This is a genomic window from Rhodanobacter sp. ANJX3 (assembly GCF_014200755.1).
GTDB lineage: Bacteria > Pseudomonadota > Gammaproteobacteria > Xanthomonadales > Rhodanobacteraceae > Rhodanobacter.
In genome coordinates this window covers 702,678-760,348 of sequence record NZ_JACHCM010000001.1, presented here as the reverse complement: position 1 = coordinate 760,348, position 57,671 = coordinate 702,678, and the positions used below count along the sequence as shown (strand labels likewise).

At 59.1% G+C, this 57,671-nt stretch carries 42 protein-coding genes, 3 tRNA genes and 1 pseudogene (2 of these 46 cut by a window edge); 29 read left to right on the top strand and 17 right to left on the bottom strand.

The features are described 5' to 3' along the window. Positions 1-359, top strand: partial view of a response regulator transcription factor gene (locus HDE76_RS03175; RefSeq protein ID WP_179476869.1) — the 3' portion only. Its footprint begins 274 nt before the window's first position; the window shows 359 of its 633 coding nt (coding positions 275-633); the start codon falls outside the window, past its left edge; it ends in the stop codon at positions 357-359. 64 nt (positions 360-423) lie between these two features. Here the strand turns inward: HDE76_RS03175 and HDE76_RS03170 are convergent, their stop codons facing one another. From HDE76_RS03170 to HDE76_RS03160, 3 genes are all read right to left on the bottom strand, one after another. After that, complete coding sequence (locus HDE76_RS03170) at positions 424-1,260, bottom strand: SGNH/GDSL hydrolase family protein (protein ID WP_179476868.1); 837 nt, start codon at positions 1,258-1,260, stop codon at positions 424-426. Positions 1,261-1,462: 202 nt separating this feature from the next. Continuing rightward, positions 1,463-3,619 (bottom strand): carboxy terminal-processing peptidase, encoded by a 2,157-nt coding sequence (locus HDE76_RS03165; RefSeq protein ID WP_184505357.1) that lies wholly within the window; start codon positions 3,617-3,619, stop codon positions 1,463-1,465. Positions 3,620-3,950: 331 nt separating this feature from the next. Beyond that, a complete protein-coding gene (locus tag HDE76_RS03160) occupies positions 3,951-4,856 on the bottom strand; it encodes a LysR family transcriptional regulator (RefSeq protein ID WP_179476866.1) in 906 nt (301 codons plus the stop codon). Between the two features lie 137 nt (positions 4,857-4,993). Here HDE76_RS03160 and HDE76_RS03155 point away from each other — a divergent pair, with 137 nt between their 5' ends. Then, entirely contained in the window at positions 4,994-5,779 is a 786-nt protein-coding gene (locus tag HDE76_RS03155; RefSeq protein WP_184505355.1) for an alpha/beta hydrolase, read from the top strand. Between the two features lie 578 nt (positions 5,780-6,357). Then, positions 6,358-7,131: an alpha/beta hydrolase gene (locus HDE76_RS03150; protein WP_179476864.1), complete on the top strand. Its 774-nt coding sequence runs from the start codon at positions 6,358-6,360 to the stop codon at positions 7,129-7,131. 513 nt (positions 7,132-7,644) lie between these two features. Here HDE76_RS03150 and HDE76_RS03145 read toward each other — a convergent pair. Next, positions 7,645-10,500 (bottom strand): sensor histidine kinase, encoded by a 2,856-nt coding sequence (locus HDE76_RS03145; protein WP_184505353.1) that lies wholly within the window; start codon positions 10,498-10,500, stop codon positions 7,645-7,647. A 1,102-nt stretch (positions 10,501-11,602) separates the two neighbouring features. After that, the gene (locus HDE76_RS03140) at positions 11,603-12,514 is read right to left on the bottom strand and encodes a hypothetical protein (RefSeq protein ID WP_179476862.1); all 912 of its coding nucleotides are present in this window, start codon (positions 12,512-12,514) and stop codon (positions 11,603-11,605) included. Positions 12,515-13,233: 719 nt separating this feature from the next. Here HDE76_RS03140 and HDE76_RS03135 point away from each other — a divergent pair. After that, on the top strand, positions 13,234-14,022 hold the full coding sequence (locus HDE76_RS03135; RefSeq protein ID WP_184505350.1) for a response regulator transcription factor: 789 nt from the start codon (positions 13,234-13,236) through the stop codon (positions 14,020-14,022). Positions 14,023-14,438: 416 nt separating this feature from the next. Beyond that, a complete protein-coding gene (locus HDE76_RS03130; RefSeq protein WP_179476860.1) occupies positions 14,439-15,095 on the top strand; it encodes a LuxR C-terminal-related transcriptional regulator in 657 nt (218 codons plus the stop codon). 166 nt (positions 15,096-15,261) lie between these two features. Here the strand turns inward: HDE76_RS03130 and HDE76_RS03125 are convergent, their stop codons facing one another. Next, complete coding sequence (locus HDE76_RS03125) at positions 15,262-15,552, bottom strand: hypothetical protein (RefSeq protein ID WP_179476859.1); 291 nt, start codon at positions 15,550-15,552, stop codon at positions 15,262-15,264. Between the two features lie 429 nt (positions 15,553-15,981). Between HDE76_RS03125 and HDE76_RS03120 the strand changes: the two genes are divergently transcribed. The 4 genes from HDE76_RS03120 (at position 15,982) to HDE76_RS03105 (ending at position 19,378) form a co-directional block, all read left to right on the top strand. Continuing rightward, on the top strand, positions 15,982-16,569 hold the full coding sequence (locus HDE76_RS03120; RefSeq protein ID WP_179476858.1) for a helix-turn-helix transcriptional regulator: 588 nt from the start codon (positions 15,982-15,984) through the stop codon (positions 16,567-16,569). A gap of 33 nt (positions 16,570-16,602) precedes the next feature. Continuing rightward, a complete protein-coding gene (locus tag HDE76_RS03115) occupies positions 16,603-17,178 on the top strand; it encodes an AraC family transcriptional regulator (RefSeq protein ID WP_179476857.1) in 576 nt (191 codons plus the stop codon). 23 nt (positions 17,179-17,201) lie between these two features. After that, positions 17,202-17,807: a response regulator transcription factor gene (locus HDE76_RS03110; protein WP_343205652.1), complete on the top strand. Its 606-nt coding sequence runs from the start codon at positions 17,202-17,204 to the stop codon at positions 17,805-17,807. 137 nt (positions 17,808-17,944) lie between these two features. Next, positions 17,945-19,378 carry a catalase gene (locus tag HDE76_RS03105; RefSeq protein WP_184505348.1) on the top strand — a complete coding sequence of 478 codons (1,434 nt, stop codon included), beginning with the start codon at positions 17,945-17,947 and terminating at the stop codon, positions 19,376-19,378. Between the two features lie 136 nt (positions 19,379-19,514). Here the strand turns inward: HDE76_RS03105 and HDE76_RS03100 are convergent, their stop codons facing one another. Beyond that, positions 19,515-20,267 (bottom strand): SDR family NAD(P)-dependent oxidoreductase, encoded by a 753-nt coding sequence (locus HDE76_RS03100; RefSeq protein WP_179476854.1) that lies wholly within the window; start codon positions 20,265-20,267, stop codon positions 19,515-19,517. 20 nt (positions 20,268-20,287) lie between these two features. Next, positions 20,288-20,929 carry an HD domain-containing protein gene (locus HDE76_RS03095; RefSeq protein WP_179476853.1) on the bottom strand — a complete coding sequence of 214 codons (642 nt, stop codon included), beginning with the start codon at positions 20,927-20,929 and terminating at the stop codon, positions 20,288-20,290. Positions 20,930-21,459: 530 nt separating this feature from the next. Here HDE76_RS03095 and HDE76_RS03090 point away from each other — a divergent pair. Then, on the top strand, positions 21,460-21,978 hold the full coding sequence (locus HDE76_RS03090; protein WP_179476852.1) for a DNA starvation/stationary phase protection protein: 519 nt from the start codon (positions 21,460-21,462) through the stop codon (positions 21,976-21,978). A gap of 178 nt (positions 21,979-22,156) precedes the next feature. Next, positions 22,157-23,626 (top strand): mechanosensitive ion channel family protein, encoded by a 1,470-nt coding sequence (locus HDE76_RS03085; RefSeq protein WP_184505346.1) that lies wholly within the window; start codon positions 22,157-22,159, stop codon positions 23,624-23,626. 297 nt (positions 23,627-23,923) lie between these two features. Here HDE76_RS03085 and HDE76_RS03080 read toward each other — a convergent pair whose 3' ends face one another. Beyond that, positions 23,924-26,317, bottom strand: coding sequence for a glucose/quinate/shikimate family membrane-bound PQQ-dependent dehydrogenase (locus HDE76_RS03080; protein ID WP_184505344.1), 2,394 nt, complete (start codon positions 26,315-26,317; stop codon positions 23,924-23,926). 309 nt (positions 26,318-26,626) lie between these two features. Here HDE76_RS03080 and HDE76_RS20695 point away from each other — a divergent pair. Beyond that, a pseudogene (locus HDE76_RS20695) lies at positions 26,627-26,916 on the top strand (glycoside hydrolase domain-containing protein); the annotation flags it as partial. A 609-nt stretch (positions 26,917-27,525) separates the two neighbouring features. Next, complete coding sequence (locus HDE76_RS03070; RefSeq protein WP_184505342.1) at positions 27,526-30,528, top strand: TonB-dependent receptor; 3,003 nt, start codon at positions 27,526-27,528, stop codon at positions 30,526-30,528. 432 nt (positions 30,529-30,960) lie between these two features. Here the strand turns inward: HDE76_RS03070 and HDE76_RS03065 are convergent, their stop codons facing one another. After that, the gene (locus HDE76_RS03065) at positions 30,961-32,412 is read right to left on the bottom strand and encodes a bifunctional 2-methylcitrate dehydratase/aconitate hydratase (RefSeq protein WP_179476848.1); all 1,452 of its coding nucleotides are present in this window, start codon (positions 32,410-32,412) and stop codon (positions 30,961-30,963) included. Positions 32,413-32,804: 392 nt separating this feature from the next. On the opposite strand from HDE76_RS03065, the gene HDE76_RS03060 reads away from it, so the two are divergent. Next, positions 32,805-33,185 carry an HU family DNA-binding protein gene (locus HDE76_RS03060; RefSeq protein WP_179476847.1) on the top strand — a complete coding sequence of 127 codons (381 nt, stop codon included), beginning with the start codon at positions 32,805-32,807 and terminating at the stop codon, positions 33,183-33,185. A 135-nt stretch (positions 33,186-33,320) separates the two neighbouring features. On the opposite strand, the gene HDE76_RS03055 is transcribed toward HDE76_RS03060, so the two are convergent. The 3 genes from HDE76_RS03055 to ppsA form a co-directional block, all read right to left on the bottom strand. Further along, the gene (locus HDE76_RS03055) at positions 33,321-34,712 is read right to left on the bottom strand and encodes an outer membrane protein transport protein (RefSeq protein WP_184505340.1); all 1,392 of its coding nucleotides are present in this window, start codon (positions 34,710-34,712) and stop codon (positions 33,321-33,323) included. Positions 34,713-34,849: 137 nt separating this feature from the next. Next, positions 34,850-35,650, bottom strand: a complete 801-nt coding sequence (locus tag HDE76_RS03050) for a TetR family transcriptional regulator (RefSeq protein WP_179476845.1) — start codon at positions 35,648-35,650, stop codon at positions 34,850-34,852. Between the two features lie 303 nt (positions 35,651-35,953). After that, positions 35,954-38,326 (bottom strand): phosphoenolpyruvate synthase, encoded by a 2,373-nt coding sequence (ppsA, locus tag HDE76_RS03045; protein ID WP_184505338.1) that lies wholly within the window; start codon positions 38,324-38,326, stop codon positions 35,954-35,956. A 223-nt stretch (positions 38,327-38,549) separates the two neighbouring features. On the opposite strand from ppsA, the gene HDE76_RS03040 reads away from it, so the two are divergent. Beyond that, entirely contained in the window at positions 38,550-39,371 is an 822-nt protein-coding gene (locus HDE76_RS03040) for a pyruvate, water dikinase regulatory protein (RefSeq protein ID WP_184505336.1), read from the top strand. A 44-nt stretch (positions 39,372-39,415) separates the two neighbouring features. Next, positions 39,416-39,883, top strand: a complete 468-nt coding sequence (locus tag HDE76_RS03035) for a DUF1249 domain-containing protein (RefSeq protein ID WP_179476842.1) — start codon at positions 39,416-39,418, stop codon at positions 39,881-39,883. 80 nt (positions 39,884-39,963) lie between these two features. On the opposite strand, the gene HDE76_RS03030 is transcribed toward HDE76_RS03035, so the two are convergent. The 3 genes from HDE76_RS03030 to HDE76_RS03020 all read right to left on the bottom strand — a co-directional run bounded on the left by HDE76_RS03030 (position 39,964) and on the right by HDE76_RS03020 (position 40,267). Then, positions 39,964-40,040 (bottom strand) — tRNA-Asp (locus HDE76_RS03030). 66 nt (positions 40,041-40,106) lie between these two features. Then, a tRNA-Glu gene (locus HDE76_RS03025) sits at positions 40,107-40,182 on the bottom strand. A gap of 9 nt (positions 40,183-40,191) precedes the next feature. Continuing rightward, a tRNA-Ala gene (locus HDE76_RS03020) sits at positions 40,192-40,267 on the bottom strand. A gap of 191 nt (positions 40,268-40,458) precedes the next feature. On the opposite strand from HDE76_RS03020, the gene HDE76_RS03015 reads away from it, so the two are divergent. The 5 genes from HDE76_RS03015 (at position 40,459) to HDE76_RS02995 (ending at position 45,548) form a co-directional block, all read left to right on the top strand. After that, positions 40,459-42,210, top strand: coding sequence for a cation:proton antiporter (locus HDE76_RS03015; protein WP_184505334.1), 1,752 nt, complete (start codon positions 40,459-40,461; stop codon positions 42,208-42,210). 185 nt (positions 42,211-42,395) lie between these two features. Continuing rightward, on the top strand, positions 42,396-43,178 hold the full coding sequence (locus HDE76_RS03010) for an FKBP-type peptidyl-prolyl cis-trans isomerase (RefSeq protein WP_179476840.1): 783 nt from the start codon (positions 42,396-42,398) through the stop codon (positions 43,176-43,178). Between the two features lie 148 nt (positions 43,179-43,326). Continuing rightward, positions 43,327-44,676 carry a UDP-glucose/GDP-mannose dehydrogenase family protein gene (locus HDE76_RS03005; RefSeq protein ID WP_184505707.1) on the top strand — a complete coding sequence of 450 codons (1,350 nt, stop codon included), beginning with the start codon at positions 43,327-43,329 and terminating at the stop codon, positions 44,674-44,676. Positions 44,677-44,680: 4 nt separating this feature from the next. Further along, on the top strand, positions 44,681-44,905 hold the full coding sequence (locus tag HDE76_RS03000) for a SlyX family protein (RefSeq protein WP_184505332.1): 225 nt from the start codon (positions 44,681-44,683) through the stop codon (positions 44,903-44,905). A gap of 46 nt (positions 44,906-44,951) precedes the next feature. After that, positions 44,952-45,548 (top strand): DUF2058 family protein, encoded by a 597-nt coding sequence (locus HDE76_RS02995; protein WP_179476838.1) that lies wholly within the window; start codon positions 44,952-44,954, stop codon positions 45,546-45,548. A 69-nt stretch (positions 45,549-45,617) separates the two neighbouring features. On the opposite strand, the gene HDE76_RS02990 is transcribed toward HDE76_RS02995, so the two are convergent. Next, on the bottom strand, positions 45,618-47,717 hold the full coding sequence (locus HDE76_RS02990) for a 3-hydroxyacyl-CoA dehydrogenase NAD-binding domain-containing protein (protein WP_179476837.1): 2,100 nt from the start codon (positions 47,715-47,717) through the stop codon (positions 45,618-45,620). Between the two features lie 315 nt (positions 47,718-48,032). Here HDE76_RS02990 and HDE76_RS02985 point away from each other — a divergent pair, with 315 nt between their 5' ends. The 8 genes from HDE76_RS02985 to HDE76_RS02950 form a co-directional block, all read left to right on the top strand. After that, the gene (locus HDE76_RS02985) at positions 48,033-48,527 is read left to right on the top strand and encodes a hypothetical protein (protein ID WP_179476836.1); all 495 of its coding nucleotides are present in this window, start codon (positions 48,033-48,035) and stop codon (positions 48,525-48,527) included. A gap of 16 nt (positions 48,528-48,543) precedes the next feature. Next, the gene (locus HDE76_RS02980; RefSeq protein ID WP_179477112.1) at positions 48,544-51,096 is read left to right on the top strand and encodes a bifunctional diguanylate cyclase/phosphodiesterase; all 2,553 of its coding nucleotides are present in this window, start codon (positions 48,544-48,546) and stop codon (positions 51,094-51,096) included. Positions 51,097-51,306: 210 nt separating this feature from the next. Next, on the top strand, positions 51,307-51,900 hold the full coding sequence (gene rpoE, locus HDE76_RS02975) for an RNA polymerase sigma factor RpoE (protein ID WP_179477111.1): 594 nt from the start codon (positions 51,307-51,309) through the stop codon (positions 51,898-51,900). After that, positions 51,897-52,580, top strand: coding sequence for a sigma-E factor negative regulatory protein (locus tag HDE76_RS02970; RefSeq protein ID WP_255457554.1), 684 nt, complete (start codon positions 51,897-51,899; stop codon positions 52,578-52,580). The genes rpoE and HDE76_RS02970 overlap by 4 nt, the downstream gene beginning before the upstream one ends. A 201-nt stretch (positions 52,581-52,781) precedes the next feature. Then, positions 52,782-54,260, top strand: a complete 1,479-nt coding sequence (locus tag HDE76_RS02965; RefSeq protein WP_179476835.1) for a DegQ family serine endoprotease — start codon at positions 52,782-52,784, stop codon at positions 54,258-54,260. A 215-nt stretch (positions 54,261-54,475) separates the two neighbouring features. Then, positions 54,476-56,266: a translation elongation factor 4 gene (lepA, locus tag HDE76_RS02960; RefSeq protein ID WP_179476834.1), complete on the top strand. Its 1,791-nt coding sequence runs from the start codon at positions 54,476-54,478 to the stop codon at positions 56,264-56,266. Positions 56,267-56,346: 80 nt separating this feature from the next. Then, complete coding sequence (lepB, locus tag HDE76_RS02955) at positions 56,347-57,279, top strand: signal peptidase I (RefSeq protein WP_179476833.1); 933 nt, start codon at positions 56,347-56,349, stop codon at positions 57,277-57,279. Between the two features lie 106 nt (positions 57,280-57,385). Beyond that, a protein-coding gene (locus tag HDE76_RS02950; protein ID WP_255481390.1) for a DUF4845 domain-containing protein crosses the window boundary here: on the top strand, positions 57,386-57,671 show its 5' portion. Its footprint extends 263 nt past the window's final position; the window shows 286 of its 549 coding nt (coding positions 1-286); the start codon lies at positions 57,386-57,388; the stop codon falls past the right edge of the window.

The window sequence follows — 57,671 nt, the reverse complement described above, 5'->3', positions numbered from 1 at the left end:
GAGACGTCCAGGCAGTCAATGCCCTGAAAGCGGGCGCGAGGGGGTTTCTACTCAAGAGTGTATTGCGTAAGGAGATGGTCGATACCATCCGCAAACTCCATGCAGGCAAGCGATGCATCGTTCCTGAAATAGCGGCCCAGATCGCCGATCACGCCATCGACGACGAACTAACCATGCGTGAGACGCAGGTGCTCAAGCAGGTCGCAGCGGGCAACTCCAACAAGAACGTGGCAAACATGTTGGGCATCAGCGAAGAAACGGTCAAGGCGCATATGAAGGGCATTCTGTCCAAGCTCGGTGCCAAAGACCGGACCCATGCGGTCATGATTGCGGTCAATCGCGGAATTATCCAGGGCTGAATCCGATCATAGTTGCTTACGTCGTTTATGAGGCCAACGCAGCAACAACCCAGGGCTCCCACGTTCAATAAGATACGCCAGAACCCAGCGAGGCATCTATCGCGAGTGCGACTGCCCGCATTCCCTCAACGTTAGGATGAAATGGCGCTGTCCAACGAGCGCTTGGAAAGCGGCCGTTAACCCAGGCTTGGGCTGAGCATGCGCTATGGTCGGTCGTCTGATCGTTGGGATCGACGTATGCTGCACTGCTCGCGATCGCTGCAGCACGTGTGGCTTCCTTGAGGCGCTTGGCGATTCCACGCATCTGCACGATGTCTTTGTCGCTTAGACCGAGTGACTCGCAGCTCCCTTCGGCGGGTAAGACATCTAGATAACCGACAAAAACGATGTGCGCTCTCTGAGAACGCGCTCGAATTTCCTTAGCGATGTCTCGAAGATGAGCCCCGAGTTCGCCAAAATGTTTGTCGACTAGGCGTGTCGGTGTAATGACACACGCCCTCAAAACAAAACTGACAATCGAATGGTCGCTTGAACAGCTTTTAGCAACGAGATTGGAGAGATACTGCACATCGTTGCCGCCGATCGTTATCGTCACCAGAGTCGTCGAAGGACCAATCGCATCCACTTGAGGGCTTTGAAAATACTGCCCGCCTTTCAAAATATCGTTAGTAGTAGCGCCGGCACAAGACACGTCGACCAGCGTAAGGCCTCGCTTGCGAGCAAGCATGTGCGCGTAATTGTGATCGGACCGCGCGCACAGCAAAGGGCTACCTGCGCTTTGATGAGGAATGCCGGGTCCGGAGGAAAATGAGCTGCCGAGCGCTACATACTGGGCGCCGTGCTGGACGCGAGCTTTGCCTTGCATATAGACAATGAGTACGGCTGCGATAGCAGCGGCCAAGCACGGAACAACAAGTGCCAATCCCACACGTCGGCCCAATGTTCTCAACGATCTTGCTCGATGGACTGACGCCACTTTTAGCTCTTTTTTGGAATGATTCCGCTAACCGACGATATCGTAGCGACGTCGTATCGAATATTGCCATCTACTCGCTTGCAACACGCGAGGTCTCGACCAACGAAGGCCTATGTCCAATGGTAAATCAGCCAGTAGCCGCAGCAAACATGATCAGCAGGCGCGACTCGTCGGCGACGATCTGAGCGGCTTCTTGCAGGCCTGGATCCTTGAGCATCTTGGAGGAGGAGGGCGTCTTCTCCGGTGACAACGCTCGCTCAGACGGGTCGAGTCCGTCATCGGCAATTGCCGCATCATCGGAGTCAGCTGGAACCCCAGCTGCTTTATCTATATTTCGACGACGGTCTTGGAAGGCCTTGGTAACCGCAATATCGGCATCACGGTCAGCCTTTCTCACAGCAAGGTTGAGCGAAACCGATGTGCGCGATGACGCTCTTTGGAAAGCGTTGATCTCATCCAGCATGAGCTGCCAGGCGGGCGAGTCTGCCACGCGTTTCTCGTGTGTCTCTTCTAGCACGCTGACGAAGCGCGCTTGTGCTGCGCCGGCCTTGCGCGGAAGTGCGGAAATGCTAGAGGCAGGCAGGGCGTTCTTATAAATCGATTCGCCGAACAATTTTTCCTGGCCGGTGGAAGGGAAGGAAATATCCGGCCGTACACCGACCAGTTGGGTGCTCACGCCATTGACGCGGTAAAACTGGGCGATGGTCATTTTAAGTTCGCCCAGCTTGTTGCTCCCATCGCGTCCAACTACTGAGTCAAGGTCTACAAGATTTTGAACCGTGCCCTTGCCGAACGTGGTCTCGCCGATGATGAGGCCGCGCTTTTTGTCCTGGATGGCGGCCGCAAAGATTTCAGAAGCGGAAGCCGATCCATGATTGACCAATACGCCGAGTGGTCCTGTCCAGACCGCCTGGTCGTTAGGCGCGCCGTCGACTTCAACGTTCCCCCGGGCGTCTCGAACCTGCACAACAGGACCTGATCCGGAAAAAAGGCCGGCTAGCGCCGTCGCTTCGGTCAGAGACCCGCCGCCGTTGTTACGAAGATCGATGAGAACACCATCGACATGTTTCTCGTTGAATTCGGTGAGCATGCGTTTGACGTCGCGACTGACGCTGCTGTAACCGGGGTCACCGTCACGCCTTCCTTCGAAGTCCTCATAGAACGACGGTACGCTGATGACGCCGATCCTCTGTCGATGCCCCTGATCGGCAGTTTCGATGACGGATGAACGTGCTGCCTCATCCGCGATCGACACCTTTCGCCGTTGAAGGACGACCGTACGCGTGACGGAATCGCCTTTGCGCTCATCAGACAAAAGCTCGATGCGAACAGACGTCCCTACCGCGCCGCGAATCAGCCCCACCACATCATCGGCGCGCCAACCCACCACGTCGACCAAACCCGCCTTGTCGCCTTGACCCACCGCAACGATACGATCGCCCACGTGGACTTTGCCCGATGTTCCCGCAGGGCCTCCTGGTACGAGCTCGCTGATCTGCACGTATTCGTCGTGTTCGCGCAGGTACGCGCCTATACCGACGAGAGACAGCGACATCTGCGTATTGAATTCGAGCGCAGTTTTGGGGACGAAATAATCCGTGTGGGGATCCATGGATTCGCTGAAGGCTGTCATATAAATCTGAAAAGCATCTTCAGGCGTTGTCTTTTTGAGCCTCTCCGTGACACGTTGGTAACGATGCGTCAGCGTCTGGCGGATTGCTTCATCATTCTGTCCGGCGAGCTTCAATCGCAGCCAATCGTCTTCTGCATGCTTGCGCCACAGGTCGTGCAGCTCATCGGTCAAGCTGGGCCACGGCGCGTCTTTGCGCTCGATCTGGACGGATTCTTTCGAGGTAAAGTCGAAGCCATGGGGGAGCAGGGTCTGAGCGTATTGATATTGCTCGAGCGCACGGTTGAGGTAGCGATTCACAATGAAGAACGCTGGCGAGAGCTCGCCGTTTAACGTCGACGGAGCCAGCGCGTTTGCTTCGGGGGCGAAGCTGTCGATGTCAGCGCGCGTGAATGACGAACGCTCCGGATCGAGATTCTCGAGCAGATGATCAAAAACGACTTTCGAAAACGACTGATCGAGCGGTTGGGGCCGATAATGAAAACGTGTGAAGAGCAAGCTAACGACTTTCGCGGCTTCTGGCTCGACCGGGCTTGGAGACAGATGAATGGGGGCCTGTGCCTGGCCGGTGCCGTCGGCCAAAGCGGGCCGAAAGCACAGCGCTGTCAGTGATAACAGAACGCAAAGCGAAATCGAACGGTAGGGACGGTTCATGAGCTCAACTTGGAAAGTGTTCGATAAGGCTGCTTTCGCTAGGCAAAGCGCAAGCAGCAAAAGTTCATGCACGAGAACGGGGAATGAGAGGGGGTTAAGCAGTCTGATCAACCGTCTTTGTATTACTGCTAGCGTCTGGTTTCATGCCCCAGTTGGGGTATTGCTTTGCGAGGCCATGACATTGGCATGCCGATACCTGGCCCGGCAACGACGCTCGCGCCGGGTCCATCGGAAGTGTGTCGCCAGAACTGATTTGTGCCATACAAAAGCAGGGTAGCGTCAGCTCACAGAGCCTTAGTTCGGGACGCATGTCTGACTTTGCGCCGTTGCTTCATGCAGGCCAGGGCGGCGTATCGCCAAAACTGGCTACCAGATGATCGATAAACCGGCGCAGCTTCAACGTCACATGACGGGCGGACGGATACACCGCGTGGATGGCCAGCGAGACGGTTTGAAACTTGGGTAGCAGGGTGACAAGGTCGCCGCGCGCCAAATGCTCGCCGAATACAAAACTCGGGCCGTAAGTGATGCCCGCACCTTCGAGTGCGGCGGCGAGCAACATTTGGGTATTGTCACTGGAGAGCCGGATTGGTCCATCGAAAGTATGCGTCTCTCCCTTCGCATCGGTTGCCGTCCAGTCGCCTTGCGATACCGCGTTACTGAACACCAGGCGTGGCGCTTGGCGTATGTCATCCAGCGTATGTTTCAACCGATGACGAGTGAGAAATTCCGGCGCGGCGCAGAAAACCATGCGGCAAGGCGCCAGGCGTCTTGCAACCAGATCGGAGTCCAATAGTTTGCCGATGCGGATGGCCACATCGATACCACCGGCCAGCAGGTCCACATACTGATCGTCGAGTCTTACATCGATCGTGACTTCCGGATGCTGATCCAGATAGCGGGCAACGACGCCGCCTAGATGCATCGCGCCAAAGGTCACCGGCGCCGCCACTCGCAGCGGTCCGCGAACGACAATCTGGGCGTCGCTGGCTTCACGGTTCGCCTCGTCGACTTCCTCGAGAATTCGCTGGCAGCGCAGGTAATAAGCGCGCCCTGCATCAGTCAATGTGAGCTTTCGCGTCGAGCGCTGCATAAGCCGCACACCGAGTTCGGCCTCAAGCGCACTCACGTGCTTGCTCGCCATTGAGGGCGACAAGCCAAACTTGCGCGCTGCTGCCGCCAGGCTGCCCTCGGCGGCAGCAGCGACAAAAACACCAAAGCTTATAAAACGGTCCATGGCCCGGCCTGATTATCTCGATTTTTTATCGAGTGATGATAGTAAATCACTCATTGTCGACTGTGCGAGCGAGATCTATTTTGGTTGTCGAGCCGCAGTCATTCGCCGATTGCGGCATCCACAAACGAGGACAGATCATGAAAATTGCAGCCAACGGTATTCAAATCTTTGTTGAAGAGCAGGGTGAGGGCGACCTTCCGCTGGTCTTTCTTCACCACTGGGGCGGTTCGCATAAAACCTGGCGCCACGTCGTAGATAAGCTTTCCGGCAGCTACCGGACGATTACGACCGATCACCGCGGATGGGGAGTTTCTGACGCTCCGGTGAGCGGATACGGCTTCGCCGATCTGGCGGCTGATGCGGAGAGCGTCATCAATGCGCTCAACCTCAAGAAGTACGTGTTGGTCGGCCACTCGATGGGCGGCAAGGTGGCGCAGCTCATCGCATCGCGCCGACCCGCTGGCCTGGCGGGCCTGGTCCTTGTCGCACCCTCGCCACCGCCTGCGGTCGTGCTGCCGCAGGAGATGGCGGAGGCAATGGCCGGTGCCTATCTCACGGCTGAGTCGGTAGGTGCAACGATCGATCACGTGCTGACGGGACGGGTACTTTCTGTGGAGGATCGCGCGCAGGTGATTGAAGACAGTCTGCGCGGCGCGCCGCAGGCCAAGGTGGCGTGGCCTCGTGCCACCATCCTTGAGGACATTTCTGCCCAGGTGCATGCCATCAATGTTCCGACGCTGGTTATCGCCGGCGAACTCGATAAGGTCGACAGCGTAGAGATGCTCAAATCGCATCTGCTGCCGCATATTGCTCATGCTCAAATGGAGGTGCTGGCCGGCACGGGCCACTTGTCACCGCTGGAATCGCCCGCCGAAGTCGCCAACCTTATCACTGAGTTTGTCCGCGACCGCGTGGTTCACTGAAAACTTTTAGCTTTTTGTTTTGCTGGAGCGACGAAGAGGCCATGGATGGCCTTTGGCGTACTCGCTGCGTTTCGCAGACGCCGCGATATCTGCGCCAAGCCAACGATGATGAGCGCGAGAATCACCTAGCCTCAGAGAGCCGAGAATGGGCGGCACGATCCTGGACGTGCACACTGCTTAAACCTAGCTGTTAGAACGCCGATCCGCCAAACGGCATTCTTCTGCCGGAGCAGCCGTTAACTCATGCCACCACTGTTTCCTCGCAAAGACAACTGCGCCTGAAAAGTGATCACGCAAGGTCGGCGAATTTTCCCGCTCCGTTGGCGCAAGAGCGATCGCGCACACAGCGGTTGCTAGGTCATTGTCCGAATTCAAGCCGGCCGTCCCAAATAAGCAAGAACCGCACATCGCCTTCGACAAGACTTGTGCTTGTAGGAGTTCGACTATTGGCTCTGAAGCGGGCCAGGCGTAATAGGACGAAATTTCCGAGGACCAACAGGCACCTTTCATGGGCCACATGCGGGCAGCGATACAGCGCCGCTGACCGTATGTATTCACGCGCTGCAGGAGCTTCACGTATGAATCTGAGTAAATTTCTCGCCGCCACCATGGTGGGTGGCGCGGTCATCGCAGGCGGCGCAGCTCAAGCTGCCGATACCCGTCCTTCGGTGGTTCTGGTTCACGGCGCATTCGTTGATGGCTCGGGCTGGAAGAGTGTCTACGACATTCTCACCCACGACGGCTACAAGGTCAGCATCGTACAAATCCCCACCAGCTCGCTGTCGGACGACGTTGCGTACACCAAACGAGTTCTCGATAAGCAGACCGGACCGGTCGTGCTCGTCGGTCATTCTTACGGCGGTGCGGTGATTACTGAAGCCGGCACCGCTGATAATGTTAAGGCGCTTGTCTACATTACGGCCTTTGCTCCCAACGCTGGTGAGTCCGTCCAGACGCTGATCTCCCATCCCGTTCCGGGCGCGGCGCCGCCGCCGATCCTCCCGCCGGACAATGGCTGGTTGTTGCTGGATAATGCAAAATTCGCCGCGGCTTTTGCTGCTGATCTGCCGCCAAAGACCGCGCAATTCATGGCTGATTCTCAGGTGCCTTGGAATGTTGCGGCGATCGGTGGCGTCATCTCTACGCCTGCATGGAAATCCAAACCGGACTTTTATCTTGTCGTCGATGGTGATCACATGATCCCGGTTGAGGCGCAGCGCGCCATGGCCAAGCAGATGAATGCGACGGTGACGAACGTCAAGGGAAACCACGCCATCTATATGTCGAACCCCAAGGTTGTTGCCGGGATCATCGAACAGGCGGCAAAGCATGTAGAAGCAGGCGCGAAGTAAGTTTTCGGGTGGTGCAGAAGGCTCCGAAAGGAGCCTTCTTTTTTTGCGTTGGAAACCGTAGCGTTTTAGGCAGGCTCGATGTTCGATCGGTCTGTCGTTAGAGAATGGAGTGGCCACATTTGGCGATCATTGGCAAAAGGTCAACGAAATATTTCGATTCTAATCTCTCGGGTCTCATGCAACGAATGCGCTGCTTCTCGATAGTCTGCGTAAAGCAAATAGTAGCGAGTGACGTGTGATCCTTTGTACCGCCACCTCCTATTCGAGAATCCCGGTTTGATCCGCGTCAGATAAAATCAGGCAACCAAAGGCGAATATTGCAGCATAAAGGCGGCAGGGCTAAAGCCTTCTCCATGCAAGTAGGATTCTGACTGGGTCCGGCAACTGCACGCGCGCAGGACAGCAGTGACTATAGCCCGATAGTTTTATGGTATCGCGATTGCGGATTCGGTCAGCGTTCTACGTCCATATTCATCCTGCTGGTGTATCCAAAAATGGCAATCAGACCAAAAATTAGTATGTCCGCTTGACTATCGCCCACTTGCTCGGCACCTCCTTACCGTAAGCCTGCTTGCACGGAACCACTAATTTCATTTCTGCGCCCCCTTGTGGGCGATTGTGAAGTGAGAGTTTGGCCTCTAGAGCCTTCGCTCGTTCTTTCATGCCGACAAGACCCCAGTGTCCTGGCAATATTCCTGCCGCCAATACGTAGGCCGGTAGTCCTTCGCCATCGTCACTTACCGTGAGTGTCAATGCGTGTGATGCATATTCAAGAGCGACTAATATATGGCAGGCCTTGGAGTGTATCGCTGCGTTACGTATAGCTTCTCGCGCGATCTCCACAATCTCTTCGAAAGCTTTCGTTTGAAGTTCCCGGAACTCGCCCTTCACCCGTATGTCGAACACGGAGGTCACCCTGAGTGCCCAGTACTCGCCCGCTTTCCGCAACTCACTCAAAAGGTTGGGCTTGTCAGAACTCGTAAGGCGAAGCGCGAGAATACGCTCACGGCCCTCACGCAGGGCAGTCGTTGCGGAGTTTGCCGCACGCTCCATTTCCAGATGGCGTCGATCCAGACCGTCCTGCGACCACGCCTGGATTTGCAGTATAAGGCCCTGCATGGATTGCATTAGCGTGTCGTGCAACTCGCGCGCTATCCGATCCCGCTCATCGTGAACGGCCTCCAGCCGCGAGTGGACACGTGCACGAAGTCGCTTAGAGCGCCACGCGAATAAACCCCATAGCGCGAGCAACAGGGATGCCATACAGAGTGTCTTGAACCATCCTGTCTGGTAGAACGCCGGCGCGATAGTAAAGCTTGCCACTGACGGACGAACGCTCCAGACGCCATCTTCGTTTTCCGCCTCGACTTCAAACTGGTAAGTGCCAGGGCGAAGGTCGGTATACGTCGTCGCGCGCCGGTCGCCCACGGTGATCCAGTCGGGGTCGGAACCTTCAAGGCGATAGCGGAAATTCACTTTATCCGGTCTTGTCAGCGACGCTGCCGTATACATGAAGCGCACCGCATGAACCAGCGCAGGGAATCGGGGCGCTGGCGAAATGCCGTGCAGTATGCCGTCCGAAGCGATCGAAACCACTACCGCGACCGGGGCTATCTCGTTGCGAATCATTTTCCCGGGGTCGACCCACGATACACCTTGGGCACGCGCAGCCCAGATGCGCCCTCCACTTTGAACAAGCGATGGACCCGAACGGAAGCCTATCGTACCGCCTAGCAATCCGTCGTTCTGGTCAAATAGCTCAACGCTTACCTTGTGCGTTGGGTCTTTTTCGGTGAACTTCAGTTCACTGTGTTTTATCAGAAACAGCCCTGACGAAGCATTGATCCATAAATCTCCCTGCGCTGTCTGAGCGATCCCGTCGGCGCTTGCGAAGGTTGTTGGATCTGCTGAGCGTAGAGGCACGAATTGTTGGCTAAGCAGATGTTCCACCCCTTTCGTGCCGGCAGCCCAGACATCTCCGTGCTGCACGCTAAGCGCCAGGATGGCGCCAATGGAAAGGCCATTTGCCGCCGTGTAATTCCTGACGCCTGATTTAGTGATAACGGCAATATGATTATCGGGATAGGTGAACCATATATCGCCATTCTCCCCAGAGAACATCCTTAAAGGGGGGGCTTGAGCCAGTCCAGGAAGCCCAGTACCCGGCAACCAGGCGTTACCCATGAATCGATAAATGCCTTGTATAGACAAAAAAATATAACCACCGCGTGGGTCTGGCAGCATACTCACTGCCGACCTGGGGTCGACATCATCAGGATAGGCGATGCAATCGATCTTTCCTTCTTTCAGCCGGTGGATACAGCCAGCCGATTTATAAGGTGTATTGAACGCGACTCGGGATAGAAGCCAGGTGGTTTCGTCATTTCCGCTTGCTATAAACGATGTCGCCCCGTGAAGAGACGGCCATGGCGTTTCGACATCGCCGTTGACACTCATTACGCCGTCATTTTTTGACGAACCAATCCATACGCCACCGTGTAAATCCGGTGCAATAGTCGGGGCCAGGATTTTACCGTAGCTTTCAACCGTGCGTAGTTTGCTAGGTCGAAACTGTAAAAGTCCGCCAATCTCACCCGCCCAGATATTTCCCTCTCGATCCTCGAATAATGCGTTAATAGCCTCGCCGTACGGTGTGCCCTGACGTGCTAATGAATCGGATGACAATGATTTTTCGTTGGATGCTTGAGTTGTCCATCGGAAATGATCGAGGGCATCACTTGTCAACGACCAGATGGATCCTGATGAGTCTTCTATAACCTTGCCATTTACAAACCGTGGATGTATTTCGAAGTAGTTGGACAGTTCTTCAATAAGATCGTGAGCTTTACCTGACTTATTCGTGTCATCGATGTTGTAGATTGATGCTAGCAATTTTTTTGGTTCTACAGGCACGAAGCCGGGTTTGCCCGGTTTCTTCATCCATGCGTGTGGCCCGCCATCTATCCAGAGCGAGCCATCGCGCAGCAATCCCATCGACAAGAAATAGCTATTCCCTTCATATCCCTGTTGTGGCCCTATTTGTTCCCACTTTGCGCCGGAGAGATAATAGACGCCTTTCGGTGTGGTTGCCCAAAGAGTCTTATCAGCGTCTCTTACAATCGAGTAAACGGTATTATCTGGCAAGCCATTCGACAAATCAGATATCTGACTCTCGTGTAATCGGCTTATCCCACCAAACGTGTATCCCACCCAGAGGCTGCCGTCGGGATCGACCCAGAGAGCGCTGATGTTTTGCTGAGGTAAGGTTGTGTTGAAAGGTCGATCAAATGTCACGCCATCGAACCTAACCAAACCGTCCGGACAACCCAGCCAGAGCAGTCCATCGGAGGTTTGTGCGATGACATTCACTTGGCCTGGCGCCCCCTCTCTAGGCCCGTACTCGGTAACCGTGAAATCTTTCAGGGGTCGGTTCAGGTGCTCTACGAGTGATCGTTGCAAATCCACCGGCGCGGCGATCGATAGCTGGAGCGATGGGTCTGCACGGACACAAAGAGGCGCAGCAGTGACGAAGCACGCCAGCAACCATGCCGTTGATGCGTGTCGTACAAGACCCAGAACCCTAGCAAACCCCATCCTTTTGCCCCCGACATACCAAAAGCTCCAACGGGAGCTGACGTGGTTGAATGATCGGATAAGGACATCAGTTATTTCAGGCGCAGAAAAAGCCCAACTCGCTGTAGAACGACCGATTTTACTGGCAACTGACTAAATACCCGATGACGAAAACGCGGGAAACTTGTCTACGTTTTTGCGCAGTGCTCCAGCTCCGAAGTTATGTCGTTAAACGCCGGCACTGTGACGTGAGATAGCGAGTTGGCGCATCCCCCACTCGGGGTACTCCAGATCGACTATCCACGTCATCCCTCGGATATTCGCGGCGCAGAAAAGCTCTCATTTGATGGCTGGAGAAGGCCCGATCCGATGGACGAATGGGAAACTGGGTCATGGCGTACCCGGACGGTGGCCACGAGGCGTTTTCGTTATGCGTAGTGCGTGGCGTCCGCCGTTGACGAAGACATATGGGTGTCCCGTCCGGCTCATTTTGGCGCATTTCGGCATGTAAGCGCAGCCAGATGCTGCAACGCAAGTATCTCGTCACTTGATGGTGACGCGCCATATTCACGGCAAATGTGCGATTCAATCCTTCAGCGCCATATGTCCTCTATGGTGGAGTGATGAGGAGATTTTGTACGTCGAAGGCGGTGCTAAATGTCTTTTAGCGTCGTCGGTAAAATAAGCATCCGAAGACTGGAGAAAGAAATCAGAAGATCGGTGGATAGTTATCGTGAGATGAACGTCGATATTTGGCACGAAGATTTCTGTGATATGGCAGTCCTAAAATGAGTATTTTAATCATCCTGCGCGATGTCGCCTGAGTAAAATGTTGACTGGGGCATCTTGTATTTCTTGCATCAAGGCAGCGTCAGCATTGCTGCGACGGCCAGAGAGCCTAGAAGGCCAGCCCGGTGACAATTCCCGGACATCGGTAAATTTCTTTCAGAGAGCCTCCGTTAAAAGGCACCCTGTATATTCGTCCGCTCAGGTCACCCACGTAGACTTTTCGTTCCGCCTTGTTGATGGCCAAGCCAATGCCTTCCTGAAGACCGATTGCCAGGACCACGTGATCCATCAAACCGTCAGGGGTAATAGCTGCTCGGTTCACGCTATTACCTCCTTCGAGGTTGCCTCTGTCTGTCCAGTAAAGATGATGACGTTCGTGATCGATTTCGAGGTCAATGGGCTCAGGAAGTCTGTCGATTAGCAGTTCGACATCTTGACGTGTTTCGGCGGTCGCATTGTGCGGCATGTCTAGCTGCATGCGAAAAATGCGTCCCAGCCCGGCATCTGGCGATCCCTTCTGCGTCCAATATACGTAGCCGTTGAGGCGATCCAACGCGATGCCGACACAGTGACGCAGATCGTCTGCGCTCTCATTGGGCCATCGCCCTGTGTGCAGGAGTACCGTTAGCTCGCTGCCGTCGGTCCGGCATCGCATGACCGCCATCCCTTCGCGATCACAGAAGTAAAGCAGCCCATTGTCGGCATCAAGCTGCAACTGCTTTGGCGTAACGATTTGTCCTTTTTTAACCAGGACCGCGTGATTTGAACCATCGAGGTCACAGCGTTCAATCGTGCCGTCTCGATCAAAGAATTTCTCGCCGGTATTTGGACGAGATCCCATATTCGTCCAGTAGATGGAATTGCCAGGTTGGTCTATTTGCACGCCATCCAGGACTCCGTCCAGGTTCGAAGCAATGATTCTGGCGGATTTCTCATCGGTATCTATAGCCAGAATTTGAGGCGGATAGCCTTGCAGGGCAAAAAGGCTATTTACGTTGGCGTTGGATGGCGCGTTGGTCATCGAATGTTTCCTTTTCCCTCGTTTTGGGATTGATGATTTTGATTGATTCGGCCGCGGTCTTATATGTCACGTGCCCGCTCGCTGACGCCGTGCTACGGTTTTAGCTCGACCGGGTTCAGTTCCGGGCGCAACTTGCTTGAGGATGCGAAAAACCATTCCTCGTTGGACCGTTATGTCTTCGAGCGGAGTTCCTTCGACGGGGATACTCTGCGACTGTCCTGTTCCGATAAACGTGGTCGCTCCAATCGCCTCATGCATTGTGACTAAGGGGCTACGGGATTCTTGTTCGTTTTGTCGATACGTGGCGAAAATGATCACGATCAATCTTCGCTGCGTCGGTATACCCAAACGAGGGATTGAAGGCGCAATCGTGGCGAGTGATAGTCGGATCCCGACCGCGCTTGGGAGCGATGAGCAACGAGATGGCCAGTGTTGATTAGCGTGACGGTTTCGCCAAAAACGTATTTGGTGTTGACAGTAGCTGCAGCCAAAAGCCAACTGTCGTTTCCGCTTTATTGAGCCGACCAAGGCGTACCGGATTGCCTACCGTTAACGCTAGACAAAAGTGCTCAGCGATTCTTCGACCGAGCGAAAAGGGTTGGTTGGCCATGAAAAAGTCAGCGCAGTGATAAGCAACGTCCTATCAGAACGGTTTGTGCGCCCATTTCAATAATGGCGCCAAGAAAATCGGTCAGAACTGACATTCGAAGGGAGGTGTCATGCGCACGCGAACCGGTAAAAATGGGTTGACACTCATCGTGGAGGATCACCAACTTGTCGCACGTGTCATCGGCGAAACGTTTGAACAGAGGAATTATTCGGTCGACTACGCTTCAGATGGAACGACTGGGCTTCATTTGGCCGTCTGCGGTCTCTACGAAGCAATAATACTTGACCTGACTTTGCCGGGAATCAACGGATTGGAGTTATGTCAAAAGCTGCGACAGGTTCATAAAAAATCCACTCCCATACTGATGCTGAGCGGCCGCGATACGCTTGACGACAAGATCGCCGGATTGGAGGCTGGGGCGGATGACTATCTGGTCAAGCCTTTTGATCTGGCTGAGTTGGAAGGCCGTGTTCGAGCTCTGATTCGGCGCTACCGTGGACAGGTGGTCACCGGCGTATTTACCGTGGCTGATATGACGCTCGATAGTTCAACCGGAGTCGTAACGCGTGCAGGTAAATTCCTCACTCTGTCGCCCATGGGTTTAAGGCTGCTTAAAATCTTGATGCGTAAGTCACCTAACTATGTGACACGGGAAGAGATCGAGCGTGAAATTTGGGGTGACACCCCGCCAGACACCGATACGCTTCGTTCCCACATTTACACGCTCCGCAGCGCCGTTGACAAACCGTTTTCTCAGCCACTGCTTCAAACGATTCCTTACAAGGGTTGTTTTGGATTGGTCCCTCCGGAGTACGTCCCTGCATTGCGCTCCTCACTGGGTCGTATGAGTACAAATAAACCGAAAGCGTCTTTGATGCTAAGAGCTGGTCAGAAGTAGAGTTTCTATCGAAGAAGCGCTGCATGAGTGTATCGAGGTTCAATGAAAAGCAGATCGTCTATGTCCTCAATGACGTCGAGCTTTGTCAGACGTGTACGCGAGTGCCTCAGGCACGATTTCAGCCAGCTGATACATGACTCATGGGAGAACAACCCGTTTCTGGCATATTTGCAACGTTGTTTGAGTGGTGATGGCATGTTGTGCGGCCAAAGAACTCATCATCTATCGGCGATGTCTCCCTCAAACGAGTAACGCTCCAATCTTTTTTTGGAGGCAGAATAGATGTGTTGGCAACCTGCGTTTCTGAAAGCAAATTTGAGGAAAACCAATGATCGCACCGGACTTTTGGCGATGGTTGTCACGGTCCATTTCGGAAACGGGTAGGGAACACATCGAAAGATCGGGCAGGTTTTGTCATGAGCGAGATAGACCACTGCATCTATGTCATTGATAGCGACCCGCGCATGCGTGGGCACTTGCTCAGGCTGTTGGCAGCTTATGCCATGAGCGCAGTTGCCTTCGACGAAGTCGACACGTTCTTTGCCGAGGCGCGACCGGATCTGCCCGGTTGTCTGATCCTTGGCTCTTGTTCACCTACGCCGAGTGAGCTCAACGCCCGCTGTCAAGAAGCTAATCTTAGGTGTCCGCCGATCGTCTACATCACGCGTGGCGCGGACGTTCTGTCGGCCGTGCGGGTAATGCGGGCAGGAGCTATCGATGTTCTCACTCGTCCGGTGTCGAAGGATGCGTTGCTGGCGGCAGTCCACGAAGGTTTATCGCGTGATCGTGAGGAACGGTTCCTTCAGCAAGAGTTGCGGGTGCTGCGACAACGCCAAATGCGACTGACGTCGCGCGAAGTTCAAGTATTTAAGCTCGTGGTAGAAGGAAAGCTCAACAAACAGTCGGCCTGGGAACTTGGCATCAGCCAGTCCACCCTTCAGGCGCACCGCGGTCGGCTGATGCACAAGATGAAGGCGCAATCGCTGGCTGACCTCGTCCGCATGGCTTCCATGCTTGGACTGACGCAATGGGGCGTAGAGGTAAGATCGATGATGGCCCGTTCGGCCCAGTAAGACTTACCGAAGGTCAGGCGGGCGGATTTGCTTGGATACAGTCTTCATCGCGCTTTCCTGGATTCTAGATGGGCGAACGCGTGCGGGAATGGCGCGTGTCGAAGATAGAATTCGATGAAGGTGATTCACGCTGGGACACCGAACGCGCCCGTGTTGGCGCAGCCCTTCAATAAATCGGTGCGCGCTGACGGTCGCAGTAAATGATGCGGTGGAGAAATTGCTTGACCTGTTCGCCCTGGCCGAGAGCGACCAGCTCAGCAGCGGTGAGTCCACCTAGAGAATCGATACGGTCGTCGGTAAACCACTGGCTACGAAGCTCGAGGCTTTCCTCGACGCGCGCCGCCAGTTGCAGGATGGTGACGCGTTCCCGCGAGTGCGATGGCTGAATATCTTCCTTGAGCTGCAAATCTTGGAATAGACGGTGGAGACCGTCTAGGCGACGGACAGAAGTGGTCATCGGTCGTCCCCAATGATTGACTGTGATCTTATTTTGCGTAGCGCGTTCCTGATGGGCTTGTGCAATTTGAATCCAGCGCGCCTATTCGATCGGAATCGGAGAGGTGAGCTCAGAAAGTCGTCGGCACGAACGCCTCATCGATCGATGCTCGCTCACCCTCATAACGAAATTGGTAACCGTTCGTTATGATTTTTTGCGCACCTGTACACGAAAGATCTCGGAAATTCGTAGAACCTCATTTGAGGGATGCAAACAATCCCCAGGAGGGGATGGCGGCAAAGGCCCCCAGATTTTATTGTTTTTTTACAGACGAATAGCTTCTGGAGGCTTTCTGTGCGCCTTATTGCAAATATGCCGCCAACTCGCCCGGCGAGAGTAAATGGATCCAACGCGGTGGCCTACCTGACGAAGACTGACGCAGGCTGCCTTATGAGCCTGGTCCTTTATGTCAGTGATCAGCGGATTGTCGGGGGGCGCCTTATGAAAAGTGATCTGGAGCCGACGTGTGAGGCGATGGTTAGCGCGCGACTTCAAACGCTTGCCGCTCGGCTTTCGCTTGAATCATCGCCTTCTTCGGCTATAGGCGATCACGTCCAAAAGGCTGCCCGCGTGCTCGAGTTTGCCTTGCGAAAAAAACGCCCTGCCGAAGAGTGCGTACTCTCGGCAAAGATCTTGCGCATAGCCAAAGAAATATTGTCTTCGGAGCTGAGTCGGCCCATCCATATGCCGGAGGTGGCCAATGCGTGCGGTATCTCTGAAGGTCATCTGCGTCGGGCATTCCGAACCTGTACTGGCGTATCGCCGCGGCAGTGGCGACAGGAAAGGCGGCTGCAGTTTTGCCGCAAAGAATTGGTTGAGACCAACAGGCCTCTGGCACATATTTCGCGAGAGGCAGGCTTTGTTGTGCAGAGCCATTTCAGTCGTGTTTTTATCCAGTCCACCGGTATGAGCCCGAGCGAATGGAGGCGTGTGTTCCAGAGCGCGTCAAAAGCCGGCAATGCAGCTTTTGTCAAATAAGGCCTACAAAAACCACGAGCTGAGGAGTTTTCGATGAGCACGACGGATCACCAGCCGGTCTATCTTCCTCGTCAAGACGAAGCCATCGATCCCGTTCTTGAGGAATTGGGTAGCATTCTGCTCGATTGTCTACGGCTGAATCGTTCCAGCGCCAAGGCCACTAACCACATTTTGGATGCGATCAACGCCCGTGTGCGGGAAACACATATATCCGAACGATTACCTTCTCGAACTGACCAGTCGCTTCAGCCTTGGCAAGAAATCATGGCCACCGGGCTGTTGCTCGCCCCATCTAGCGATCGAACTACGATTCAGACCATTGCTGTCGCCTGCGGTGTCACAACAACGCAATTTTCTCGAGCGTTCAAAGCTCAATTTGGTCAGTCGCCGCAACAATGGCGGCTTGATGCGCGCATCGAACGTGCCAAGAAACTCATGCATGAAACAACACTGTCCCTTACCACTATTGCGATCGAATGCGGGTTTGCAGAACAAAGCCACTTCAATCACACTTTTCTCAAGCGGGTCGGAATCAGCCCGAGCGCATGGCGAAAACAGCGCGCACAGATCGAAGCTTCAACGCATATTCTGGACGGTGAGATGGCGTGACATCCATCAATGATCCCATTCGCATCCTTATCGTCGATGATCATCCTCTTATGCGTGAGGGGGTCCGATCGGTGCTGTCGTCCTGTCCCGACATGATTGTTGTGGGTGAAGCAGGGGATGGTGAAACGGCGATCAGCCAATTCCGCGACCTGCGCCCCGATGTCACGCTGATGGATCTGCAATTACCGGTCAAGACTGGCGTCGAAGCTATCGAGGCCATTCGGCAAGAGTTTCCCGGCGCGGTAGTGGTGGTGCTCTCGACGTTCAAGACAGACGTCCAGGCGATCCGCGCGCTTCGTGCAGGAGCGCGCGGCTACCTCCTCAAAGACACGCTTTCTTCGGACCTGACCAAGACCGTGCGCGCAGTGCATGCTGGACGCCGGTATGTGTCGGAGGTGATCGCGGAAGCCATTGCGACTCACGTCAATGATGACGCCTTGACTGGGCGCGAAATTGCAGTGCTAAAGGTGGTGGCCGAGGGTAATTCCAACTCCGACGCTGCCCAGCTACTTTCCGTCAGCCTCGAAACCGTCAAACAGCATATGAAGAACATAGCTGCCAAGCTCGGGACGTACGATCGTGCACATGCTGTGGCCATCGCGATCAAGCGCGGAATCATTGATCCCTGATCGCGCTGATTGACTCAAAGTTGCCCGGTTTGGATCAACGCAGCTTTTCCAGTCAAGAAGAAAGACGGAGACGGAGCCATCTTGAGTCTGGCTCGGTTCGTCGATGAGCGACGGCCGCTTTACTTGAGGAGAACCCCGTGGACAAGCTCACGACTGCTTTCGGCGCACCGGTACCCGACGATGACAATACCATGACCGCGGGATCGCGCGGTCCGGTGCTTCTTCAAGATGTCTGGTTTCTCGAAAAGATGGCCCACTTCGATCGGGAAGTCATTCCTGAACGACGCATGCACGCCAAGGGGGCTGGAGCCTTCGGTACTTTTACCGTCACGCACGACATTACGCGTTATACCCGTGCGAAGCTGTTTTCCGAAGTGGGCAAGAAGACCGATATGGTTGCACGTTTTTCCACAGTGGCTGGAGAGCGCGGTGCAGCGGATGCCGAGCGCGATATTCGCGGATTTGCGCTGAAGTTCTACACGGAAGAGGGTAACTGGGATCTGGTCGGTAACAACACGCCGGTGTTTTTTATTCGTGATCCCCTGAAGTTTCCCGACCTCAACCATGCGATCAAGCGCGACCCGCGCACCGGCCTGCGCAGCGCGGACAACAACTGGGACTACTGGACGCTGCTCCCCGAGGCGATCCATCAGATCACCGTGGTGATGAGCGACCGCGGCATACCGCGGTCGTTTAGGCATATGCATGGGTTTGGAAGTCACACTTTCAGCTTTATCAATGCCGCCAATGAACGCTTCTGGGTGAAATTTACCTTGAAGACTCAGCAGGGCATCGAGAATCTCACTGATGACGAAGCAGCCCAAGTCATCAGCGGCGATCGCGAAAGCAATCAGCGGGATCTTTACGAAGCCATCGAGAAAAAGGATTTTCCTCGCTGGACGATGTATGTCCAGATCATGCCCGAAGGTGACGCGGAGAGGGTTTCCTATAACCCGTTCGATCTGACAAAGGTGTGGCCACACGCGGATTACCCGCTGATCGAAGTGGGTTTTTTTGAGTTGAATCGGAATGCGGAGAACTACTTTCAAGATATTGAACAAGTTGCTTTTGCGCCGGCCGTTGTTGTGCCGGGCATTGGCTTCTCTCCGGACAAGATGCTGCAAGGCCGGCTGTTCTCGTACGGCGACGCGCAACGCTACAGGCTAGGTGTCAACTACGCTCAGATACCTGTCAACGCGGCGCGTTGCCCAGTCCACTCCTATCATCGCGACGGCGCCATGCGAGTTGATGGCAACGGCGGTGGGGCTACGCATTATTCACCTAACAGCCGAGGCGCGCTGCAGCCGCAGCCGGCATTTGCGGAGCCTGCGTTCGCTGCAGGCCAGGTTGCTACCCGCTGGAACCATCGCGAAGATACCGACTACTACTCGCAGCCCAGGCGTCTGTTCGAGTTGCTGAGTCAGAGCGAACGGGAACGTCTCTTCGAGAACACTGCGCGTGCGATGCAGGGAGCAAGCGCACCCGTCAAGCAACGTCATGTGGACAACTGCACTCGTGTCCACGCTGATTACGGGACGGGTGTGGCGAATGCGTTGGCCAGGATTGTCTAGCTGCAGAACGAAAAAACGAAAGAAGCTCGCCTTGCCTGCGGCCTTCTTTCGTTTTGCAACATGCTTAAAGCATTGATGTTCAATATAGACAGTGCTTATAGGAGATAAGTGGTTCGTGCCAACAGACCACTCAGGACTAATAAGACTGTGCCAGAAACAACGTATTGAGCCGATCGACAAAACCATGCTCATCAGGGCCGGCATTGTTGCGGCAAGCTGCTGCTTCTTTCACCAGCACTTCAGCCGCGTCCGTGGCAAGCATTTGCATGGTCTGCGCGATAAACGAGTCTAGCGGCATTGCCAAAGGATGATCGGGAGATCCGGCGAGGCCGTTTCCCACCCAGGGCGGGATGATCTCCTGGACCGTGACTGAGCTTTCCTTGAGCAAAAAACGCTGCGAGAGGATATATGAATGCAGCGCCGCCTTTGTGGCCGAGTAGATGGCAAACAGCGCAATTGGCGCAAAGCCCAGGGTAGAGCTTGTATAGACGATGTGTGCTCTGGGCTGGCGCCGCAGGTGCGGCATTAGCGCCGATGTGAGACGGACGGGCCCGAGCAGATTAACCGCAACTTGCGTGGTGGTGTCAGCCTCATCCATGCGATGTCCGGGGTCATCACCAAGCATGGTCGCGGAGCTATTGATGAGTACATTGAGCTTGGGGTGATCTCGCAAAAGCGCGGCACTTGCTTCAGTCACCGATGATGGATCGGTGATATCGAGTTCGAGTGTCGCCATGCCTGGATGGGCATGCGCGACCGCATCGAGCTGATCGCGTCGGCGTCCCGCCACGACCACCTGATTGCCAAGCTCGTGAAATGCCTTGGCCAATCCCGCACCGATGCCCGAGCGGCCGCCGGTGATAAGGACCGTGTTCCCGGTCAATTCCATGACAAAAGCTTCCGGTGATATTAGGCGGGCCAGCCAGACTGGCGAATGACTTGGCAGAAATTGCCGCGGACGAAGTTGGGATCCTTATCGGCCAATACATCGGCCTTTACGTTGCCAAACGTTGTCTCAGGCTTGTGCTTGATGCCATCATAAAACGCCTGGATGATGTCTTCCTTGAACTTCAGCGTTCGTGGGTACGCCCGAACGACCTGGTCACGCTCTTCGGGGGCGAACTCGGCGTAAGTCAGGCCAAGCACGTCCATTTCGACGCCGGCGGTGACCAGAGCGATGACCGGATGCATGTGGCAGGGAACGCCCGGCGTAGTGTGGAGGGCGATGCCCGTCCACACCAGATCGATATCCGATTTGTCGATGCCATGACGGGTCAGGAAGTCACGCGCGGCGTTGGCGCCGTCAACTTCGAAACGTTCGGTGTCCGAACTATAAGACCTAAGCAGGCCCATATCGTGAAACATGGCGCCCGCGTAGAGAAGTTCAGGATCGAACTTCAGTCCCTGGCGGTTCCCCTGAAGTGCGCCGAAATAGTAGACGCGTGACGAATGATTGAATAAAAGCTCCGTACTCGCGTCGCGCACCAGCTCGGTGATCTCTCGGGCGAGCTGACTGTCGGGAACGTGGATGCCGTTGATAAGGGGGGCCATGGCGCACTCCATTGAGGGGACAGATGGCGCACGAGGCCGGCGTGACAAAACATCAACGCATTTCTGGAAGAGAAAATTTTCTCTGTCCAGTCCGTGAGGCACTCGGCGGCGATGTTTTCTAGGCTCCGCTCCCTCTTGCATCAAGACTTGTCTCTAATCGATCTTCTTATCTGGATTGATTGCAGGTTTTTGCGTTAACCCCAAAAGACCATCTTGCACTCGTTACCCGGATCTCCAGGCACAGCAGCGAGGCATTTTGGTTGCATGAGCCCAATCGCCACGAATTCATGTTGGTTTTGTATTCTTGCTGGGTAAAACGATCAATCGGCCGCGCGAGTCTCTCGTCAAATTATCCCCGAGGTGCGTTTGCTATCACGTCCAGCTAATGGACGCCAGACTGCAGCCGCTCGTCAAGCAAGCCGCGTTATCGCAATTTGTTTTCGCTTTTGGCTAGAACGCTGGAGCGCTGCGGCCACCGGCTGGCAAGTTATCCATGTCCGTATTACTCAACCGAAGAAGGCCAGACCGCTATGCTTGAATCCACCGAAATCGATCAGTTAGCTCCGATGGAAACGACCGGCATTGCGTGTCCAGAAATTAAAGCGCGCGTCGAAATTTCGACACTGTTGAATGCGTTGTTGGCCGACTTTTTTGCGTTGTACGTCAAGACAAAAAATTTTCATTGGCATGTCTCGGGGCCACATTTTCGCGAATACCATCTTTTACTGGATGAGCAGGCCGATCAGATTTTTGCAACGATTGATCCCATCGCCGAGCGCGTCCGCAAGCTGGGTAGTTCAACCATTCGATCGATTGGTCACGTAGGCCGCCTTCAGCGACTCCGGGACAACGACAGCCATGCCACGACGTCCGTAGGCATGCTCGTCGAGCTGCGCAATGACAACGCCAAGATGATCTCCTTCATGCAGGAAGCCCACACCGTGAGCGACCGTTATGGCGATGTCGCAACGACCAGCCTGTTGGAAAACTGGATCGACGAAGCCGAACGTCGCGTCTGGTTTCTGTTTGAATCATGCCAGGAAGCCTAGCGTGAAGCGACGCTCTCCATTTGCATTGAATCATCATGTCCGAGTGTAGTTTTCGCTAAACGGTGACCGTTGGGTTTCGCCGCCGCTCGGTGGGAATTGACGATTGCAGGGGAAAAAGGTGACGCTGGTGCCCGCGTCGATCGTAATGTTTCGACCGGCTGTGTTTTGGGACGCCAACATGAATCTTTTTGATAAAGGCATTGCGCTTGGGGTAGGCGTTTTGCTGCTTTATATTTTTGCGTGGCGCTTCTACAGGGCTGACGATTCTCGGCTTCGTCTTGGCGTTCGGATCGCTCTTTTCCTGGCTCTCAGCTACGTGCTTTGGGCAACGGGAATGATTCCATTCCATGTTGCGCCTTGGACAGATGATCCCTCCTTGCATCTTCTGGCTCAGGTGCTTGAGTTGCTGTGGTGGCTACAGGCGGCGCAGGTGACCACGGCGCTTGCAGGCGGTGCTTTTTTGCCGTCTAGGATGAATCGAGCGCGATTGTTTCAGGATGTGTTTCGTGCGCTGATATTTTTGGCCGCCTTTGTAGCAGCGATTGGCTATGTGCTCGATCTACCCGTCAAGGGGTTGCTGGCAACCTCAGGTGTGTTAGCTCTTATCATCGGCCTGGCGGTTCAAAGCACGTTGAGCGACGTCTTCTCCGGCGTGGTGCTCAACGCTACTCAGCCCTTTCGCATCGGTGACTCAGTCGCCATCGGCGATATTCAAGGTGAGGTGATCGAGAGCAACTGGAGGGCTACAACGCTACTCAATGGCCAAGGCAACTTTGTCGTCGTACCCAACAGTCTTGCCGCCAAAGCCAGTATCGTCAATCAGAGCCTGCCGCCGAGAATGCATGGTTTGGAGGTGGCGATACGCCTCTCGCCAAGGTTTAGGCCCGCCGCCGTGATTGCTTCTTTGAACGACGCGGTGATCAGTACCGCCGGCATACTGGCATCGCCTAAGGCTTCGGTCAGTGCCACTACGGTGCGGCGAAAGTACATTGAGTACACCATACTCGTGTATGTCGCATCGTCAGCCGAAAAAACACAGGCGCGCAACGAAATCATCGATCAAGCGTATCGCCATCTCAAGACGCATGGCATCGGCCTGCGCAGGGGCGCAAAAGGTGCCAGTGGCATGTCGTCCCAGGAGAGGCTGCTTCGCGATGTCGAGATGTTTCATGCCCTGACGGATGAACAATTTTCGCTGTTGGCAGAAGCCCTGGTCAGCCAGCATTTTTCGCCCGGCCAGCTTATTTATCAGGTCGATGTTCTTTGTCCTGACGAGCGGCGTGCGCTGTATATCGTGGCTTCCGGCGTGGCGGCGCTAGAGAGCCCGCATGATGGAAAAAACGTGGAGCTGCGTCGGTTGTCGCCCGGCGATTCCATCGGCCGCGCCGGTATTCTGACCGGTATCAGCAGGCCTATCATTCTGCGCGCTGTCAGCAAGGTTTCCATTGTCTTATTGCATAAGGACGCGTTAACGCCGATCCTCCAGCAAAATCCAGAGGTCGCGAAAAGCATGCTCGAATCGCTGATGACCTATGAGGCCAAGGCCGCTCAATTGCTGAGCGAGGTTCCTGTCAGCGAGCGGGGACCCGAAGACGTACTTCACCGATTGCTGTCGGGCATGCGGCGTCTACACGGTATTAAACACTAATCTGTAAGAGCTTTGTCGTCGGCTTGGCCTGTGAGACATTCCGGCAGGGGCGGTACAGCGCGTTTATCAGGAGGCGTTCGCCCAGAGCCGCGGCCTCGATGGCTTTAAGCAAGCTTCTTGTCAGAGATGCCGGTATCGCTAGCAAGACGGAGCTGACATCTTATCCGTGAGTCGGAGTCTTTGTTGTCGCGGCCCACAGCATTGATGTCTGGATTGGGGCTCTCGGCCAAAGAAAAGACCCAAGGTTCACCGGCGATCCGGCGAACTTTGGGTCTTTTTAACACCTCAGCTCAGTGCTTAATTCGACAACTTATAAGCAATCACATAGTCGCCAATCTTCGTGCCGAACGATCCATGCCCACCGGCCGCGGTAATCACATACTGCTGTCCATCGATGGCGTAGGTCATCGGCGTGGACTGGCCACCGGCCGGCAGGCGGTCCTGCCAGAGCTGCTCGCCCGTCGTGACGTCGTAGGCGCGGATGTAATAGTCCAGCGTCGAGGTGAGGAAGGTGACGCCACCGGCAGTGGTCATCGGGCCGCCGAGCGTGGGCACGCCGAGCTTGAACGGTAGCGGGATCGGCGAGCTGTCGCGGATCGTCCCGTTCTTGTGCATCCAGACGATCTTCTTGGTCGTCAGATCGATGCCGGCCATGTAACCCCACGGCGGGCGCATGCACGGAATGCCGACTGGCGAGAGCAGCGCGTGCAGGTCGACGCCGTACGGCGTGCCGTACATCGGCTGCACGCCGTTTTCGGTGCCCGACGGATGCGCGTCGTTCGGCGCGGACGGGTTGTTCGGCCCGCGCGGGATCAGCGTCGACACGAACGGGATCGCCATCGGATTGGCGATGGCGATGTTGCGTGTCGGGTCCACCGCGATGCCGCCCCACTCGAACATGCCCAGGTTGCCGGGGAACACCAGCGTGCCCTGCAAGGACGGCGGGGTGAACGTGCCCTCATAGCGCAGCCGATGGAAGGTGATGCGGCAGGCCAGCTGGTCGAAGATTGTGGCGCCCCACATGTCGGCGCCGGTGAGCTTGGCCTCGGGGCGGAAAGTCAGTTCGGAGAACGGCTGGGTCGGCGAGGTGCGATCGCCGGGCGCCGCGCCCTGCGGCACCGGACGCTCCGGCGCCGGCACGATCGGCACGCCGGTGCGCCGGTCGAGCACGAACAGGTTGCCGGTCTTGGCGGGCTGCAGAATCGCCGGCACCACGCCATTGGCCGTCGGCAGATCGGCCAGCGTCGGCTGCGAGGGCAGATCCATATCCCACAGATCGTGATGCACCGTCTGGTACGACCACACGCGCTTGCCGGTGTTGATGTCGAGGGCGACCAAGGCGCTGGAATAGCGCTCGGCCAGCGCCGTGCGGTTGCCCGCCCAGATGTCCGGCGTCTGCACGCCCATCGGCATATAGACCAGGCCGAGCTTGGGATCGTACGACGCGGTCATCCAGGAGTTGGGCGAATTGTTGGTATAGGTGTGCGTGGCCGAGGGCAGGGCGTTTTCGTCCTGCGCGCCCGAATCCCAGGCCCAGACCAACTTGCCGGTGTGGATGTCGAAACCGCGGATCACGCCGGACGGCTCGCGCGTGGAGTAGTTGTCGATCACGGCGCCGGCGACGACGAGAATCTTGTCGCTGACGATCGGCGGCGAGGTCGGCTCGTAGAAGCCTGGCGTGTGTTCGCCCATGCCGACCTGCAGATTGAGCGTGCCGTGCTCGCCGAAGCTCTCGCACGGTTTGCCGCTGTCGGCATCGAGCGCGATCATGCGGCCGTCGTTGACCGGCAGAAAGATCGTGCGCGGGCAGTCGGTCGGCGCCGGTGTACCGTCGGCATTGAGCGCGCCGGCCACGGTTTCGTGATACGACACGCCGCGGCAAGTCAGATGCTGAAAGGTCGGGTTGTCCTGCACCTTGGGGTCGTACGACCAGCGCAGCTTGCCGGTCCTGGCGTCGAGCGCGAACAGCCGCTGATGCTGCGAGCACAGGTACAGGGTGTCGTTCACCTTGATCGGGGTGACTTCAAAGGTGGTTTCCACCGGATCGTTCTTGCCCGGCAGGTCGCCGGTGCGAAAGGTCCAGGCGACCTTCAGGTTTTTGACGTTGGCCGGGGTGATCTGCTTCAGCGGCGAATAGCGCTGGCCGAACTGAGTACGGCCGTAGTCGCGCCAGTCTTCGTCCGGCTGCTTGTCGTCGTTGGACGGCAACGATGCAGCGGCGGCCACAGCGGCCGGCAGGCTGCCGTCGATGTCGTGGTAATCGGAGCATAGACCGATGCCTAGCACCACGATGCTCAGCAGCGAGGCGCCCCACAGGGGCAGGGTCGAAGCTCGCGAAGGAGAGCGATTACCGTTATCCAGACCTCGAGTGACCCACGGCGTCAGCAGCCACAGTCCCAGCGGAAAGATCACATCCAGGCGCGCAGCCAGCGGCCACCAGTCGAAGCGGATGTCGCTGATCGACCACAGCACGGAGCCGGCGACGACGAGGGCATACAGCCACAGCGCCGAACGGCGCCGCGCGATGAGCAACGCGCCCGTAAGCACGATACCGAGGCCTGCGATGGCATAGAACAGCGAGCCACCGAGGGCGATGAGCCAGGCGCCACCGCCGGTCAGCGCCATCCCGATGAGGATAAAGACGATGCCGGTGACGGTGGGAGTTTTTCGCGTTCGTTGTAAGCCGTGCATGTCGATTCCTTGCCTGGGCATCATGTGATGTCACTGGGTGCGATACAGGCTGAACCTGTGAGAGTCGCGAGTGGGTGAGGGTAGGCCAAAGGGTAACGAGTGCCTGCGGGAGGATCGTTGGCGACATCCTTGCTGGTGACTATGGGAAAAGTCGTCATCCACCGCGCGCCCGCGCCCGCACGCAAGCCGAGCCCTCGTAGTGACCACGGGTTGCGAGTGAAGGCCGGCCGCGGACAAATTTCAGGAAATGATAGCGTGGCATGCAGTTTAAAGGCAGGGCTCGCTGCGTGCGATCAGGCGCTGGCGTTTGCCAGCCAGCTCAACCAGCGCGACATCTATGCCTACATGCAGTTGTTCGGCGGGCCGCGGATTTTTCGAGCGCAAGCTGGACGAGCTTTTCACTACCAGTTCGGTACTGCCCCGCGGATGCGCCGCCGGACATTGCCGGCATGGTCGGTCAGTACGCGCACGGCAACGAGCCCAGCCATTACCTGTATGCCTACATCGGCGCGCATCACAAGACCCAGGCTCGCGTCAGGTCGTTGATGGCCGCGGATGGCCTTGCCGGCAACGAGGACTGTGGCCGGATGAGCGCATGGAGTCTGTATGCGGTCGATCGGCGGCACGCCGGAGTTTTACAGGCGGGGGCTTTGCCCAATTGTCGCCGGCATCGATCCCGCGGATCGTCCGCCTGCTTTCGGCCAGTCGGCGGTCGCAGGGCATTCCATGGAAGGCATGAGCGTGGTTCCTGCGCGCAGCCATCCCATCAACGGCAATGCTGTGACGAACACTATGGCTCTGCGGCAGAGTGCAGGTTCTTTCGGCCGAGCTGGACTCTGACCGGTCGGGAGGCACTGCTGTTGCGACAGCGCATCCCGCCCCTGCATTTTCCTGGTTCTGCGCGGATCGATAGCTCTGCTGCGGTGGGGCTTGCCACGATCCAAACGAAAGCTTTATGCTCGTCATCAGCAAATATGAATTCTGTATTTATATTTAAATGACGTGTGCGGGGGACATACGTGCCGCTCGGCCGGATGCTGGCGTCTGCATGACGCGTGGGGCTCGTCATGTGCGGCTGCCATAGCCATCGCATAAAAAACGAAAAAGTTTGCAGGGCGCCGCAAGGCATTCAAGGGCCGGCTTCGATTCGGGATCGAGGCCGGCAAACACCATAAAACACAATAGATTTTCACGGGGAGGTGTCAATCATGAAACGCTTTTGCTGCACCCGCAGGGTTCTTGCCAGTTCGTTGGCGTTGGCGCTGGCGACACCGCTGGCCTTTGCGCAGACGTCAGCTTCACCGTCCGGCGATCAGCCGGCCACGCAACAAGATGCTTCGGCGAAAAAGTCCAAGCCCACCACGCTGGACAAGGTGATTGTCACCGGATCGATGATTCCGCGTGTGGATATCGAGGGCAATGCGCCCGTGGTTACTTACACCGGCGCGCAGATCAAGCAGCAGGGCTTCACGACGCTGTGGGAGTTCCTGGATTCGTTGCCGCAGATGGGGCCTCAGGTGCAGGACGCGTCTTCATATGGCGCCACGGCAGTTAATGCGCGCCCGCTCAACTTGCGTGGCCTGGGCCCGCAGTTTAGCTTGCTGCTGATCGATGGCCATCGTGTGGTGGATTACCCGCAGCCGTTTTACGCACACAGCAACTTCCAGAACTACAGCAACATTCCCACCGGCATGGTTGAACGTGTCGAGATCCTCGCTTCCGGCGCTTCATCGATTTACGGTTCGGACGCGGTGGCGGGCGTAGTCAACGTGATCCTGAAGAAGAACTATCAGGGCAGCGACCTGCAGGTGACCGGTGGTGGCGCGCAGCGCGGTGGGCGTGCCTACGGCGACGTCAACTTCTTCGGCGGTCAGTCCGGCGACAACTGGAAAATCCTCTACAACGTGGAAAAGTCCAACCGTACGCCGTTGTGGGGCAGGGATCGTTCCTACCAGGATTCGGTGGCCGATGCCGGCTACGGTTCATGGAGCCCGGCTTCGCGCATGTTCGGCTATCAGTACGATGCGGCCAGCGCCGTTGCCCTTTCCGTGAAGGACGGCAACGGCCAGTACATCACGCCGCCCACGGGCACCTGTGGCAAGTTCACCAACTCGCAGCTGAGCCAGTCGCATTCGGTGTCCACCAATGGGACACAGATCACCGGCGTGACCAATAATGGCTATTACTGTTCGCAGCCCACATTGTGGCAGGACTGGGTTTTGACGCCGGGTAGCCGCAGCAACAATGGTTACCTATCAGGCGAATATGATTTCGCCAATGGTCTGCAGCTTTACGGCTCGGCGGCTCTGTACGAGACGGTGGGTACTTCCAATACCCAGTTGTGGGGCGAGAGTACGGGCCAATTCTACGATCAGACCACGGGGCAGGTCATCAGCAATGCCGTCCGCCAGTTTACCGCGCAGGAGATCGGCACGTCGGGCAACACGCATGATCGTGAGGAGAACTGGAACATCACGACCGGCCTGCGCGGCACCGTGTTCGACGGCAAGTTCAACTGGGACTTGAGCCTCAATACCCAGAAGTACACCGTGCGCGAGGATTACACGGCCTTCAACCAGACGGCCACGAACAATTTCTTCCTCGGCAAGCAACTGGGCACCACCGCCGCCGGTCTGCCTATTTATGCCTTTAACTGGCAGCAGTGGTGGAACCCCATCACGCCGCAGCAGTACAGCCAGTTCGCGGTCAATGGCGAGGACACTGCCTCGTCGTGGCTGGACCAGGTGCAGCTTCGCGTCAACGGCGACCTGTTCAAGCTGCCGTGGGTGGACCAGTCGGTGGGCTGGGCCGCGGTGCTGGAAGCCGCGCACAACGGGTATCTGCTTTCGCCTGATGCGCGGGCGGCGAATCCGGCGACTTTCGTGAACCCGTTCTTTTCAGACAATACCGGTGGGGGCACCCGCCAGCGCTATTCGCTGGGTACGGAGTTCCGCGTGCCGGTGCTGGATTCGCTGACCTGGACCATCTCCGGTCGATTGGACAAGTACAACGACGCCAGCCGTGCCGACGTGGCGCGCACCTGGGGTACGGGTCTCGAGTGGCGTCCGTATAATGGCTTGCTGCTCCGCGGCAGCTACGGCACCAACTTCAAGGCGCCGGATATGCAAGCTGTTTACGCGACCGGTTCGACGTCCCCTGTGGGCGACTATACCGATCCGTTGCGATGCATCAATGACATCAAGGCGGGCATAAACAACAGTACGTGGTGCAGCACCGTGCAGCGCCCGTCATCGCAGTACTACACCTTGTCCACGCAAGGCAGCCGTCTGCTGGAGCCGGAGACAGGGCATTCCTGGACGTATGGTTTCGTATGGCAGGTGCCGGGCGTGGAAGGCCTGTCTGCATCCGCCGACTACTGGCATATGGGCGTGGACAACGCCATCGAGTACCTCGACAAGGCTACCGTGCTGAACGACGAGGCGGGTTGCCTTACCGGCTTGCAGCCGAACGGTTCGTCCGGTTTGTCGCCGTACACCGCGCACGTGCAGGGTTCGGCGTACTGCTCGATGGTGACCCAGATGGTTCAGCGCAATGCGGCCGGCCAGATCATCTCGGAACAATCCGGTCCGATCAATGAGGCTTCGCTGTACGTGAGCGGCATAGACGCCTCGCTGGACTACAAGTGGCACAGCGACGATTATGGCGACTTCACCACCGGCATCAACTACACCGACAATCTCGCGTTCAAGCAGCGCGTGCTGGCCTCCGATCCGCTGTTGAACACGCGTTATCAGAATCCGGCGAGCCGGGTTTCGTGGATCGGCAATTGGCACAAGGGTGACTGGAACTTCTCGCTCTCTGGCGTGCGAGTGGGCAGCGTGCGTGCTCCCAACTACGGCGGTTGCGACACGTTGCCCAACGGTATCCAGCCGGGCGCGGTCACAGCCACGGCGGCTAACGGCACGGTCTACAGCACCGGTGTTTGCACGGTGCAGCAGGATGGCAACACCGTGCCTGTTGCGGACACCACGTACACGGGGCGCATCCCGCCGTGGATCACCTGGAATACCGCGATCAGCTGGCAAATCAACCCCGGGACCAAGGTCAGCTTCACGGTGTCCAACGTCTTCAACAAGGTTGCGTCGATCCCGTATTACGCCGGCGGCTTCGAGTACGTCCCGACGAACCAGTCCGCGGATGAATACACCGGTCGCGAAATGTTCCTGACGTTCGATTACAAGTTCAACTGATCCTTGCTGGTTGGATATCCTCCCGCGCCCCGGCTCTGCCGGGGCGTTTTTTATGTCGATTGATGACAGCCGCGGTCTTTCATGCGGCGTCTGCCGACCGAACGCGCACGCGGCAGCGCGGCTATTCCTTCCGTGCTGCCGTCCGCCGTGCCAATCGATTCGTGGTCGCCGCTACGGTTGCGGTTCGAGCAGTCGATACTGTTTCTCGACGCCGACCCACGATGCCTCGTCGTCGGTGCGCGCCCACAATCCACTCTCGCCGCAAGGCACCAAACCGGATTGAATACGTCAGCCTGCTGTTCGGCGGCAACCGCAAGACTCTGGTGTTGGATGGCCGGACAGTAAAAAAGGCAGCAGACAAACGAAGGATCCCGGCAGTCGCCGGGATCCTTCGTGCTTTATGAGCTTTGCGCTGGTGGGCGGCTGCGCTCGTTAGATGACGTACATATCCATGTAGGCGTTGACCGGAAGCGCCTCGAGCTTCTTCTGGTCGAGCGACACGTCGAGGATGGCCTGCTGCTGTTTGGCGGGAAAGCGCCGCGCCAGATTGATGCGGAATTTTTTCTCCAGCAGCGGAATGCCGTCGGCGCGGCGGCGGCGGTGCCCGATCGGATACTCCACCACGATTTCGTCCAGTCGGCTGCCGTCGTTGAATTCCACGGTCAGTGCGTTGGCGATGCTGCGCTTGTCCGGGTCGTGGTAGTCCTTCGTGAACTGCACGTCTTCCACGCAGTCGATCTTGTCGCGCAGCACGTCGATGCGAGGATCAGCCGCCACTCCGTCTTCGTAGTCGCTGGCGGTGAGGTTGCCGAAGATCAGCGGCACGGCCACCATGTACTGGATGCAGTGATCGCGATCGGCTGGATTGTTGAGTGGGCCTTTCTTGTCGATGATGCGGATGCACGCTTCGTGCGTGCGGATGGTGATCTTCTTGATGTCGTCGACGGTCTTGCCGGCTTTGGCAAGTTGCCCATGCAGGGTGACGGCGGCCTCCACCGCGGTCTGGCTGTGGAACTCGGCCGGAAAGCTGATCTTGAACAGCACGTTTTCCGACACGTAGCTGCCGTACGTGCGCTGGAAAGCGAAGGGCTTGCCCTTGAACAGCACATCGTAAAAGCCCCAGGTCGGCGCGGTCAGCACCGAGGGGTAGCCCATCTCACCGGTCTTGGCGATCAGCGCCAGTCGCACGGCGCGGCTGGTGGCATCGCCGGCCGCCCAGCTCTTGCGGCTGCCAGCGTTCGGTGCGTGGCGATAGGTGCGCAGGCTCTGCCCATCGACCCAGGCCAGCGACACGGCCGCCAGTGTTTCCTCGCGCGTTAGACCAAGCAGGCTCGACACCACGGCGGTGGAGGCAACCTTGACCAGCACCACGTGATCGAGTCCCACGCGGTTGAACGAGTTTTCCAGCGCGATCACGCCCTGGATTTCGTGCGCCTTGATGATGCCGGTGAGCACGTCGCGCATGACCAGCGGCGGCTTGCCCGCGGCGATATTGTTGCGACTGATCCAGTCGGCCACAGCCAGAATGCCGCCGAGATTGTCCGAGGGGTGGCCCCATTCGGCAGCCAGCCAGGTGTCGTTGAAATCGAGCCAGCGGATCATCGCACCAATATTGAAGGCGGCCTGGATGGGATCGAGCTGGAACTGCGTACCCGGCACCTTGGCGCCGTTTGGCACCGTGGTGCCCGGTACAACCGGTCCGAGCAACTTGGTGCAGGCCGGATATTCAAGCGCTTCCAGGCCGCAACCGAGCGTGTCGATGAGAATATTGCGCGCAGTGTCATAGGCCAGCGTGGAGTTGACGCTGTAGTCGAGCGCGTAGTCGACGATGTCGACCAGGACTTGGTCCCAGTCGGGTCTGACGTTGCTGATGTGGCTGGTCATGGGTGTCCTTCGGATACGGAAACAGTGGATGCAGCTGGCACAGGCGTGGGAAGAGCTAGCCAAGGCGCCGCGCCACCGGATACGCAATTTTGCCATCGATGTGCGATTCAATACAGTGCGGCGCCGGATTCGACCTGGCGAGCTACGGACTCTGCGAGCACGATGATCGACTGCACACTGGGCATTCCAAAACGGGAGCCAAGCGCGATGTACGGATAGCTGCGCATCCACTCGCTTCTTGGCGGCTCACTCGCTAATCTTGCGGTTCCGAGCGAAAAACCGGGCGTTGAGCCCTTCATGGCGTTTTATCCGTTTGGAAAACAACCCAAGTTGTCCTACATTGCGCTAGCCGCAAAAGTGGCTCATTGAACCTATAAATCCCGGGGAATCACATGGCAAAAGCTAAGAAAGCTGCACCTGCAAAAGCCGCGACCAAGAGCGCGTCGCCGGCTGCTCACAAACCCATCAAGGAAGTCTTGAACAAGACTGGCCTGGTTGCCCATATTTCCGAAACGAGCGGCGTGGTGCCCAAAGACGTTCGCGCCGTGTTGGCGGCACTCGAAGGTGCGGTAGCGGGCTCGGTGCACAAGAAAGGCGCCGGTTCGTTCACCCTGCCGGGCCTGCTGAAGATCTCCGCCGTGCACGTGCCGGCCAAGGCCAAGCGCAAGGGCATCAACCCCTTCACCAAGGAAGAGCAGTGGTTCGCGGCCAAGCCGGCATCGATCAAGATCAAGGTGCGTCCGCTGAAGAAGCTGAAGGACGCCGCTGCCTGAGAAATCCGTCTGCGCCGCTGATCTGTCAATTCGATAGAGGCTGCCAGATGGGCAGGTCGCGAAGCTGGGTCGTCAGGCCCATAAAAAGAAGGGCCGCTTTCGCGGCCCTTCTTTTTTTTTGCGACGAGTAGCGGCTTACTTGAACGCGTACGTACCGGTCAGACTGACCACATCGCCGTGATCCTTGAAGTAGCCCACGGCAGTACCGGCACCCAGGGCGACCGGGTTGGTGAGGTTGATCGGCGTGTTGCTGACGAACTGGTGCTGATAGCCAAGATCGAACGACACACGTTGCGTGGCCTGATAGCCGACGCCCAGGCCGACGATGCGGCGCGAACCGTCAGGGATGCGTGGGTCGCGGCTGATGATATTGGTCGGCGATTCGTCGTAGCCGACGCCGGCACGCAGCGTCCACTGATCGTTGAGTTTATAGTCGCCGCCGATGGAGTAGCTGAACGTGTCCTTGTATTTTTCCGGCAGGGATACGAGGGTCTGACCTTCCGAAATCAGATTCAGCTGCGCGAAGTTGGACCAGTCTGTCCAGTTCACCGATGCGGCGAGGCTGAACTGGTCGTTGAACTTGTGCAGCCAGTCGACGCCGGCGAAGGCTGGCGTATCCAGCGGTGCGCTGGCCGATGCGCCGGCCGGATTCAGCGTCGGCAAACCGGCGTTCGGAAACACGACGGGAGCAAGCGTGAGCAACTGCAGGCTGGCGGCGGGACCGTACAGTTTGTAATTGCCGCTGAGCGTCTGCTGCACGCGCGAGTGATAATTGACGTCGATGCTGTCCTGCTGGGTCGGCTTCCACTCGAAGCCGCCGAAGTAGCCGAAAGCGAAGCGCTTTTTCACATCGACGTTCAGCTGCACGTCGCCGCTCTGAGGGGCGCCGAGAATCGGGGCGCCGAACAGGGCTGCGGCCGAACCGTAAGGGTCGAGCTGGGTGTTGAGCTGCGCCTTGGTTCGCTGTCCTTCGATGCCCGCACCGATTGAAAACTCGTCATTGACCTTGAAACCGGCCGATAGGCTCACGGCAATGGACTGGAGACTGGTATAGGTGCCGAAGTAGCGGCCCTGCCAAGTCGGGTTGTACTTGCTGACCAGACCGTAGGGGACGGTAACACTGCCGCCAATGGTCAGTCGGTCATTGACCGGAAGCGCCCAGGCGATATCCGGGAACGGAATGAAACGGCCAAAGCCGTTCGGATTGTTGCCCGTGGTCGGATTGCCCTGCTGATCCTTGAACTGACCCTGGAATTCCGCGCTCGGACGAATGCCGGTGCCGGTGACCTGAATCATGGGCGCATCGAAGAACGCCATGGCGGCAGGGTTGTTGTAGGCGGCGGTGACGTCATCGGGGAACAGCGAGCCACCGGCGCCGGCGCGGCCCCAGCCGGCTGCGTTGGTGGTCGGCAGCTGGAAGGAGCCGGCCTGCGCGCAGAGCGGCAGCGACAGCGCGGAAACGACGGCGAGGGCGAGACTGGCCTTTGCGCCGAAGCGGATGAAGCTTTGCGAGGTTTGACGGTTCACGGTGGTTCTCCTGTGACGACAATCTGAAGTGATGCTCCAGAACAAAAGTCGTGTGGTGGGACTGAAACGATTGGGGAGCAGGCGACGGGGTCAGCGGTAGCATCGTCGCTTACAAGCGTTTGAACTATTGTTTTTATTTAGAGGGCCAGCCTCCCTTCCTTGAGCCATTCCAGAACGCCCGGCGTCGGCTGCGTGTCGCTGCCGGGTTCCGCGATTGCCTTGCGAGCGGCTTCGGCGGTCGCGTCATCGAGTTGCAGCACCTGTTCGATGACCCGGATCTGGGCCGGGCTGCCGAACGGTGCGGTGAGTATGGGTGAGATGAGCGAGATCAAACGGGCGAGCAGTTCGCCATCATTGATCGTCTCGCCCATGCTGAGGTCGTCGATCAGCTTCTGCATGTCTTCGCCGGCAAGAATGCCCGACAGCGCCTTCAGGCCAAAATGCAGCCGTAGGCCGAGTTCACTGCGCGGCAGGTCGGGCAGGGTGCGCGAAAAGGCTTCGAAAAAACGCCCGAAAATTGGCCGATAATGCTCCTGTAAATAGGCGCGGATAAACGGTGAGCGATCGCTGTAGACGCGACCGAGCAGGCGCATGAACGATTTGCCGCCGACGCTCTCATGGCTGATCCGAAACGCCGGAATGAACAGCATGGCGAATACGGCGGTGGCATCCGTGTCCTGCGGCCACTGTTTTTCGCAACTGCTCAGTAGATTCAGCCGTTCGAGATTCAGGCGGTCGAGCCGCTGCGAAAGCAGCTCGTGCATCAAGGCTTCCTTGCTGCCGAAGTGGTAGTTCACCGCGGCGAGATTGGCGTGCGCCTTGGCCGTGACCTGGCGCAGCGACATCGCCTCGTACCCGCATTCGATAAACAGTGCCTCGGCCGCTTCGAGCAAGCGCCTGCGCGTATCGCTCGCACTGGAGCGCAGCGGCGCGCTCACGCGGCCGCTGTCCCTGAGTGCTGGCGTACACGTATCGGCATGGCATTCAAATCTCGGATTCAAACATGTGTGTGAACGTTAAATGGCGCATCCTTTGGCAGCAAGCTGCAGCGCACTAAAGTCTTTCAAAGCGGCTCGCAAGGCCTTGCCCGCGTTGCCGATTCCTGAAAATGCCGCTGTGCAAGCGATGCCGGGGCGAGATGGGCTCCAGCGCGTTCAGTCGGGCAGAAAAAAGGGATGAGCCCAAGCTCATCCCTTGTTGCGGTGCAGCGATAAGTCGGTTCAGTTACAGCCGGTTTTCGCTCAGCCAGCCTTCTTTTTGGCCAGCCGCAGCCACGTGTCGACCACGGTATCGGGATTCAGCGACACCGATTCGATGCCCTGATCCATCAGCCATTCGGCTAGATCCGGGTGATCGGACGGGCCCTGGCCGCAGATGCCGATGTACTTGCCCTTCGCTCGGGCCGTCTTGATCGCCATGGCGAGCAGCTTCTTGACCGCCGGATCGCGCTCGTCGAACAGGCCGGCGACGATGCTGGAGTCGCGATCGAGGCCGAGCGTGAGCTGGGTCAGGTCATTGGAGCCGATCGAGAAGCCGTCGAAGATGTCGAGGAACTCATCAGCCAACAGTGCGTTGGATGGGACCTCGCACATCATGATCACCTTGAGGCCGTGCTCGCCCTGGACGAGTCCGTTCTTCTTCAGAACCTCGATGACCTTCTTGCCTTCGTCCAGCGTGCGCACGAACGGAATCATCACCCAGACGTTGTCCAGGCCCATCACTTCGCGCACGTGCTTGACCGCCTTGCACTCGAGGCCAAAGGCATTGGCAAAGCTTGGGTCGACGTAACGACTGGCGCCGCGGAAGCCGATCATCGGGTTCTCTTCGTGCGGTTCGTAACGCGAGCCACCGAGAAGGTTGGCGTATTCGTTCGACTTGAAGTCCGACATGCGGACGATCACCGTTTTCGGATAAACCGAGGCGGCGATGGTGGAGATGCCTTCGGCCAGACGATCGACGTAGAAGCTCACGGGATCCGCATAACCGGCGATACGCTCGTCGATCTTGGCCTTAGTCGCGGCATCCTGTTTGGCATATTCGAGTAGCGCCTTGGGATGTACGCCGATATGGCTGGCGATGATCATCTCCAGCCGCGCCAGGCCGATGCCGGCGTTCGGCAGCATGCCGAAGTCGAACGCGCGATCGGGGTTGGCCACATTCATCATGATCTTCAGCGGCGCCTCGGGCATGTCGCCCAGATCGGCGGTGATCCGCTCGAACTTCAGAATGCCCTCGTAGATCGTGCCGGTATCGCCCTCGGCACAGGAGACAGTGACGTCGGCGCCGTCGGGAATCTTCTCCAGCGCGTTGCCGGTGCCTACCACGGCCGGCACGCCCAGTTCGCGCGCGATGATCGCGGCGTGGCAGGTGCGACCGCCGCGATTGGTGACGATCGCCGCAGCACGCTTCATCACCGGTTCCCAGTCGGGATCGGTCATGTCGGCGATCAGCACGTCGCCCGGCTGCACCTTGTTCATGTCGGCCAGGGTGCGGATGACGCGTGCCTTGCCGGCGCCGATCTTCTGGCCGATCGAACGACCTTCGGCCAGCACCTTGCCCTTTTCGCCGAGGTGGAAACGCTCCAGCTGGGTAGCATGCGCGCGCGACTTCACCGTTTCCGGGCGTGCCTGCACGATGTACAGCTTGCCGGTGTTGCCGTCCTTCGCCCACTCGATATCCATCGGGCGACCGTAGTGCTTTTCGATGATCAGCGACTGCCGCGCGAGCTCCTCGACGTCGCTGTCGGCGATGCAGAACTTGTTGCGCAGTTCGGCCGGCGTGTCTTCGGTGCGCACGCGTTCGCCGGCTGCGCTGGAATAGACCATGCGCAGCTGCTTGGAGCCGAGGTTGCGACGCAGCACCGCCGGCTTGCCCGCGTTCAACGTCGGCTTGAATACATAAAATTCGTCGGGATTGACCGCACCCTGCACGACCATTTCGCCCAGGCCATACGAGCCGGTGATGAACACCACATCACGGAAACCCGACTCGGTGTCCAGCGTAAACAGCACGCCCGACGCGCCCACGTCCGAGCGCACCATCAGCTGCACGCCGGCCGACAGAAACACGTCGTCGTGCTTGAAGCCCTGGTGTACGCGATAGGAAATCGCGCGGTCGTTGTAGAGCGAGGCGAAGACTTCCTTCACCTTGTGCAGCACGTCGTCGATGCCGACCACGTTGAGAAAGGTTTCCTGCTGACCGGCGAACGAGGCGTCCGGAAGATCTTCCGCGGTGGCGGAGGAGCGTACAGCGACAGCGATGTCGTCGCTTCCGGCGTCCTTGCAAAGCTTGATGTAAGCATCGCGAATCGCCTGTTCGAGTTCTGCGGGCAGCGCCGTGTCGACGATCCAGCTGCGGATTTCCTTGCCGGCGGCCACCAACGTATCGACGTGATCGACGTCCAGACCGTCCAGGCGCTGCTGGATGCGTTTGGCCAGTCCGCTCTTTTCCAGATACTGCTGGAAGGCGTCGGCCGTCGTGGCGAAACCACCCGGGACCGAGACGCCAAGCTTGGCAAGGTTGCCGATCATTTCGCCGAGGGATGCGTTCTTGCCGCCGACCTTGCCCAGGTCGGTCATACGCAGTTGGTCAAGCCATAGCACCAGATCGTTCAAGGGTGTCTCCTCAAGAGCGCGGTAAAAAGTGGGATTGGTGCAGGATGCAGTTACAAAGCGGGCTGCAAAGGACTGGTATTGTCCGCTGCCGGTGATGCGCAGCACAAGAAGACCATTCTATTGACGGGCCACTCCAACTGCATACCAGTCAGCGCACAGTCAATCGGCGACAGCCTTTGGTGCTTGCGCTAAGGTGCGAACAGGCTCATCAAATCGATCAGGCGTGGCCATGCAGCGAACCGTTTTCTTCATCTCCGACTCCACTGGTATCACGGCAGAGACCATCGGCAACAGCATCCTGGCGCAATTCGAGGGCGTGCAGTTCGACAAGCATCGGCTGGCCTTCATCGATGACGCACGCAAAGCCGAGGCGGCGTCGCTGCGGATCAAGACGCACTACGCGCAGACCGGCGAGCGGCCGATTGTGGTCAACACCATGGCCGATCGTGCGCTATGCGACCTGGTCGCTGAAAGCGGCGCACTGATGCTAGATGTCTTTGCGCCGTTTATCGGTCCGCTGGAAGAAGAGCTGGGCGCGAAGCGCTCCGGTGCTGTGAATCGCTCGCACGGCATGGTCGATTTCGAAAAGTACGAGGCGCGCATCAATGCGACCAACTATGCCCTGACCCACGACGACGGCAGGGATTTCGACTACAGCAAGGCGGATTTGATTTTGGTGGGCGTGTCGCGCTCGGGCAAAACGCCGACCTGTCTCTACATGGCCTTGCATTACGGTGTCAGCGCCGCCAACTATCCGCTCACCGATGACGATCTGGACAAACTCGAGCTGCCGCGTCGGCTCGTGCCGCACAAAGACAAACTGTTCGGCCTCACCATCGATCCACAGCGATTGGCGCAGATTCGCGAGCAGCGCCTCGCGGGTAGCCAGTACGCCACGCTCAAGCAGTGTCGCTGGGAGCTGGAGCAGGCTGACAAGCTGATGCGCCACGCGGGCATCTCCAGCCTCAATACGACGCACGTGTCGATCGAGGAAATCGCCAGCAAGATCTTCTCCCGCTTCGGCATCGAGCGGACCATGTTCTGATCAGGCCGCATGGATCTGCAGCCGCCAAGGAATTTCCGATACCGATGATTGCCTCACCCCGCCGACCCCATCTGCTGCCCGGGCGCTTCGAGTTCCTGATGGGGCTGTATGCGGAAAATTATCATCGGCTGGCGCGGCTGTTCGGGCCGCAGGATCTGAGCCCCGGGCACTACATCTCGAATGTGGACGACCACTTGGATGTGCATCTGCATCTTCAGGAGGTGCACCCGTATACGATGGAGCTTGAGCTCACCTACGACTTTGTCGACGCGCACACGGGTCAGCGTTCGCCGTCGGCGCAGCTGCGCATGTATACCGACGCACACGTGGCCGAAGCGCTGCATTGCCATCCGGGGCGGCATCTATGGCAAGTGCTCGGTCCATTTCCGGCGGCCACGACCGTTTTTCAGCATCGCCTGCGGATGAACAGTTTTCTGTCGCGCTGGCTGGAGTATCTGAGCGAGCAGGGGCATTCGATCGGGACGCTGGTTCGCCAGGAGTCGGACATCTGAGGGGACGTGACGTCGAGTTGCCCCGCAGGAGCCCAAATGGCGCGCAACAAAAAACCCGCGCTAGGCGGGCTTTCCATTGGTGGCGGAGCGGACGGGACTCGAACCCGCGACCTCCGGCGTGACAGGCCAGCATTCTAACCAACTGAACTACCGCTCCCCAGTTTCCAACAGCTACTTTCCAGCAACAGCATTTACAACATCTTCCAGCACTTGCGAGTCAACTTGGCGTCCCCACGGGGATTCGAACCCCGGTCGCCACCGTGAAAGGGTGATGTCCTAGGCCTCTAGACGATGGGGACAATTCAAGTTGGTGGAGCCAGGCGGGATCGAACCGCCGACCTCCTGCATGCCATGCAGGCGCTCTCCCAGCTGAGCTATGGCCCCGCTGCTGGAAGCCCGGAAGAATAGGTCCGAGTCACATATCCGTCAAGACTTTTTTACGTTCGGCGATGAAGAAATGAAATCGGCCCTGCGGCGCGTCGATCCATCAGAGTCGCTGACGATGCTCACGACCAAAGACCAAAACGCAGCACTTCGTTTAAGCTGCCAGTGACTTTGGATGTTGCGGACAAGGCATGCACGAAATCGGTTTTATTCGCGACCTTGCCATGGTGATGCTCGTGGCCGGCGCCACGACAATTCTTTTTCAGCGCCTGCGGCAACCCGTCCTGCTGGGATACATCCTGGCCGGCGTGCTGATCGGTCCGCATACACCCGGCATGCTGGTGGCCGATCCGCAGGCGATCGACGATATTTCCAATCTCGGTGTCGTGCTGCTGATGTTTACGCTGGGTCTGGAGTTCAGCGTGCGCAAGCTGCGCGAGGTCGGCGTCAGCGTGCTCGCGGTCGCGGTCGCGGAAGTCGGCCTGATGATGTGGATCGGCGTCGGCCTCGGTGGCCTGTTCGGCTGGAAGGGGATGGACGCGCTGTTTCTCGGCGCGGTTATCGCGCTGTCCTCGACCATGGTGGCGACGCGCACCTTGTCCGAGAGCGGCCAGCGGCACAAGCCGTTTGCCAAGCTGGTAGTGGGGCTGCTGGTGGCCGAGGACATGCTCACCATCGTGATGCTGACCCTGCTCACCGCCGTCGCGATCGGCGGCTCGGTCAAGGCGGAAACCGCATTCACGCTGATCGGCCATCTGGGGCTTTTCGTCGTGGTCGGTATGATTCTCGGTCTGCTGCTGCTGCCGCGGCTGGTGGACTATGTCGCCGGTTTCGGCCGCGACGAAACGCTGCTGGTCAGCGTGCTCGGCATCTGTTTCGGCGCGAGCCTGCTTGCGGTGTGGATGGGCTTCAGCGTGGCGCTGGGTGCCTTTCTGGCCGGCGCGGTGGTAGCGGAGTCGCAGAGCGTCAATCGGGTGATGCGGCTGATCGAGCCCTTGCGCGACATGTTCGCTGCGCTATTTTTCGTGGCGATCGGCCTGAAGATCGATCCGGTGATGCTGGTGCAGTACGCGCTGCCCGCACTGCTGATTGCCGTAGTCGTCATCGTCGGCAAAACGCTGGCCTGCAGCCTCGGCATCTTTATCGTTGGCCATGATGCACGCACCTCACTGCGTTCGGGTTTGGGCATGGCGCAGATCGGCGAATTTTCCTTTGTGATTGCCACCCTGGGGCTGTCGCTGCACGTTATCAGCGACTTTATCTATCCGATCGCAGTTGCCGTATCGGTGGTCTGTATGGCGGCTTCGCCGTACCTGTCGCGTTCGGCCGATGCGCTGGCCAATGGCCTTCGCACGGTCACTCCGCGATCGGTGCGGCTGCTGGCCACGAGTTACAGCGGTTGGCTGGAAAACCTGAAACCCGTCAATGAAAACGCCGCCATCGCGGCGATCTTTCGGCGATTGCTCTGGCATATCGCGGTGAATGTGCTGCTGGTCGTGGCGCTTTTCATCGGTGGTGCCTACATCAACGCGCACAACTGGGACTGGTTCTCGCTGTTCGGCATCGGACGCGATCTGCGGCATACGGTGATCTGGGCCTGCGCGCTTTTTCTGTCGCTGCCGATGCTGATAGCCGTGTATCGCAAGGCCGAAGCGTTGGGCATGCTGCTGGCCGAGCTCGGCATACGCGAGCGCTTTACCGGCTCTTATACGCAGGCGATTCGCAGCGTGCTGGCGCGAATCATTCCACTGGCAACCCTGTTCGCGCTGGCGCTGCTGGTCGGGGCGCTAGGTTCGGCGATTCTGCCGCCTCGCGGCGTGGCGCTCTCGCTGGTGCTGGTCGGGCTGGTCTTGGCGATAGTGCTGTGGCGAGGCATGGTGAAGATGCACGCGCGATTGCAGGCGGCGCTGAAAGAGACGTTGGAGAAGCCGGCGCCGCCGTGAAGTTAAGTCGTGGTGACGACTGCCCCACGCACGCCGGGGGACGCACCGTGAACCTTTATGCTGACTGACGGTCACTGCATGGCGACGTTGCCAAGATTGGACTAGCGCCTCACAATGTGGGGCCTGCCTCCATTGGGGGGGCCCGGTTGGCAATGCCGGCAAAACCAAACACGAGGGAGTTACGAATGAAGCAATTTCTGCGTCCCACGCTGACAGCGGCCGCAATGGCCGTTGCGCTGGGCATGACTGCGAGCGTGTACGCCCAGGCTGCCAAACCCGGCGCCGCCGCCACGGGCACGGTCGACAAGGCAAAGGCCAGCTACGTTGTGGGTTGGGAGATCGCTTCCCAGGTTCCACCGATCATGCGCGATGAGCTGGATGCAGCGGCCGTCGGTCGTGCCGTGCAGTCTGCGCTGTCCGGTCAGAAGCCGACCATGAGCGATGCCGAGGCCAAGCAGGTGCACGATGCCTTCATGGCCAAGATCCAGGCCAAGTATCAGGCCGAGATGGTTCGTGTCGGTGCCAAGAACAAGGCCGAAGGCGATGCTTTCCTTGCCAAGAACAAGAGCGCGCCGGGTGTAAAGACCACGGCGTCGGGCCTGCAGTATCAGGTGATCAGCCAGGGTACGGGCGCTCGCCCGGGTCCGAATGACACCGTGCAGATCGAGTACACCGGCACGTTTGTCAACGGTCAGGTCTTCGATGCCTCGGCTAAGCACAACCCGCCGGGCCCGGCTTCGATTCCGCTCGCTGGCGTGATCCCCGGCTTCCGCGAAGGTCTGCAGCTGATGCAGGTTGGCGGTCATTACAAGCTTTTCATCCCGTCCACGCTGGCCTATGGCGCCGAGCCGCAGCCGCCGATGCCGCCGAACGCCACGCTGATCTTCGACGTGACCCTGGTCAAGACGGGCCCGACGCCGGCTGGTGCCGCACCGGGTGCCGCACCTCCGGCTCCAGGCGGTCAGTAAGTAACAGATCCGAGTTTGACCAAACTCGAAACGGCAAGGGCGCGAAGCGATTCGCGCCCTTTGCTTTTTGGCCGGCAGTCATTCGATGCGTTAACCGCAGCTGGGTAGAATGTCGGGCTGAAACTTTAGAGAAGTCGCCCCACTCATGATGAAGATCACCATTTTCGGTACCGGCTATGTGGGACTCGTCACCGGCGCCTGCCTGGCCGAAATGGGCAATCAGGTTGTTTGCGTCGACATCGATAGGGCAAAGGTCGAACGCTTGAAGCACGGTGAAATTCCGATCTACGAGCCAGGCCTGGAAGCCATCGTCAGGCGCAACCACGCCAGCGGCCAGCTGGATTTCACTACCGAAGCGGCGTCGGCCATTGCCCATGGCGACATCATTTTTATCGCGGTGGGTACGCCGCCGGATGAGGATGGCAGCGCCGATCTGAGCTATGTGCTGGAGGTGGCTCGTTCGATCGGCAGCCATCTGAATCGCTACGCGGTCGTGGTCAACAAGTCGACGGTGCCGGTTGGCACTGCCGATCGCGTGCGTATTGCCGTCCGTGCCGAGCTAGCCACGCGCGACGCCAATGTCGAGTTCGACGTGGTATCCAACCCGGAATTCCTGAAAGAAGGCGCGGCGGTGGAGGACTGCCTGCGCCCTGACCGCATCATCGTGGGCGCGTCCAGCGAGCGCGCCGTGGCGGTGCTGCGCAAACTGTATGCGCCGTTCAATCGCAATCACGACCGCATGGTGGTGATGGATGAGCGTTCGGCCGAGCTGACCAAGTACGCCGCCAACGCGATGCTGGCAACCAAGATCAGTTTCATGAACGAGATCGCCAACATCGCCGAGCGCGTCGGTGCCGACGTGGAGCTGGTGCGTCAGGGCATCGGTTCGGATCCACGTATCGGCTACCACTTCATTTACCCCGGCGCGGGCTACGGCGGCTCGTGTTTTCCCAAGGACGTGCAGGCGCTCGAGCGCACCGCCCGCAGCTACGGTTACGACGCGCAGCTGCTGACGGCCGTGGAAGCGGTCAATCGGCAGCAGAAGGACAAATTGTTTGAGCTGATCGCGCGCCATTTCAATGGCGCGTTGAACGGACGCACCATTGCCTTGTGGGGGCTGGCGTTCAAGCCCAATACCGACGACATGCGTGAAGCCTCCAGCCGCTTTCTGATGGAGGCCCTGTGGAAGGCGGGCGCTAAGGTTCGCGCGTTCGATCCGCAGGCTAGCGAGGAAACGCAGCGGCTGTATGGCGATCGTGCCGATCTGGTGCTTTGCCCAAACGCGTACGAGGCGCTGCAAGGTGCCGACGTACTGGCCGTGGTCACCGAATGGAAAGCGTTTCGCAGCCCGGATTTTCAGCGCATCGGCAGCCTGCTCGCCGAGCGGGCGATTTTCGATGGACGCAATCTCTACGACCCGGCCGCAGTGGAAGATGCCGGCTTAGCGTATTACGGCATCGGTCGCGGCCGCAGTCTGCAATCGAACGCGCAGGTATGAACTCATGAATGCATCTAACGATACGCTCGAACAGCGGCTGACCGACATGGAGGTCAAGCTCACCTTTATCGATGACACGGTGCACGCGCTGGCATCGGCCGACGCCGATCAGTCCGTGCGCATCGCTTCGCTGGAACGCGCGCTGCGCGATTTGCGCGGCGAGCTTTCATCGATGCGCATCGGCAACGCGGACGACCCGCACAGCGAGCCGCCACCGCCGCATTATTGATTTCAGACAACGCCCAGACCCTCGACTTCGATCACGGATAGCCAGCATGGCCGATTCTCTCCGCGACCTGCTGCTGAAAAGCGGCATCGTCAAACAGCTGCACGACAGCAAGCCCAAGCCGCCGCCGCAAAGCGGCCGGCCTGCACACAAGGGTGCCAAGCCGGCGAACGCCGGGGGAAAGTCGCATTCGTCGCAGAATAAAAACACGTCGCGACCGCCGAGCAAGGATCAAAGCGACATCGATCTGGCCAAGGCTTACGCAATCCGCGCGCAAACCGAAGCCAGCGAGCGCAAGCGCATCGAGCAGGCGGCCGCCGAGCAGGCTCGGCTGAAGCGCGAGCGCAAGCTGAAGATTCAGCAGTTGCTCGAAGGCAAGACGCTCAACAAGCCCGATGCCGATCAGCCGCGCAATTTCGAGTACGGCGGCAAGATCCGTCGCGTGCACGTGGATGACGCTCAGCTGGTGGCGCTCAATGCCGGCGAGCTCGGCGTGGTGCAGCAGGCGGGTCGCTATTTTCTGGTTACGCGCGATATTGCCGAACAGGTGCGTGCGATCGATCCGCAGCAGCTGGCACTGCTGGTCGAACCGGGCAGCACGGGCGGCATTGCCGAAGACGGCGTGCCCGACGACCTGATGTGGTGAGCGGCGCCAATCGCTCTCAATAAACCGCCCGGCGCATGGCCGGGCTCTTTATTGGATGATCGATGCCAATCAGGCCGCTGCCGTAGCCAACGATGCGGCCTGCTGATCGAGCGTCTGTGGGGCGAGCGCGGGATGATCCCAGCCCTGCTTGGGAAGAAAGCGATCGCCGTAGCGTTTGGCCAGTTGTTCCAGCCGCTGCTTGAGCTTGTCGGCGCCTTCGGTGCGAACGTACTGGATCGGGCCGCCTCGGAACGGCGCAAAGCCGGTGCCGAAGATCACGCCGGCGTCGAGCAGGTCGGCGTCGTCGACCACGCCATCGGCGAGACAGGCGATCGCTTCGTTGACCATCGGCAGAATCATGCGCTCCTGCAGGTCGGGCGGCATGATGTACTCCTTGTCGACCTCGGGCTTCTGCGGCTTGCCTTCGCTCCAGGTATACAGGCCCTGGCCGTCCTTCTTGCCGCGCTTGCCGACTTCCATCTTGTCTTCCAGACCCGGCGGGACTTCCAGCTTAAGGAAGGGCGCCAGCTCCTTGCCGACCGATGCGCAGACGTCCAGACCGACGGTATCGGCCAGTTCGATCGGACCCATCGGCATGCCGAATTTCTTCGCTTCGCGATCCAGCACGGGGCCGGGCACACCTTCGCTGTAGAGCCGCATCGCTTCGAGCAGGTAGGGCATCAGAATGCGGTTGACCAGAAAACCCGGCGTGCCTTTTACGGCAACGGGCAGCTTGCCGATCGCCTTGCAGAACGCCAGTGCGCGTTTCTCGACGGTCGGATCCAGCTGGTCGTGCCGCACGACTTCGACCAGCGGCATTTGCGCCACCGGATTGAAAAAGTGCAGACCGAGGAAACGCTGCGGTGCAGCCAGCCCCGTGCGCAGTTCGTCGAGCGGAATACTGGAGGTGTTGGTCGCAAGTATCTGGCTGCCTTGGAACTGCGGCTCGATTTTGCCGTAGAGCTCGCGTTTGGCATCGGCGTTTTCAAAAATCGCTTCGATGGCCAGATCGGCGCTGGCCACGCCTGTGCCTTCGACATCGGCGCGCAGGCGACGCGTGGTCTGCTCTATTTTTTCCGGCGTCTTGAGCTTCTTCTCGTACAGTTGGCGCGCACGATCCAGCGCGGGCTGGATGAACTTCATCTCGCGATCCTGCAAGGTCACTTCGAATCCGCGGAAGGCTGCCCAGGCGGCGATGTCGCCACCCATCACGCCGGCACCGACCACATGCACGTGCTTGATCGCGGCATCCACGCCGGCGCCCTGGCTCTTGAGTCGCTCCTGCAAAAAGAAGATGCGGATCAGATTCTGCGCCGTCGATGTTTTCGACAGTTTGGCAACCGAACGCGCCTCAAGCTTCAGCCGCTGGGTGATGCCGGGGCCACCGCGCTTCCACACGTCGATCATGGCGAAGGGCGCGGGGTAATGCTCTTTGCGCACTTTGGCGGCGGTCTGCTTGATCATCACCGGTGCAAGAATCTGACGGGCGAGCCAGGTGTTGGTTGCCCACGCCTTCGCGCGCAGCGCAAACGGGCGTTGTTGCGGTCGACGCAGCAAGTGCTTGGCCTCGGCCAGCAACTCCTCGGGCCGGCACAGGCGATCGACGACGCCCATGCTGAAGGCGCGCTTGGCCGACAGCGCGCGGCCGGTCAGCATGATCGGCATCGCTTCGGTCGCGCCGATCAGTCGGGGCAGTCGTGCGGTGCCACCCCAGCCGGGGTGGATGCCGAGCATCACTTCGGGCAAACCGATCTTGGTCTTTTCATCGTCGGCCGCAATGCGCTGACGGCAGGCGAGAATCAGCTCCGTGCCGCCGCCCATGCATGCCCCGTGGATCGCCGCCACCGTGGGGCAGGGAAGTTTTGCCAGCGCCTCGTAGACGCGCTGGCCGTGCTCGATGTTTTCCAGCACGGTATCGTTCTTGGCATATTCCAGAAATGCCTTGATGTCCGCGCCGACGGCGAACCCTGCGGGCTTGGCCGAATGGATGATCACGCCGGCCGGCTTCTCGATCGCCAGACGCTCGACGATCTGCTCCAGTTCGTTGAGCACCGCGCGCGAAATCGCGTTAACGCTGCTGCCTTCGCGGTCCATGCTCAGGGTGACAATGCCGTCGTCGCTCTGGCTGGTCTTCCAATGGTTGAAACGCAGTCCTTCGAACATAAGCATGCAAACGTCAGTGGGAGAGGTAGGAACCATACCGTTCCGCCGCCTTGATTGCGAGATGTGACCGGTGCACTTGACCGTAAAGTAAAGGCAGTGTGAAATCGCTCTCGTCATTCCTGTGGGTTGTATCGCTGAACGGCACGCCAGAGCTGTTCTGCGCGGGTATGGGCGCAGCCTGCGCCCCGATCGGCTACTGAAAAAGAAGAAAACATCGATGTGCCGTGCTTCTACAGCGCAAGCGCGATACCCGGTCAAGTTTTCGGCCAGTCCACGATTGAACGCGGCATATGCCACCGCCGTTCGAAGGATGGGCAACTCATGTCGTCCGCTATGACCGCCTCGACGCCGCAGGCGGCTGCGGAAATTCTCGACCGCATTATCGATGCGTCCAGCGGACTCGTGCTGCTGGATGGCGCCGACCCGCTGAGCCTGATCGCGCAGTTCCGCGCGGTGTCGCGCAGTACCGGTCAGGCCATGTACCTGTGGCAGCCCGACACCGGTCTGGGAAGCCTGCGCGACGTGCATGTGCGTGTGCCCGACTGCCAACGCCTGGGCAATGCGCTGCGGTACATGCAGCAGAGCATCCATTTCGGCATCTACTTTCTGGTGGGCCTGGAGTTGCCGCTGTCGGCGATGGATGCCACTTTATTGCGCCAGCTGGCGCGCATGCCGAGGGAGCATCTGCGGCGGGTTGTGCTTATCGATGCGCCGGCGGCTCTGGCCGACCACCTGGGCGAATTGGCCGTACGCCTGAACAGTGCCGACAACTCTCCCAGACACTTGCGTCTGCGTGACGGCCGCTGGCTGGCATGAGGCCGCACGCATGAATTTGCATTCCGGCATTCTGGTGGTCGCGGCCGAGCGCAATCTGCGCCGCCAGTTGTTCGATGCGTTGGATCAGGCGGGCTATCCCTGCATCCACAGCGCCCGCGATGTGACGCACGCAGCGATCCTGCTGGAAGGTCGGCCGGCGCTGCAGCTGATTATCGCGGTACTAGATGGTGACGAGCAGCAGGCGCAGCTGACCTGCGAGCAGATGCAAACTTTGCCCGGTGGTTTGGATACGCCGTTGCTCGCCGTGCTGGGCGAGAGCGCATCCTTCGATCCCAGCGAGCTGCCGTCCTGCGTTTGCGACTGGCTTCACGTGACGCAAATCGCCAGTGAGCTGGCGACGCGCTGGCGGCGTCTGCAAACCCGGCTGCCTGCGGGCGCAAACAACCGATCGCCTAGCACCGACGGGCAGGGCGATTATCGTTACCTGTTCGACGAGAGCGATAGCGAGTGGCTGATCGTCGACCCGACGTCGCAATGCGTGCTTGAAGTCAGTTCCACCGTGGTGCGGCACAGCCGCCTGCACGCCAGCCAGTGGGAGGGCATGCCGCTGGCCGAGATGCTGCGTTTTGAAGGCGTCGGCATCGAGCAGGTATTGCTCGATGCCGACCGGCGCTGGTATCCGTGCCAGCGAAAGTCCGCGCAGGGCGACGATACCGGCCAGGCCAACGTACGTCGCATTCCTCACGCGGGGAGCGCGGCGCTGGCACTGATGTTTCGCAGCGACCGCGCCGACCTGCGCGCGGAAGCCGCGCTGGCGCTGCTGTCACGCATGTTTATTTCGACCAGCGGCGTGGACACGCAGATCGCGGCGGCCCGCCTGCTGTTCGATGAGCTGGGGCTGGATTACCTGACCGTGTGGTCGGTGCGCACCGGCGCCATCGACGCCCCGAATCAGCTGCTGCAGCTGTGGAGCGGCGATGACCTCGAATGGCCTGCGGCGCAGTGGCAGACGTCGCTGCAGTCGGTGCTGGCCGGCAAAGCGTTTCTCTACCGTAGCGATGCGCTTGCCCTGGCATCGCCGGACCCGCTGTTGCTGCAGCTAGGGTTGACCGGGTTTGCCGGCCTGCCGTTGTACGACGAGCGCCACACCGTGCTCGGTGCGATGCTGGCCGGCAGCCGCAAAGCCTTTGGCGAAATGGCAATCATCGAACCGGTGTTGCGCTGTGCGGCGGCACGTTTCGCACAGGTCATCGAGTTGAACCGCACGCGCGCACAGGCGCGCGCCGAGGGTCTCGTCGACGCGCTCACCGGCTTGCCCAACCGCCTGCTGTTCAACGACCGGCTCGACACGATCCTCAGCGAGGCGACGCGCAGCGGCGAATGCTTCGCCGTGCTCTTTGTCGATCTCGATCAGTTCAAGGCGATCAACGACAGCCACGGCCATGCGGCGGGCGATCAGGTGCTGCGCGTGGTCGCCCAGCGGCTGATCGCCAGCGTGCGTGCGTCCGATACGGTAGCGCGCTATGCCGGTGACGAGTTCATCATCGTGCTGCGGCATATCGTCAAGAACGACGACGTGCAGCGTGTGGCCGAAAAGATCGTGCAGGCGATGAGCACGCCGCTGAATCTGGATACGGGCGTTACGCTGAATGTCACAGTGTCGATGGGGCTGAGCTTTTTCCCCGACGATGCCGGTGACACCGAAATCCTGCTCCGGCACGCGGACGAGGCGATGTATGCGGCCAAGAAGCAGGGTCGAAATACCTTCAAGATCTACGAGATGAGCCCGGAATACGCGAAGCAGCATGGCACCGTGCTGCGTTCGCGTCTGCGTCACGCCGAGGGCAACGGCGAGCTGCGCGTGGTCTACCAGCCGCAGGTGGATACAGGCAGCGAAGACATCGTCGGCATGGAGGCGCTGGTGCGCTGGGAGCATCCGGAGCTCGGCATGATCAGTCCCGCGGTTTTCATTCCGCTGGCCGAGGAAACCGGCTTGATCGTCTCGATCGGCGAATGGGTCATGCGCACCGCCTGCCGGCAGGCGCAGGAATGGGAGCGACAGTACGGGCTGCGCCTGCGCCTGGGCGTGAATCTGTCCGCCGTGCAGCTGATGGAGCCGCATCTTCTGGATACCGTGGCGAGGGTGCTGACCGACACCGGGCTCGATCCAGATCTCCTGGAGCTGGAGATTACCGAAAGCATCAGCATCAAGGCGGCGCCAAACCTGATCGAGAATCTCAACGCGCTGCACCGGCTCGGCTGTCACATCGCGATCGACGATTTCGGTACCGGAGCGGCTTCGCTGGATTACCTGCGGCGGCTGCCGACCGATCGCATCAAGATCGACCAGAGTTTCGTCCGCAATATCGGCGTCGATCCGGACGACGAGGCGATCGTGCGCGCGACCATCGACATGGCGCATCGGCTCAATCGCGCCGTAGTGGCCGAGGGCGTCGAGACCGAGCAGCATTTCGAATTTCTGCGTGAGCATCGGTGCGATGAGCTGCAGGGCTATCTTTTCTGCCGGCCCCAGCCGCCGCTCCATTTCGGCAGCCTGCTGGCCGAACGTCAGCGACTGCTGGATGAGCGCACGACGGTGGCGGCTTGAGCCCGGCTCGGCTGTCCCCATAACCCTGCCAAGCGGATATGCGTGCAGGCCGGGTCTGGTCTGACAATCTTCCAACGGGCGTTGCGCTATGTTTGACGGAATAATCACGCACACGCTGAACTTGACCGGCAGGTTGCTGTCTGACCCGCGTGTCCAGTTTTAACCCAGTTCCCGCAGCGGATGACGGCATTGACGATGGATACAGCCCGAATGGGCGAAAACGAACTGGATCGCGCGCTGGTCGAGCGTGTTCAGAACGGGGACAAGCGAGCTTTCGACCTCTTGGTGCGCAAGTACCAGCATAAGGTCATCGCCCTGGTATCCCGCTACGTGCGCAGCCACGCCGAGTGCGAGGATATTGCGCAGGAGTCGTTTATTCGCGCGTGGCGGGCCCTCGGTTCGTTCCGCGGCGACAGCGCGTTTTATACGTGGCTGTACAAGATTGCGGTAAATACGGCCAAAAACCATCTGGTGGCGATGGGCCGCCGTCCGCCGACCGACGATGTGGACGCCGAGGATGCGGTTTTCATGGCAGGCGCCGAGCGCATGCATGACAGCGCCACGCCCGAACGCGAAATGATGCGCCAGGAAATTGAACAATCCGTATTTTCCACTGTCCAAGCCTTGCCCGAAGAACTGCGTACCGCCATCACGCTTCGCGAAGTGGACGGTCTGAGTTATGACGAAATCGCAGAGGCGATGGGTTGCCCGATCGGTACGGTGCGTTCGCGCATCTTCCGGGCACGTGAAGCGATCGATGAAAAGCTGCGGCCGCTATTGTCGGACCGCGAGGACAAGACATGAACAAGCCAGACATGACCCCGAACGCCAACGAAGACCTTTCCGCCGGCCTCGACGGCGAGCTGTCGAAAGAGGCCATGCGCTTTTTATTGCGCCGGCTCGATCACGACGTCTCGCTGCAGCAGACGTGGACGCGTTACAACCTGGCTCGCGATGGGCTGCGTCGGCAGTTGCCGGCGCTGGCGTCGTCGAGTTTCGCCTCTCGGGTGATGCTGGCGATCGATCAGGAGGCTGCGCCTGTCGGCACAAAGCGCAATCACTGGCTGCGCTGGTCCGCCGGCGGCGCCATCGCTGCCAGCGTGGCCGCGGCCGCGCTGATGATCGGCCAGCCTGTGGCGGATGTGGATCGCACCGCGGCGGCACCCAGCGGTCAGCGGGCGGCCGGCAGCAGTGCCGTTGCCGACATCACGCCAGCGCGCAAATCGTCGATTCCGGCCACGGTGCCGTCCTGGCTGAGCGGCAATTCGGCGGGCACGTTGAGCCAGCAGGCGTCCGCCACCAGCGAGATTTTTCCGGGCGGCAATCAGCCGGTGTACGGCAGCAAGCGTCTCTCGGCGTATCCGCTGATGCACCGCTACCGCACTTTGAACAATAACGACGGTAGCTACTTATTGCTGCTCGATCCACAGCAGCAGCCGGTTTCGCAGAATCCGCCGCGACAGGCTGCGGCCGCGGTGCACTGAATTTGCCGTTACGCCAGTGACGGGTGCCGCCGCCCATCGTGTTTGTCTCCGAACCGTCGGCCCACCCGGGCCGACGGTTTTTTTATGGGCGGATGCCGCTGCCTGGTTACCGGGCATCCCGCCTGCGGCGGCGAGGTTCGCAAGTCGAGCGATCGGGCGGCGCCCATGTTTTTCATCAAGCCAACCCTACTAGGAGGAGTCATGAAATTTCCCGTCTTGCGCACTCTGGCGTGCGGCGTGTCGCTGAGTCTTGCTGTCGCCACCGGCAGCGCATGGGCGCAGACCACCACGATGGCTACTGGCGGCCTGCCGGATTTCACCGGCATCGTCGAGAGAAACGCGCCTGCCGTGGTGCACGTTGAAGCCAAATACAACGGCAAGAGCCGAAAGCCGTCGCGCGCGTCGACCGATCCCGATCAGGACGGCAGCCCGGACGATCCGCAGGCGGAAATGTTTCGACGCTTTTTCGGCATGCCGATGATGCCCTCGCCGGAAGACCAGAAGCACACCTCGCTGGGTTCGGGTTTCATCATTTCGCGCGATGGCTACGTGTTGACCAACAACCACGTTGTCGACGGCGCCGACGAGGTGACCGTGCGCTTGCAGGATCGGCGCACGTTCACTGCCAAGGTCGTCGGTACCGATCCGAAATACGACATCGCCGTGCTGAAGATCAACGACGGCGACAACTTACCGGCAGTCAGCGTCGGCGATTCGCGCACGCTCAAGGCCGGCCAGTGGGTGCTGGCCATCGGCTCGCCGTTCGGTTTCGATTACACCGTGACGCAGGGCATCGTCAGTGCCGTCGGACGCAATCTGGGCAGTGCCGACCAACCGTACACCTCGTTTATCCAGACCGACGTGCCGATCAACCGCGGCAACTCCGGCGGTCCGCTGTTCAACCTGCAGGGCCAGGTGGTCGGCGTCAATTCGCAGATCTATTCCAGCACCGGAGGCTACCAGGGCGTGGCGTTCTCGATCCCGATCGACGTGGCGATGAGCGCGGTCGAGCAGATCAAGGCACATGGCTTCGTCACTCGCGGTCAGCTCGGCGTGCACGTGGGGCCACTCAGCGACGATGTGGTCAAGGCGCTGAAGCTGCCCAATGCGAATGGCGCCATCGTTTCCGACGTCGACGCCGGCAGTGCTGCCGGCAAGGCCGGGATACAGCAGGGCGACATCATCGTCGGATACAACGGCCAGCCCATCAGCCAAGCGCCCGATCTGCCGCCGCTGGTCGGCTTGACCAAGCCGGGCACCAAGGCAACGCTGGACATCATTCGTGACGGCAAGAAAATAACCATCCCGGTCGTCGTGGGCGCCGCTCCGCGTGATGACAAGACGTTGTCGAGCGCGTCCGACGGCGGCTCTGCGTCCGCGCCATCGGGTTCGACCGCGCTGGGCCTTTCGGTGCAGAACATCGATGCGGCAACCCGTCAGCAGCTGGGCCTGAAATCCGGCGAAGGTGTCCAGATCGGCGGCATCACCGGGCGCGCGGCGGCCAGCGCCGGCCTGCAGCAAGGCGACATCATTTTGATGGTGAACCAGCAGCGGGTCGGCAACGTCACCGCCTTCCAGGCCGCCACCAAGGGCCTGAAAGCAGGCGATACCGTGCTGCTGCTGGTGCGTCGCGGCGACCAGAGCCAATTCATCGGCTTGACGGTGCCGGACGGCAAATAAGCGCGGTGCTTGTGCTGCCGCCACGTTTCGGCCTGATGCCGGGTGTGGCGACAGCTCGTATCGCTCAAGCGGCACCTCTCGATCTCCGCCGTGGCCATGCGGCCGGGGCGGTGCGTTCCATGCAATAATGCCGGGTTAGCATCACCCGTCGGTGGTGCGCTGCCTGCGCGCCGCGTGTGGCGGCAGACCCACGTTCGACAGGCCGCCAGCGCTCCATGGAATTGATCCGCAACTTCTCCATCATTGCCCATATCGACCACGGCAAGTCGACGCTCGCCGATCGCATCATCCAGCTGTGCGGCGGTCTGGCCGATCGCGAGATGGAAGCGCAGGTGTTGGACAACAACCCGATCGAGCGCGAGCGCGGCATCACCATCAAGGCGCAGTCGGTGTCGCTGCCGTACACCGCGCGTGACGGCAAGACCTATCAGCTGAATTTCATCGACACGCCCGGGCATGTGGATTTCTCCTACGAGGTCAGCCGCTCGTTGGCCGCATGCGAAGGCGCGCTGCTGGTGGTCGATGCGGCGCAGGGTGTCGAGGCACAGTCGGTCGCCAACTGCTACACCGCGGTGGAGCAGGGGCTCGAAGTGATTCCCGTGCTCAACAAGATCGATCTGCCGACGGCCGATATCGAAAAGGTAAAGCTCGAGATCGAGGCCGTGATCGGCATCGATGCCACCGACGCGGTGGCGATCAGCGCCAAGACCGGCCTCAACGTGATCGAGGTGCTGGAGGCGATCATCGCCCGCATTCCGCCGCCTAAGCCGCGCGATACCGATCGGCTGCAGGCGCTGATCATCGACTCGTGGTTCGACAATTACCTGGGCGTCGTGTCGCTCGTGCGCGTGATGCAGGGCGAGATCCGTCCCGGCGACAAGCTGCTGGTGATGTCGACCGGCCGCACCCACGAAGTCGGCGACGTCGGCGTGTTCACGCCCAAGCGCAAGAAGCTCGACCATCTGGGCGCGGGCGAAGTCGGCTGGATCAACGCCTCGATCAAGGACGTGCACGGCGCGCCGGTCGGCGACACGCTGACCCATGCAGGCAAGCCGGCGGAGAAGGCGCTGCCGGGTTTTCAGCACATGCAGCCGCGCGTGTTCGCCGGCCTGTTTCCGGTGTCCTCCGACGATTACCCGGCGATGCGCGAGGCGCTGGACAAGCTGCGCCTGAACGACGCCGCGCTGTTTTTCGAGCCGGAGTCGTCCGAGGCGATGGGCTTCGGTTTTCGCTGCGGGTTTCTCGGCATGCTGCACATGGAAATCGTGCAGGAGCGGCTGGAGCGCGAATACGATCTCGATCTGATCACCACCGCGCCCACCGTGATCTACGAGATCCTGAAAACCGACGGCAGCATCATGATGCTGGACAACCCTTCCAAGCTGCCGTCGTCGCCGCAAGTGCAGGAAATCCGCGAGCCGATCATCGTGGCCAGCATCCTCACCCCTGAGGCCTACATCGGCAACATCGTCACGCTGTGCCAGGACAAGCGCGGCGTGCAGCGCTCGATCCAGTACTTGGCCACGCAGGTGCAGATCGTTTACGAAATGCCGCTGGCCGAAGTCGTGATGGATTTCTTCGACCGGTTGAAATCCGTGTCGCGCGGCTATGCCTCGATGGACTATCACTTCGAGCGCTTCGAGGCCGGCCCATTCGTGCGCACCGATGTGCTGATCAACGGTGACCGCGTCGACGCGCTGAGCCTGATCCTGCACCGCAGCCATGCCGACCGCAAAGGCCGCGAGCTGGTGGAACGCATGAAAGACCTTATCCCGCGCCAGCAATTCGACGTGGCGATCCAGGCTGCCGTGGGCGCGCAGATCATCGCTCGCTCCACCGTGAAAGCGCTGCGCAAGAACGTTCTGGCCAAGTGCTACGGCGGCGACGTGAGCCGCAAAAAGAAACTTCTGGAAAAGCAGAAGGAAGGCAAGAAGCGCATGAAGCAGGTCGGGCGGGTGGAAATTCCGCAGGAAGCGTTTCTTGCGGTGTTGCGGGTAGATAAATAAGCGCTGGGTCATCGATTTAGGCGATGATCTGACCGATATCGAATTGAAACCGGTCTGGATCGATAACGACGGAGCACTCCATGGATTTTGATTTTTCGGCGATTCTGCTTGGCCTCACTGTGCTGTTCGGCGTGGTGTGGGGCCTGGATCGCCTGTTTCTGTACAAAAAGCGCAAGGCACGTCTCGATGCCGCCGGCACCGAGTACACCGATCCGGTGGCGGTAGACTGGGCGCGCTCGCTGTTTCCGGTGGTGTTGGTGGTGCTGCTGCTGCGTTCGTTCGTGGCCGAGCCTTTTCGCATTCCCTCCGGCTCGATGATGCCGACACTCGATGTCGGCGACTTTATTCTGGTCAACAAGTTTGCCTACGGCCTGCGCATGCCGGCCTTCAACACCAAGTTCCTCAGCATTGGCGAACCCAAGCGCGGCGACGTGGTGGTATTCCGCTTTCCTGGATATCTCTGCAAAGATGAAAGCGGTCAGATGATTCGCGTCGGCGGCGGCGAAGACGGCGAGCCCGCCCTCGGCCCGGATGACACCTGCCCGACGCCGCATCTGCCGGTGCAGAGCCAGAACTGGATTAAGCGGATCATCGGCCTGCCGGGCGACACCGTTGAGGTGCACGATAGCCAGATCATCATCAACGGCAAGCCGGTGGTCGACGAGGAAATCGGTCCGTTCAAGGGCAACCCGCAGCGCGAAGAAGACGCCCAACTGCTGAATTTCGAGGCCACCGTGTGGAACGAACACCTCGGCACGCGCGATCATCTGATCGCGCGCATGCCGCTTCGCGGCCCTACGCGTTCGATCCCGAATTCCAAAGTGCCCTCGCTGGTGCCGCAAGGCTGCTATCTAGTGATGGGCGACGATCGCGAAAACAGCCTGGACAGCCGCTGGTGGGGCTGCATGCCGGAGCAGAACCTGGCCGGCAAGGCGTTTCTGATCTGGATGAGTTGGAAGGGCCTGCACACCGGTGGCGTGGATTTCTCGCGCATCGGCACGCTGATTCACTAGGCGAGATTGCGTCATCCGATTCTGCCGGACTGCTACTCCGGCAATCGAATTGAACACAAGCGCGCCGGCCGTGCGAGAATCCGCTGGCGCGAGCGGTGCGTCGGCAATGCCGGTGGCAGCCAGAGGTATCGAAGGGACGAGTGAATCCGCGCGGGTCATTTTTCAGGCAGGTTATCTTTTAGGCATGGCCGCGATGTTTTATCGCGCCGTATTCTTCGATATGCAATACGCAGACCATAAGCACGCCACCTGGCGGCATAGTGAGGGGACTATGAAATCGAAACAGTCGGGCGTCACTCTGATCGGGTTTTTGTTTCTCATCATCATCGTCGGCTTTTTTGCCTATATGGCGATGAAGTTGTTCCCGTCCTATTCTGAATCGATGGGTGTCA

Bases quoted from the DNA above. Each gene is read 5' to 3' on its own strand.
- lepB (WP_179476833.1), top strand. From the start codon at position 56,347: ATGGATTTTGATTTTTCGGCGATTCTGCTTGGCCTCACTGTGCTGTTC.
- HDE76_RS02995 (WP_179476838.1), top strand. From the start codon at position 44,952: ATGGCCGATTCTCTCCGCGACCTGCTGCTGAAAAGCGGCATCGTCAAA.
- HDE76_RS02990 (WP_179476837.1), bottom strand. From the start codon at position 47,717: ATGCTTATGTTCGAAGGACTGCGTTTCAACCATTGGAAGACCAGCCAG.
- HDE76_RS03085 (WP_184505346.1), top strand. From the start codon at position 22,157: ATGAATCTTTTTGATAAAGGCATTGCGCTTGGGGTAGGCGTTTTGCTG.
- HDE76_RS03135 (WP_184505350.1), top strand. From the start codon at position 13,234: ATGCGCACGCGAACCGGTAAAAATGGGTTGACACTCATCGTGGAGGAT.
- HDE76_RS03140 (WP_179476862.1), bottom strand. From the start codon at position 12,514: ATGACCAACGCGCCATCCAACGCCAACGTAAATAGCCTTTTTGCCCTG.
- lepA (WP_179476834.1), top strand. From the start codon at position 54,476: ATGGAATTGATCCGCAACTTCTCCATCATTGCCCATATCGACCACGGC.
- HDE76_RS03095 (WP_179476853.1), bottom strand. From the start codon at position 20,929: ATGGCCCCCCTTATCAACGGCATCCACGTTCCCGACAGTCAGCTCGCC.
- HDE76_RS03100 (WP_179476854.1), bottom strand. From the start codon at position 20,267: ATGGAATTGACCGGGAACACGGTCCTTATCACCGGCGGCCGCTCGGGC.
- HDE76_RS03125 (WP_179476859.1), bottom strand. From the start codon at position 15,552: ATGACCACTTCTGTCCGTCGCCTAGACGGTCTCCACCGTCTATTCCAA.
- HDE76_RS03155 (WP_184505355.1), top strand. From the start codon at position 4,994: ATGAAAATTGCAGCCAACGGTATTCAAATCTTTGTTGAAGAGCAGGGT.
- HDE76_RS03060 (WP_179476847.1), top strand. From the start codon at position 32,805: ATGGCAAAAGCTAAGAAAGCTGCACCTGCAAAAGCCGCGACCAAGAGC.
- HDE76_RS02985 (WP_179476836.1), top strand. From the start codon at position 48,033: ATGTCGTCCGCTATGACCGCCTCGACGCCGCAGGCGGCTGCGGAAATT.
- HDE76_RS02970 (WP_255457554.1), top strand. From the start codon at position 51,897: ATGAACAAGCCAGACATGACCCCGAACGCCAACGAAGACCTTTCCGCC.
- HDE76_RS03080 (WP_184505344.1), bottom strand. From the start codon at position 26,317: ATGCACGGCTTACAACGAACGCGAAAAACTCCCACCGTCACCGGCATC.
- rpoE (WP_179477111.1), top strand. From the start codon at position 51,307: ATGGGCGAAAACGAACTGGATCGCGCGCTGGTCGAGCGTGTTCAGAAC.
- HDE76_RS03120 (WP_179476858.1), top strand. From the start codon at position 15,982: ATGAGCCTGGTCCTTTATGTCAGTGATCAGCGGATTGTCGGGGGGCGC.
- HDE76_RS03005 (WP_184505707.1), top strand. From the start codon at position 43,327: ATGAAGATCACCATTTTCGGTACCGGCTATGTGGGACTCGTCACCGGC.
- HDE76_RS03000 (WP_184505332.1), top strand. From the start codon at position 44,681: ATGAATGCATCTAACGATACGCTCGAACAGCGGCTGACCGACATGGAG.
- HDE76_RS03165 (WP_184505357.1), bottom strand. From the start codon at position 3,619: ATGAACCGTCCCTACCGTTCGATTTCGCTTTGCGTTCTGTTATCACTG.
- HDE76_RS02965 (WP_179476835.1), top strand. From the start codon at position 52,782: ATGAAATTTCCCGTCTTGCGCACTCTGGCGTGCGGCGTGTCGCTGAGT.
- HDE76_RS03130 (WP_179476860.1), top strand. From the start codon at position 14,439: ATGAGCGAGATAGACCACTGCATCTATGTCATTGATAGCGACCCGCGC.
- HDE76_RS03035 (WP_179476842.1), top strand. From the start codon at position 39,416: ATGATTGCCTCACCCCGCCGACCCCATCTGCTGCCCGGGCGCTTCGAG.
- HDE76_RS03065 (WP_179476848.1), bottom strand. From the start codon at position 32,412: ATGACCAGCCACATCAGCAACGTCAGACCCGACTGGGACCAAGTCCTG.
- HDE76_RS03090 (WP_179476852.1), top strand. From the start codon at position 21,460: ATGCTTGAATCCACCGAAATCGATCAGTTAGCTCCGATGGAAACGACC.
- HDE76_RS03150 (WP_179476864.1), top strand. From the start codon at position 6,358: ATGAATCTGAGTAAATTTCTCGCCGCCACCATGGTGGGTGGCGCGGTC.
- HDE76_RS03115 (WP_179476857.1), top strand. From the start codon at position 16,603: ATGAGCACGACGGATCACCAGCCGGTCTATCTTCCTCGTCAAGACGAA.
- HDE76_RS03160 (WP_179476866.1), bottom strand. From the start codon at position 4,856: ATGGACCGTTTTATAAGCTTTGGTGTTTTTGTCGCTGCTGCCGCCGAG.
- HDE76_RS03015 (WP_184505334.1), top strand. From the start codon at position 40,459: ATGCACGAAATCGGTTTTATTCGCGACCTTGCCATGGTGATGCTCGTG.
- HDE76_RS03010 (WP_179476840.1), top strand. From the start codon at position 42,396: ATGAAGCAATTTCTGCGTCCCACGCTGACAGCGGCCGCAATGGCCGTT.
- HDE76_RS03070 (WP_184505342.1), top strand. From the start codon at position 27,526: ATGAAACGCTTTTGCTGCACCCGCAGGGTTCTTGCCAGTTCGTTGGCG.